The organism is Corynebacterium sp. HMSC058E07, assembly GCF_001809885.1.
In the GTDB taxonomy this organism is placed as follows: domain Bacteria; phylum Actinomycetota; class Actinomycetes; order Mycobacteriales; family Mycobacteriaceae; genus Corynebacterium; species Corynebacterium macclintockiae.
Map to the genome: position 1 here is coordinate 177,745 of NZ_KV799271.1, position 41,713 is coordinate 219,457.

At 61.7% G+C, this 41,713-nt stretch carries 37 protein-coding genes, 1 tRNA gene and 1 other RNA gene; 19 read left to right on the top strand and 20 right to left on the bottom strand.

Annotated features, from left to right (window positions below):
• Positions 1 to 238 precede the first annotated feature (238 nt).
• From bioB to HMPREF2678_RS04485, 4 genes are all read left to right on the top strand, one after another.
• A complete protein-coding gene (gene bioB, locus HMPREF2678_RS04475; RefSeq protein ID WP_083303412.1) occupies positions 239 to 1,306 on the top strand; it encodes a biotin synthase BioB in 1,068 nt (355 codons plus the stop codon).
• 22 nt (positions 1,307 to 1,328) lie between these two features.
• Positions 1,329 to 1,604 carry a biotin synthase auxiliary protein BsaP gene (locus tag HMPREF2678_RS10025; RefSeq protein ID WP_034993682.1) on the top strand — a complete coding sequence of 92 codons (276 nt, stop codon included), beginning with the start codon at positions 1,329 to 1,331 and terminating at the stop codon, positions 1,602 to 1,604.
• A 117-nt stretch (positions 1,605 to 1,721) separates the two neighbouring features.
• Complete coding sequence (locus HMPREF2678_RS04480) at positions 1,722 to 2,300, top strand: SRPBCC family protein (RefSeq protein ID WP_070551069.1); 579 nt, start codon at positions 1,722 to 1,724, stop codon at positions 2,298 to 2,300.
• A gap of 15 nt (positions 2,301 to 2,315) precedes the next feature.
• Positions 2,316 to 3,731 carry a glycosyltransferase 87 family protein gene (locus HMPREF2678_RS04485; RefSeq protein ID WP_141747017.1) on the top strand — a complete coding sequence of 472 codons (1,416 nt, stop codon included), beginning with the start codon at positions 2,316 to 2,318 and terminating at the stop codon, positions 3,729 to 3,731.
• Here the strand turns inward: HMPREF2678_RS04485 and HMPREF2678_RS04490 are convergent.
• Entirely contained in the window at positions 3,661 to 4,953 is a 1,293-nt protein-coding gene (locus tag HMPREF2678_RS04490; RefSeq protein WP_070551071.1) for an MFS transporter, read from the bottom strand. The genes HMPREF2678_RS04485 and HMPREF2678_RS04490 overlap by 71 nt on opposite strands.
• A 43-nt stretch (positions 4,954 to 4,996) precedes the next feature.
• Between HMPREF2678_RS04490 and HMPREF2678_RS04495 the strand changes: the two genes are divergently transcribed.
• Positions 4,997 to 5,788 (top strand): sortase family protein, encoded by a 792-nt coding sequence (locus HMPREF2678_RS04495; RefSeq protein WP_034977033.1) that lies wholly within the window; start codon positions 4,997 to 4,999, stop codon positions 5,786 to 5,788.
• Here the strand turns inward: HMPREF2678_RS04495 and HMPREF2678_RS04500 are convergent.
• Both HMPREF2678_RS04500 and HMPREF2678_RS04505 read right to left on the bottom strand, forming a co-directional pair.
• Positions 5,785 to 8,829 (bottom strand): bifunctional [glutamine synthetase] adenylyltransferase/[glutamine synthetase]-adenylyl-L-tyrosine phosphorylase, encoded by a 3,045-nt coding sequence (locus HMPREF2678_RS04500; protein ID WP_034966201.1) that lies wholly within the window; start codon positions 8,827 to 8,829, stop codon positions 5,785 to 5,787. The two genes, HMPREF2678_RS04495 and HMPREF2678_RS04500, sit on opposite strands and share 4 nt — an antisense overlap.
• Before the next feature lie 85 nt (positions 8,830 to 8,914).
• Positions 8,915 to 10,252: a glutamine synthetase family protein gene (locus HMPREF2678_RS04505; RefSeq protein ID WP_070551120.1), complete on the bottom strand. Its 1,338-nt coding sequence runs from the start codon at positions 10,250 to 10,252 to the stop codon at positions 8,915 to 8,917.
• A 92-nt stretch (positions 10,253 to 10,344) separates the two neighbouring features.
• Here HMPREF2678_RS04505 and panB point away from each other — a divergent pair, with 92 nt between their 5' ends.
• The gene (gene panB, locus HMPREF2678_RS04510) at positions 10,345 to 11,205 is read left to right on the top strand and encodes a 3-methyl-2-oxobutanoate hydroxymethyltransferase (RefSeq protein WP_070551073.1); all 861 of its coding nucleotides are present in this window, start codon (positions 10,345 to 10,347) and stop codon (positions 11,203 to 11,205) included.
• A 354-nt stretch (positions 11,206 to 11,559) separates the two neighbouring features.
• Here panB and HMPREF2678_RS04515 read toward each other — a convergent pair whose 3' ends face one another.
• The 9 genes from HMPREF2678_RS04515 to HMPREF2678_RS04555 all read right to left on the bottom strand — a co-directional run bounded on the left by HMPREF2678_RS04515 (position 11,560) and on the right by HMPREF2678_RS04555 (position 18,905).
• Positions 11,560 to 12,318 (bottom strand): cytochrome ubiquinol oxidase subunit I, encoded by a 759-nt coding sequence (locus tag HMPREF2678_RS04515; protein WP_141747018.1) that lies wholly within the window; start codon positions 12,316 to 12,318, stop codon positions 11,560 to 11,562.
• 33 nt (positions 12,319 to 12,351) lie between these two features.
• Positions 12,352 to 12,753, bottom strand: a complete 402-nt coding sequence (locus HMPREF2678_RS04520; RefSeq protein ID WP_230580569.1) for a DUF202 domain-containing protein — start codon at positions 12,751 to 12,753, stop codon at positions 12,352 to 12,354.
• Positions 12,754 to 13,152 carry a YidH family protein gene (locus tag HMPREF2678_RS04525; protein ID WP_035002073.1) on the bottom strand — a complete coding sequence of 133 codons (399 nt, stop codon included), beginning with the start codon at positions 13,150 to 13,152 and terminating at the stop codon, positions 12,754 to 12,756.
• Entirely contained in the window at positions 13,142 to 13,333 is a 192-nt protein-coding gene (locus HMPREF2678_RS04530; protein ID WP_034980584.1) for an SPOR domain-containing protein, read from the bottom strand. The genes HMPREF2678_RS04525 and HMPREF2678_RS04530 overlap by 11 nt, the downstream gene beginning before the upstream one ends.
• 38 nt (positions 13,334 to 13,371) lie before the next feature.
• Positions 13,372 to 14,916: an RNB domain-containing ribonuclease gene (locus tag HMPREF2678_RS04535; RefSeq protein WP_070551077.1), complete on the bottom strand. Its 1,545-nt coding sequence runs from the start codon at positions 14,914 to 14,916 to the stop codon at positions 13,372 to 13,374.
• Between the two features lie 75 nt (positions 14,917 to 14,991).
• An RNA gene (gene rnpB / locus HMPREF2678_RS04540) (RNase P RNA component class A) lies at positions 14,992 to 15,452 on the bottom strand.
• A 13-nt stretch (positions 15,453 to 15,465) separates the two neighbouring features.
• Entirely contained in the window at positions 15,466 to 16,860 is a 1,395-nt protein-coding gene (locus tag HMPREF2678_RS04545; RefSeq protein ID WP_371325831.1) for a bifunctional RNase H/acid phosphatase, read from the bottom strand.
• 79 nt (positions 16,861 to 16,939) lie between these two features.
• The gene (locus tag HMPREF2678_RS04550; protein ID WP_035002068.1) at positions 16,940 to 17,686 is read right to left on the bottom strand and encodes a C4-type zinc ribbon domain-containing protein; all 747 of its coding nucleotides are present in this window, start codon (positions 17,684 to 17,686) and stop codon (positions 16,940 to 16,942) included.
• Between the two features lie 13 nt (positions 17,687 to 17,699).
• Positions 17,700 to 18,905, bottom strand: coding sequence for a Nif3-like dinuclear metal center hexameric protein (locus tag HMPREF2678_RS04555; protein ID WP_083303413.1), 1,206 nt, complete (start codon positions 18,903 to 18,905; stop codon positions 17,700 to 17,702).
• A 102-nt stretch (positions 18,906 to 19,007) separates the two neighbouring features.
• On the opposite strand from HMPREF2678_RS04555, the gene HMPREF2678_RS04560 reads away from it, so the two are divergent.
• Positions 19,008 to 19,724 carry an HAD hydrolase-like protein gene (locus tag HMPREF2678_RS04560; RefSeq protein WP_083303414.1) on the top strand — a complete coding sequence of 239 codons (717 nt, stop codon included), beginning with the start codon at positions 19,008 to 19,010 and terminating at the stop codon, positions 19,722 to 19,724.
• Positions 19,725 to 19,754: 30 nt separating this feature from the next.
• Positions 19,755 to 20,354 carry a low molecular weight protein-tyrosine-phosphatase gene (locus HMPREF2678_RS04565; protein WP_083303415.1) on the top strand — a complete coding sequence of 200 codons (600 nt, stop codon included), beginning with the start codon at positions 19,755 to 19,757 and terminating at the stop codon, positions 20,352 to 20,354.
• A 566-nt stretch (positions 20,355 to 20,920) separates the two neighbouring features.
• On the opposite strand, the gene HMPREF2678_RS04570 is transcribed toward HMPREF2678_RS04565, so the two are convergent.
• The 3 genes from HMPREF2678_RS04570 to HMPREF2678_RS04580 all read right to left on the bottom strand — a co-directional run bounded on the left by HMPREF2678_RS04570 (position 20,921) and on the right by HMPREF2678_RS04580 (position 22,974).
• Complete coding sequence (locus HMPREF2678_RS04570) at positions 20,921 to 22,105, bottom strand: SURF1 family cytochrome oxidase biogenesis protein (RefSeq protein ID WP_246817881.1); 1,185 nt, start codon at positions 22,103 to 22,105, stop codon at positions 20,921 to 20,923.
• 141 nt (positions 22,106 to 22,246) lie between these two features.
• Positions 22,247 to 22,322, bottom strand: a tRNA-Val gene (locus tag HMPREF2678_RS04575).
• A gap of 178 nt (positions 22,323 to 22,500) precedes the next feature.
• Positions 22,501 to 22,974 (bottom strand): DUF3052 domain-containing protein, encoded by a 474-nt coding sequence (locus HMPREF2678_RS04580; protein WP_051873902.1) that lies wholly within the window; start codon positions 22,972 to 22,974, stop codon positions 22,501 to 22,503.
• 414 nt (positions 22,975 to 23,388) lie between these two features.
• On the opposite strand from HMPREF2678_RS04580, the gene aceE reads away from it, so the two are divergent.
• Positions 23,389 to 26,145, top strand: a complete 2,757-nt coding sequence (gene aceE / locus HMPREF2678_RS04585) for a pyruvate dehydrogenase (acetyl-transferring), homodimeric type (protein ID WP_070551086.1) — start codon at positions 23,389 to 23,391, stop codon at positions 26,143 to 26,145.
• A 19-nt stretch (positions 26,146 to 26,164) separates the two neighbouring features.
• On the opposite strand, the gene HMPREF2678_RS04590 is transcribed toward aceE, so the two are convergent.
• Positions 26,165 to 27,151 carry an alpha/beta fold hydrolase gene (locus HMPREF2678_RS04590; protein WP_035002060.1) on the bottom strand — a complete coding sequence of 329 codons (987 nt, stop codon included), beginning with the start codon at positions 27,149 to 27,151 and terminating at the stop codon, positions 26,165 to 26,167.
• A 142-nt stretch (positions 27,152 to 27,293) separates the two neighbouring features.
• Here HMPREF2678_RS04590 and HMPREF2678_RS04595 point away from each other — a divergent pair, with 142 nt between their 5' ends.
• Positions 27,294 to 27,662 carry an acyl carrier protein gene (locus HMPREF2678_RS04595; protein WP_070551088.1) on the top strand — a complete coding sequence of 123 codons (369 nt, stop codon included), beginning with the start codon at positions 27,294 to 27,296 and terminating at the stop codon, positions 27,660 to 27,662.
• Positions 27,659 to 28,516: a serine hydrolase domain-containing protein gene (locus HMPREF2678_RS04600; protein ID WP_070551091.1), complete on the top strand. Its 858-nt coding sequence runs from the start codon at positions 27,659 to 27,661 to the stop codon at positions 28,514 to 28,516. Before HMPREF2678_RS04595 ends, HMPREF2678_RS04600 begins: the two co-directional genes overlap by 4 nt.
• A gap of 69 nt (positions 28,517 to 28,585) precedes the next feature.
• Here the strand turns inward: HMPREF2678_RS04600 and HMPREF2678_RS04605 are convergent, their stop codons facing one another.
• From HMPREF2678_RS04605 to HMPREF2678_RS04620, 4 genes are read right to left on the bottom strand one after another with little or no spacing between them, the layout of a single operon-like run.
• A complete protein-coding gene (locus tag HMPREF2678_RS04605; protein WP_070551093.1) occupies positions 28,586 to 29,524 on the bottom strand; it encodes an amino acid ABC transporter permease in 939 nt (312 codons plus the stop codon).
• Positions 29,524 to 30,210 (bottom strand): amino acid ABC transporter permease, encoded by a 687-nt coding sequence (locus tag HMPREF2678_RS04610; protein WP_034973213.1) that lies wholly within the window; start codon positions 30,208 to 30,210, stop codon positions 29,524 to 29,526. Before HMPREF2678_RS04610 ends, HMPREF2678_RS04605 begins: the two co-directional genes overlap by 1 nt.
• A 16-nt stretch (positions 30,211 to 30,226) precedes the next feature.
• Positions 30,227 to 31,123 (bottom strand): glutamate ABC transporter substrate-binding protein, encoded by an 897-nt coding sequence (locus HMPREF2678_RS04615; protein ID WP_070551095.1) that lies wholly within the window; start codon positions 31,121 to 31,123, stop codon positions 30,227 to 30,229.
• A 19-nt stretch (positions 31,124 to 31,142) separates the two neighbouring features.
• Positions 31,143 to 31,871, bottom strand: a complete 729-nt coding sequence (locus tag HMPREF2678_RS04620; protein ID WP_034980538.1) for an amino acid ABC transporter ATP-binding protein — start codon at positions 31,869 to 31,871, stop codon at positions 31,143 to 31,145.
• Between the two features lie 144 nt (positions 31,872 to 32,015).
• On the opposite strand from HMPREF2678_RS04620, the gene HMPREF2678_RS04625 reads away from it, so the two are divergent.
• The 8 genes from HMPREF2678_RS04625 to cas1e all read left to right on the top strand — a co-directional run bounded on the left by HMPREF2678_RS04625 (position 32,016) and on the right by cas1e (position 41,642).
• Complete coding sequence (locus tag HMPREF2678_RS04625) at positions 32,016 to 32,603, top strand: nitroreductase family protein (protein WP_070551098.1); 588 nt, start codon at positions 32,016 to 32,018, stop codon at positions 32,601 to 32,603.
• A 256-nt stretch (positions 32,604 to 32,859) separates the two neighbouring features.
• The gene (locus HMPREF2678_RS04630) at positions 32,860 to 35,721 is read left to right on the top strand and encodes a CRISPR-associated helicase/endonuclease Cas3 (protein ID WP_083303416.1); all 2,862 of its coding nucleotides are present in this window, start codon (positions 32,860 to 32,862) and stop codon (positions 35,719 to 35,721) included.
• 117 nt (positions 35,722 to 35,838) lie between these two features.
• Positions 35,839 to 37,473 carry a type I-E CRISPR-associated protein Cse1/CasA gene (gene casA, locus HMPREF2678_RS04635; protein WP_246817882.1) on the top strand — a complete coding sequence of 545 codons (1,635 nt, stop codon included), beginning with the start codon at positions 35,839 to 35,841 and terminating at the stop codon, positions 37,471 to 37,473.
• 45 nt (positions 37,474 to 37,518) lie between these two features.
• Complete coding sequence (gene casB, locus HMPREF2678_RS04640) at positions 37,519 to 38,154, top strand: type I-E CRISPR-associated protein Cse2/CasB (RefSeq protein WP_070551100.1); 636 nt, start codon at positions 37,519 to 37,521, stop codon at positions 38,152 to 38,154.
• Positions 38,155 to 38,181: 27 nt separating this feature from the next.
• Positions 38,182 to 39,312, top strand: a complete 1,131-nt coding sequence (gene cas7e, locus HMPREF2678_RS04645; protein WP_070551102.1) for a type I-E CRISPR-associated protein Cas7/Cse4/CasC — start codon at positions 38,182 to 38,184, stop codon at positions 39,310 to 39,312.
• Entirely contained in the window at positions 39,312 to 40,019 is a 708-nt protein-coding gene (cas5e, locus tag HMPREF2678_RS04650; RefSeq protein WP_035007943.1) for a type I-E CRISPR-associated protein Cas5/CasD, read from the top strand. Before cas7e ends, cas5e begins: the two co-directional genes overlap by 1 nt.
• Positions 40,016 to 40,690, top strand: a complete 675-nt coding sequence (gene cas6e / locus HMPREF2678_RS04655; RefSeq protein WP_035007940.1) for a type I-E CRISPR-associated protein Cas6/Cse3/CasE — start codon at positions 40,016 to 40,018, stop codon at positions 40,688 to 40,690. The genes cas5e and cas6e overlap by 4 nt, the downstream gene beginning before the upstream one ends.
• Before the next feature lie 37 nt (positions 40,691 to 40,727).
• Positions 40,728 to 41,642 carry a type I-E CRISPR-associated endonuclease Cas1e gene (cas1e, locus tag HMPREF2678_RS04660; protein ID WP_035007937.1) on the top strand — a complete coding sequence of 305 codons (915 nt, stop codon included), beginning with the start codon at positions 40,728 to 40,730 and terminating at the stop codon, positions 41,640 to 41,642.
• The last annotated feature ends 71 nt before the right edge of the window (positions 41,643 to 41,713 follow it).

Here is a 41,713-nt window from a genome sequence, read left to right on the forward strand (position 1 = left end):
ATTCTAAGACGTGGAATTTGGGACATTACCCCCCTCGCATCACGCGACATCACCCCCTCGCATCACGCGCCCTCACCCCCCGAACTACACGCCCAACCCCCGGTATGTCACACACTGCAATCGCGGTAAGTTAGCATGTGAAACTAAACAGTGTTCAAGGCTAACGCTCAAGAGCGATATGCCCCCATGACTCGCCAAGACGCGCCATGACTCGCACGAGAACTAGAGGAGACCGACGATGACTACTGCGGAAACCAATGCCGCGAAAACCCCCGCGACCGAAAGCCCAGCACAAACCCCCGCGACCGACACCCCAGAAATCCTGAATCTCGCCCGCACGAAGGTTCTGGAAAACGGCGAGCCCCTGAACTACGAGGAAACCCTCCAGGTCCTGCAGCTCGGCGACGAGCACCTGGACGAACTGCTCGACCTGGCTCACCAGGTTCGCCTGAAGTGGTGCGGCGATGCGGTGGAGATGGAAGGCATCATCTCCCTGCAGACCGGCGGCTGCCCCGAGGATTGCCACTTCTGCGCCCAGTCTGGCCTGTTCGAGTCCCCGGTTCGTTCCATCCAGCTGGATATCACCCAGCTGGTCGAGGCTGCGAAGCAGACCGCCAAGACCGGCGCCACGGAGTTCTGCATCGTCGCCGCAGTGAAGGGTCCTGACGAGGACCTCATGAACCAGATGGCGAAGGCCGTCGCCGCCATCCAGGCGGAAGTCGACATCAACGTTGCCGCCTCCATCGGCATCCTCACCCAGGAGCAGGTCGACCGACTGAAGGAGCTCGGCGTCCACCGCTACAACCACAACCTAGAAACCTGCAAGAGCTACTTCCCCGAGGTCGTCACCACCCACACGTGGGAGGAGCGCACCTCCACCCTGGAAATGGTCCGCGACGCAGGCATGGAGGTCTGCTGCGGCGGCATTGTCGGCATGGGCGAAACGGTCGAGCAGCGCGCGGAGTTCGCCATCGACCTGCAGAACCTCAACCCCACGGAGGTTCCGCTGAACTTCTTCGATCCGCGCCCGGGCACCCCATTCGCGGACCTCGAGCCGATGCCGGTCAACGATGCCCTACGCACGATCGGCGCGTTCCGCCTGGCCCTCCCCCGCCAGTTGCTGCGCTTCGCGGGCGGCCGCGAGCTGACCCTGGGCGACCTCGGCGCAGAAAAGGGCCTGCTGGGTGGCATCAACGCCGTCATTGTGGGCAATTACCTGACCACGCTGGGTCGCCCCGCTGAGCGCGACGTGGATATGCTCGGCAAGTTGCAGCTGCCGATCAAGGCTCTGAACGCAACACTGTAGGCGCCTGACCGTGACTTCCTCGATGCCTCTTAGCGAACTTACTGCCCTCTATGTTCTCGGCGGTATCCCTTTATATGACGCCCACACGGGCCAGCCACTCGATACGTCCGACGGCTCTTTGCGCGTCGGTCGCGGGGCTCTTGCACAGGCGAGCCGCGGAGCTCTGGCGGGTTTGGAGCCGCCACGCTTCTGCCCGCTGTGCGGGCGGCGCATGAAGGTGCAGGTGAATCCGATGGGCTGGACGGCGGAGTGTTCCCGGCATGGTGACATGGATTCGTCGATTGTGATGGATGTCTAGCTTGTGGCACGTAGGGTGGAATCACTGCTAGTTCTAGTGCCAAAAGTTCCAGCACAAATTGCATCCAGCACAGACTCCACCACACAGATTCCACCGAAGAAAGGCAATACCCGGACCATGGCAGCACCTGAGATTTCCGCCAGCATTGACGTCAACGCTCCTGTTAGCAAGGTCTGGGAGCACGTCACCGACTTGTCAGCGATGGGCAAACGTAGCCCGCAGTGCAAGAAGATGATCCTACTGAAGGGGCGCGGCGGTAGCAGCGGCTCAGGTGCGGGCACGGCCGGCGCAGGCGCGAGCACGACCAGCGCAGGCTCGGGCACGGCCGGCGCAGGCGCGGGCACAGCCGGCTCAGGTGTGGCCCCGGCGCCGGGATCCATCACCATCAACCTCAACCGCCAGGGCTTCCTGTGGTGGCCCACATGGGCGGTGGTCACGGAGGTCCAGCCAGGCCGGGTCTTCGAGTTTAAGATCCCGCTGAATGGCTCCCACTGGCGCTTCGAGCTGACGGAATCGGCCGACGGTTCCCGCACCACCCTCACGGAGAAGCGGCACATCCCGGGCGGAAACACCTCCCTGATCTCCCGCGCTCTGGTGGCGACCGTCCTGGGCGGGGAGAAGAAATTCGAGGCTGGCCTCCAAGAAGGAATTGAGCAAACTATTCGTGCCATTGCAAGGGAAGCTGAAGGCCTTTAGGTACAGTTCACTTTCGTGAGTGATCAGACGAACCTATCCGCCGCCCCGTGGCCACGATCGAAAATCATCGCAGCCTGGGCGCTGGTGCAGACGGTTATCGTCGGTATCCTTATCTTCTGGCCCTTCGCAAACGGCGATCCGCTGTACTACTTCCGCAACTCCGTGAAGGAGCCAACCCGCCCCCAAAGTGGCGCCATCCCCCTGTCCGAGTACCCGGATGCAGGATTGTGGCCCGTGCGGGCGATCATCCAATTGTGTGGGGATCATACGCGCGTTTTCCTCACCCTCTTCTCGGGGTTTTTGTTAGCCCTGAGCACGGCGTTTTTCTTTTACCTGCTACGCCGCAGCCACCGGGCCGCCCTGTTCTGGACGGCCTTCTCCGCCGCGGCCGGCCCCATCGCCTACTCCCGCCTGGACCTGATCCCCGGCCTTCTGGTCGCAGTCACAGCTGCGGCGCTTTTCACCCATCCAAAGATCGCCTCGGCCCTGCTGGGGTTCGCGGCGATGTCGAAGCTCTGGCCCGCCGCCTTGGCCGCGGGCCTGGTGGATAAGTGGAACCGATCGGCCACGTGGACCCGGCTGGCAACCTTCGCGGGCACGATGTTGGCCGTCGGCGCGATCACGTGGCTGACTTCCGGCTGGGATCGCCTGGTCTCCCCTCTGACGTACCAAGACGTCCGCGGCCTGCAGATCGAGTCGATCCTGGCCACTCCCCTCATCGTCGCCGCGGCCATCGTCCCGGGGCGCTGGCACATCGCCAAAGCCCCGTCAAAGAGCTTCGAGATCTTCGGCCCTGGCGTGGATCAGCTGGTTTTCGTCAGCTCTGTGCTGATGCTCGGAACGGTTCTGTTCGGCCTGGGTTGGGCTCTGTGGCGCTTTCTTTTTGACGCCTGGTCTCCCCGCAGCACCGCCCTCTTCTTCCTGTCCATGGTGCTGCTGCTGATCATCTCCAACAAGGTGTTTTCCCCGCAGTACGTCGTGTGGTTCGGCCCGCTGCTGGCCGTGTTGATAGTGAAGCTGTCGCCGGAGTCTCAGTCTGCACAGGAAAACGAGCCTGTGCTTGATGACCAGCACGCGCAAGTTCGCGAGCCCGCACAGGATGGCGAGCGCGCGCAGGACGTTCTCGGAGAGCTGCCCCGCCTCAGCGTCATCGCTGCCGCCCTCACTACTGTGGTGTTCCCTTTTACCTACAACCTCCTCTTCGAGGGGCCGCATTGGTTCGCCGCGCTCGTGCTTGCTCTGCGCAACATCCTGATGGTGTACATCACCTTCTTGGCGATCAAGCTCACCATCCGCGAAGGGCTTAAGTCGCGAGTCTCCGGCGGGCTGGGGGCTGTGGGCGTCCTAAAGAAAAGAAAGACTAGGAATAGTAGCGAGCGTTTCGATCCCGCGAAAGCCACATTCCGCAGAAACCAAGCGCCCACACAGTAGCCACGGCTAACCAGGCCGCACCGAAGTTACCCCAGGTGTAGTGGCCATCGGGGGCCTGGACGTTCAGTAGGATTCCGACGGCTTGGGCGCCGATCATGCCCGCGACCCAGCCGCCCATATTCGCCAAACCCGTGCCTGTGGCGACGAAGCGACGGTCCACCTTTTCGCGCACAGAGTCGAAGCCCAAGTTCGCAACGGGACCGGTGAAGCCCATGACCACGTTCATCAGGCACGCAGCCCACAGCACTCCAGTCGGCGCGGAGGTGAAAAACCACAGCCAGCCCAGCCAGCCGGTGATAGAAAAGAGCATCACCACGTACATGCGGCGGCTGTAGAAACGCGCGGATAGCAGGCCTACGATCGGGCCGACTGCCACAGAGGCGAGGGTGCCCAGGGATAGTGCTAGACCGGCTTGATCCTTTGGCAGCCCCATGCCCAAAGTCATGATCGGCAGTCCCCATAGCAGCGTGAACACCACCAGAGCTCCCAGGCCGGTCCAGTGGATGAAGAAGGCGTGCCAGCAGACTCGGTTGGTCAGGACATTCGCCAGGATCGTCTTGACGGGCAGGCGCTGGTCGGGCGCGGCGGGTACGGCAGCCTTAGCGGACGCGGGCTTAGCGGGCTCGGGCGCGTCCTTCACCAGCACTCCCGCGGCCATGGCCAGCAGCGCACCAACCGCACCGAGGCTGAGGAAGCCCACCTGCCAGCTGGTCGCGTGCAGCAGGCTAAGGAAAGGCACGGCCGACAGGAACTGGCCGAACTGCCCCACCGCGCCCGTCAGCTGCCCCATCAGCGGGGCGTGGCGCAGCGGAATCCAGGCGGGGATCAGGCGCATCACGGACAGGAAGGCCGTGGCATCGCCCGCTCCGATCAGCATGCGGGCGCCGATCGCCACTGGATAGCTGGTGGTGCACGCCAGGATGAACTGCCCCAGCGCCATCACAAAGGCACCCGCGACCATGAGTTTCCGCGGCCCGAAGCGGTCGATCAGCAACCCCACGGGGATCTGCGACAGCGCATACACCGCCAGCTGCAGCGCGGTGAATACCGCCAGTTGTGCTGCGTTGATGTGGAAGCGGTCGATCGCATCCACGCTGGCCACGCCGAAGGAAGTGCGCCCCGTCACCGCCAGGGTGTAGCACAGCACTCCGGCTGCCCACACCAGCAGCGCCCGGCCGCTGAGTTTGTCGGCACTTGGGTTGTCTTTCTCTCTTGCCGTCACTTGTCCAACGCTACTCGTCGATAAATAGATAAACTTATTCACCATGAGCTTTACCCGTCCCTTTAGCAATCGTCGCCGAGTAGCCGCCGCCGTTGTCGCGTTATTGGTCGTGATCGCGTTGCTTGTGTGGGCGGTGGGTAGCTTTTCTGGTGATGACGCCCCCTCGGCCTCCAACGGCACCAACTCCAGCGAGGGCACCGGCGGTTCTGCTTCGTCTTCGTCTTCGTCCTCAACGCCGAAGCCCAGCAAGAAGAAGGAACCGAAGTCGGAGGACGAGGGTGATCCATCGGTAGTTCCGGGGCAGGTCGGGCAGACGGGAACGTTCAACATGGACGGCCCCGCCCCGGTGCAGGGTGCGACTTTTGCATCTATGCCTTATGCGCTGCCACTGAACCCGGCGGGTCCGCAGAACACGATGGTGCGCTGGGTGGACGGCTGGGGAGTATCCCCCGCCGATGCGAAGAAGGGCACGATGTACGTGCTGGGACACGCCTGGGGTTCCGCCCCGCTGGTGTTTAACCCGCTGAGCGAGGCCGTGACCGCCGACGTGAACCTGAACGCCCCGGCGAAGACCGTTACCGGTACGGATGGGAAGCCGGTGAAGCGCTACTCTTCGGACGTGCTAAACGGGGCGCGAATCAAGATGCGCGATGGCGCGAACCACCAGCGCACCTGGAAAGTCACCCGCAGCTGGCTGGTGGACAAGAACGAGGCCATTGTCGACCCGGACATCATGGACGACAAGCGGCCGGGGCGGATTGTGTTGATCGCCTGCTCGGTCTCCGGAACCAGCGACCTGGGCTACAACGTGATCGTCGAGGGTGAGCTGGTCTAGCCGCCGTAGTCGATGCCGACGTCCTCGCCCCAGAAGATCCTGTCCACCACTCGGTGGGCTTTGCGGGTTTTCTTCAGGTAGTCGTCCAGGAACTCCTGAGCCTTCTCCGGCGGCCAGTGGGCGGCAGCCGCGACGTGACGCAGCTGGTCGCCGTGGCTGGGCAGCTGATCCTTTCGCTTGCCCTTGACCAGCACAATCGCATTGCGGGCAACAGTGGCGGTGAGCCACGCTTCGCGCAGAATGTCGGCGTCCGACTCGGCGATGAACTCGCCGCTGGCGAGCTCGCGCAGCATCTCCAGGGTGGAGGTGTTACGCAGGTTCTGGGCATCATCCCCGTGCTGCATGGCCAGCAACTGCACCGTCCACTCCACATCCGTCAGGGCACCACGGCCCAGCTTGGTGTGGGTCTTGCGATCGGCCCCTCGGGGCAGACGTTCGGAATCCACGCGGGCCTTCATCCGGCGGACTTCCTGGACGACCTTGTCGTCCACGCCACCCGGCGGGTAGCGGAAGTCGTCGATCATGCGCAGGAACTCGATGCCCAGGTCCTTGTCACCGGCAATCCAGGTGGCGCGCAGCAGAGCCTGCATCTCCCACGTCTCGCCCCACTCCTTGTAGTAGCGGCGATAGGAATCCAAGGTTCGAACCACCGGGCCGTTTCGGCCCTCTGGGCGCAGATCAATATCCACATCCAGCGGCGGGTCCTGGCTGGGCCTGCCCAGCCGCGTGCGTACCGAGTCACAAATGGAGGTAGCCCACTTCAGCGCCTCTGATTCGTCCGCTCCTTCGACAGGCTGAGCGACAAACATCACGTCGGCGTCCGAACCATACCCCAGCTCCGCACCGCCCAAACGACCCATCCCGATGACGGTAATGCGGGCGGGCGCATTGGCGACGTTTTCGTCCTCCCAGAAACGAATCTCGGCGCGCAGGGCGGCCTCCAGCACCGCGTCCCACACCCAGGACAGGGACACGCAGACCTGCTCTACATCCATGAAGCCCAGCAGGTCAGCCGCGGCGATGCGGGCCAGCTCCGCGCGGCGCAGGGAGCGGGCGACGGCGATCGCCTTGTCCGGGTTCAGGTGCCGACCAGCGGCCGCGACCAGGGAGTGGGTCACCACCTGCGGCTCGCGAGCCAGGAACTTCGGGCCGGTGGCACCATCGGACAGAACCTTCACGGAATCCACCGAGTTGAGGAACAGCTCGGAGGCATAGGGCGAGGTGCCGAGGATGTGCATCAGGCGCTTGCCCACGATGTTTTCATCGCGCAGCAGTCGCAAGAACCAGCTGTAGTCGTGCGCGGCCTCCGACATTTTGCGATAGTTCAGCAGGCCGGCATCCGGATCAACGGTTTTGCCGAGCCATTCCAGCAACGTGGGCAAGATGATGGCCTGGAGTTTTGCCTTGCGGCTCTTCCCCGCTGCTAGCGCACTCAAGTGCTCAAATGCACGATCCGGGTACGCGTATCCCAAGGCGGCAAGCTGGCGCTTGGCGGCCTCCGGAGACAGGCGAATGGTATCTGCCTCCATCGCTGCCACCGAAGTAAGCAATGGGCGGTAGAACAGTTTCGAATGCAGGTGGCTGACCTGTAGGTTAACGCGCTTGACATCCGCGGATAGCTGCTCGTCCATCGACCTGGTGCCCTCCGGTCGGCAGCCGGCTGTGCGACCCAGCCATACACGTGCGCGGATGTCCTCCTTGGGCGGCAGGGTGTGGGTGCGCTTAAGGCGCTGTAATTGCAGGCGGTGCTCAAGCAGGCGCATGAACGCATAGTCTTCCTGCAGGCTCTGGCAATCTGCCCGGCCGATATAGCCACCTGCGGCCAGAGCATTCAACGCGGAGACGGTGGAGCGGGTACGCAAAGATTCGTCGGTGCGCCCGTGCACCATCTGCAGAAGCTGGACTGCAAACTCGATGTCGCGCAGGCCCCCGGGGCCCAGCTTCAGTTCGCGGGCGCGGAGCTCGTCCGGGATGTTCTCGATCACGCGGCGGCGCATGGCTTGGACGTCCGGGACGAAGTCCTCGCGCTCGGCGGCCGACCACACCAGGGAAGCCAGGGAGTCCACGTAGTCCTGCCCCAGCTCCATGTCGCCGGTCATTGGCCGGGCCTTCAACTGAGCCTGGAACTCCCAGGTTTCGGCCCAACGGTTGTAGTAGTTCACATGCGATTCCAGGGTGCGCACCAGCGCACCGCTCTTGCCCTCGGGGCGCAGTGCCGCATCCACCTCAAAGAACACGCGAGTGCCGATGTTGATGAACTCCCCTGCCCAGCGCGTAGCCTTCGGGTCTGCGGGTTCGGCAACAAAGATGACGTCCACGTCCGAGATGTAGTTCAACTCCTGCGCACCGCATTTGCCCATGGCTAGTACGGCAAGCCGGGCGGGTTCCTCGTCGGCGTCATACACCTGCGCACAAGCCACTGCCAGCGCGGTGGTCAGGGCAGCATCCGCAGCATCCGACAGGCGTCGGGAGACCAGCTCGAAGCTGACTGGTTTGCATGGCTTCTGTCCGCGCTGAACAAAAGTGCCCGCCACATCCACAGCGGCGATGCGGGCCAGGATTGTGCGATAGGCAAGGCGCATGGCGTCGTCGGCCTGCGAACCGGTAACGGCTGCGCGGAACACCCGTTCACCCGCGCCCTCAACGCGCGTCGCCTCGACGCTGTCCAGCATCAGCTGCATCATCTCTTGAGAGGTGGGCATGCCCGATTCCAGCTGCTTCCACTCCTGCGGATGGGCGACAATGTGATCACCCAACATCGACGATGCACCGAAAAGCCCCAGTAGCCGCACGGCGAAGGTGCGGGACTCGGCAATGCGATCCAGCAGCTCAGATGCCCCATCACCCAGCGCCTCCACCAGGCGAATCAAGTTATTCAGCGCCAGATCCGGATCCCCCGTCGCCGCGAGCGTCCACATCTGCTCCGCGTGCTGGGTATCCACCCAGCCCAAGCGCTGCAGGTCCTCCTGCGCCTTGGGGTGCGTCAGCCCCAAACTGCGGGCGTTGGGCACGGAAGATCGCGAGCTGCGTGGGCGGGTCATAAAGTGCAGGTGCTCCTGGGGTTAGTGAAGGTGAGTACGTGAGGGCGTCAATAAATAGATCAATAAAAGAGAGTCAACTAAGGAATCAGAAAGACAAGTTATTCCGCAGCTCCCACGGCGTGATCTGCGACTGGTATTCGTACCACTCGCGCCACTTGTTGCGCAGGAAGTACTCGAAGACGTGCTCGCCGAGGGCATCGGCGACTAGCTCGGAACGCTCCATCTCGCGCAGCGCGCTGTTCAGATCAGACGGCAAATCCTTGTAACCTGCGGCGATGCGCTCACGGCGGGTCATGCGGGAGACATCCTCCTCCGCCGGGGCGGGCAGCTCGTAGTCCTCCTTGATGCCCTTCAGACCCGCCGCCAGCAACACCGAATACGCCAGGTACGGATTGCACGCGCTATCCGGCGAACGCACCTCCACGCGACGGGAAGCCGCCTTGTGCTGCGTGTACATCGGCAGGCGCACCATCGCGGAACGGTTCGACGCACCCCACGCCGCCGCGCGCGGAGCCTCATCGCCGGACGTAATGCGCTTATAGGAGTTCACCCACTGGTTCGTCACCGCAGTGATCTCCGGCGCGTGCTCCAGAATGCCCGCGATAAAGGACTTCGCCGTACCGGACAGACGCAATTCGTCATCCGGGTCGTGGAAGGCATTGGTATCCCCCTCGAACAGCGACATGTGGGTGTGCATGGCCGAACCGGCATGCTCCTGGAAAGGCTTCGGCATGAACGTCGCCGCCACTCCATTGCGGCGGGCTACCTGCTTAATCAAGTAGCGGAAAGTCATCACGTTATCTGCCATCGTCAGGGCATCGGCATAGCGCAGATCGATCTCCTGCTGCCCCGGCGCGTTCTCGTGGTGAGAGAACTCCACCGAAATACCCATGTGCTCCAGCGCGCCAATCGCGTGGGCACGGAAGGCAGGCGCGTCGTCGGTAACCGCCTGGTCGAAGTATCCCCCGTTATCCGTCGGCACGGGCGGGTAGCCATTGGTCTCTAGCTCCTTGACCAGGAAGAACTCAATCTCCGGGTGCACATAGCAGCTGAAGCCCTGGTCCGCTGCGGCCTTCATCTGGCGGCGCAGAACCTGGCGCGGATCCGCCCACGAAGGGGTGCCATCCGGCATCGCAATATCGCAGAACATGCGCGCCGACAGCTCCCCGGTATCGGATTTGAAAGGCAGGATCTGGAACGACGACGGATCGGGCTGTGCGATCGTGTCGGATTCCGCCACGCGCGAAAACCCTTCAATCGCCGAGCCGTCAAAGCCGATGCCCTCCTGGAACGCCCCCTCCAGCTCCGCCGGCACCACCGCCACGGACTTGAGGTACCCCTGGATATCCGTAAACCAAAGGCGAACGAAGCGGATATCGCGCTCTTCCAACGTGCGCAGAACATATTCCTGTTGGCGATTCATAGAACCCATTGTAAGAGCTTCCCTCTTCGCCGCGCCCCCTTTCCTGGCCTTCGCCGGTGGCCGGGTCGTTGGTGCTGGGGGCGTCACTTAGAATGAACAGCATGACTGCAACATCTGGAACATCGGGCTCCACCCCCACCGGCTACCTGGTCCCCACCAAGAAGGTGCGCATCGCCGACCTGAAGGCGCGCAAAGGATCCGGCGAGCCGTTCGCGATGCTGACCGCCTACGACTACTCCACCGCCGTCGCCTTCGCCGAGGCCGGGGTGGAGATCATGCTGGTCGGCGATTCTGCCGCGAATGTGGTCTTTGGTTACGACGCCACCCAGCGCATCAGCATGGACGAAATGGTCTACCTGGTCGCCGCCGTCGTCCGCGGGGCTGGCAATGCCGTTGTGGTCGCTGACCTGCCCTTCGGCACCTATGAGGCCTCGGACGAGCAGGCCGTGAAGGCCGCCACCGAGATGCTGCATCGCACAGGCGCGCACGCGGTGAAGATCGAAGGCGGGGTGCGGATGGCGGATCGCATTCGCGCTATTACGGACGCCGGTATCTCCGTCTGTGCCCACATCGGCTTTACTCCGCAGTCCGTCAACCAGCTGGGCGGTTTCAAGGTGCAGGGCCGCGGGGCTGGGGCCGAGCAACTGCTGGCCGACGCCCGCGCTGTGCAGGAAGCCGGTGCCGACATGGTGGTGCTGGAGATGGTGCCCGCGGACGTGGCTGCTTCGGTAACCAAGGAGCTGGCCATCCCGACGATTGGCATCGGCGCAGGTCCAGATTGTGATGGGCAGGTTCTGGTGTGGCACGACATGGCTGCCTTCCCGGCCGGTGGGCACCGTCCGCGCTTCGCTAAGCAGTGGACTTCGGTGGGCGCGGATATGACTGCCGCCGCGGCTGCCTACAAGCGGGAGGTCGCTACGGGCGAATTCCCGGCAGCGGAGCACTGCTTCTAGGCCTGCTGGCGCCTCCTTGCCGCCGCGCCACACCAGCCCCACTGGCCCCACCCCATCTCCTCGCCCGCCAGACCCCAGCCGAGCCTGTCACACCAGCCCCACTGGCCACTCTGACACCCTTCGAGCGGGCTGGCGCCGCCTTATAAACCACTAAATGTCGTTAAAGTGGGAATTCGTCTTCCCGAACAAATTTTTCCAACCGGTAAAACTGCCCTGACCTGCAACTTTACGCTATCTGCAATCGTCGCCAGTAAGGTTTTACCACTTTAACGACATTTAGCGCGCCAGCCACCGCCAGTTACCACGAGCCACTGTCAGCCACCGCCAAGCATCGCCAGCCACCGCCAGCCACCACTAGCTTCGCCCAGAAATGTAAATCTTAAGCCGAACCGGCATGCCGCCGCCAGGCGAGTTTTCTAAATCCATCCCTACACTTTCTCGAATATATTCTGGCCTCTCCCCAAAATAAAAATGGGGATTTAAACTAAACTCTTTCCCTCCCTTAACAGCATGAACACCGGAATCCAGATAGCCGCCGCAGAGGATTGACTTCTCATGCTTGTCATCCCCTTGATCCCTACATCCCACAAGGTCATACTGCATTAACTCTGGGTCACTAGACAAAGCGTCTTGGATCTCTCGATGGTACTTCTCCAAAAATGTCTTCTTGGTGTGATCCATTCTCACAGTGTTCATTGGGGAATCTTCCGACACCATGGGAACCGCCCTCCCATTCCCATATTTATCCAGCGCGTAGATTTTGGAGGATATTCCACCCGGGAACAGCACTAATTTGAAGGACAACGGAACAGAAATCACGTATATCGCAAAGGACAGAGCAAAGATAACTGTCCACAAACGGGTTTGTCTGCCGGGGTTCTTTTTTCTCCAAACCGATCTGGAAATCAAAATAATGATTGTCACCCAGGCCATAATGCTGGACAGAACAGTAAAGAGGATCAACCCGTGAAAGATGAGATCTAAGACATTAGCCCCTGGGGCAACATCAGAGACGTCAAAAGTCCGATAGAAAACATCTATGTCCACCAGCTCTTGCCCCTCTATTCTCACTGCACACAGCTGCCCACCTTGAACGGTGTGCTTTATCAACACTTAGGACAGTACAACAGTATTAAGCGGTTGGGGCTAGATGGCGTCCAGAATAACGAAGATGGCGGCGACCACGCCGCAGATCAGGACCGCCGCAGTCACCGCGACGACCGATCCGACGTTGGCAGTGAGGCGTTCGGCGCGCAGGCCGGCGCTGAAGCGCAGGTAGCGACGCCTTTGGGTCAGCAGAATCAGCGCTGCGAGCAGCACCAACACTCCTGCGGCGGGCAGGACGATCACACCGTAGCGGCCGATCCATCGGAACAGCATCGCGCTGACGACCAGCAGCGCCAACAAGGTGCGCTGCCACGACAAGCTGGTGCGCTCCGGTTGAAGTCCCAGGTCAGAGTGCGGGCGCGCAGGAGTCTGGCGCGTAGTCCGGCGCGCGGAAGTCCGGCGCGCAGGAGTCCGGCGCGCGGAGGGCCGAGGCGCAGGCAACTACAGCTCCATCCCGAAGTCGCCGAAGATCACAAACCCCAGCGCCACGGCGCAGGCGACCACGGCCACGCCCGCCAAGAAGGGCACGATCGCGGGCACAGGCAAAGCCTTCCCGGTGCGCATGGCACGTTCCACGCGAAGCCAGCGCACCGCCGCACCCAGCCCGATCAGCATGCCGACGAGCAGCACCAACACAGCTGCGCCGCTCCACAGGTGCTCGGGGACGCTCGGAGAACGGAACGCTTCCAAAGCTACACCACCGGCAAGAAACGCCAGGCTAGTGCGGATCCAGGCCAGGAAGGTCCGCTCGTTGGCGAGGGTGAAGCGCGGGTCGGGCTCCTCCCCTTCGGGCAGTAGCGTGCGCGCCAGCCACGAGCGCTCGGAGTCCTTAGTCGTCATTCTCTTCCGCGTCGTACTCCTCGGCCTCCTTGGCGCGCCGCTGCGCGGTCTCGATAGCCGCCTGGGCCTCCTCGCGCGAGTCGTAGGGCCCCATGCGGTTTTCCCAGGCGCCTTCCTTACCCTGGCTGACCTGCCCAGTCTTCGTGTCGTAGTACCACTTCTGCGCATCGTTTTCGCTCATATGCCTATGTGTACCACACGCGCCGGACAGCCCCCGAGCTAATCCGCTGGCCAGGCGAAACGCACCTTTCGCGCTGCGGGCTCGGCGATGACCAGGGTTACTTTTACTGTTGACGCCTCGTCCGGGCCGCCAACACAAGTCGTCAAGATGGGCGGCTGTTCGACCAGGATTTTTGCTTTGTCTGCGCCGTCGCTATGCAGGACGGTGGCGTTGAAGTTTTGGCCGACCCACGGTTGCAGAACGACTGCCTCGGTGAGGTTCAGGCAGGCGCGGTCGACGGCGCTAGCCGTCTGGCCGCTGGACTTCATCGTGCTGAGTACCTGGTCCACGTTAGCGGTGACCCACTCCGGGATTGGCTGGGAGCTGGCGATCGCCAGGCAAACCTCCGTGGCGAAGCGGTCCACCAGCCGGCGCAAAGGCGCGGTGACGTGCGCGTAGTGGCCACCGATGCCGGCGTGGATACTGGGCTCTGCGTCGGCATCCTCGCCCGCGCCGGCCGCGCCAGCTGGCTTCTCGCTGTCCGCGCCGCCGGATTCAGACTCACCAGCCTCAGCACCCCCGCCGACCAGGCCGAAGTGCTGGTACCCCGCCCCGCGCAGGAGACTCTGCGCGTCGCGCATGAGTGCCATGCCGCGCGGCGTGGAGGCGTCAATATCAGCGAGCAATTCCCCGATCGAACGACCGGAGCGATCAAAGCCCAACGCGCGCGCACCGTTGTCGAACGCGGCGATTTCCTTGTCCCCGGCGGGCGGCAGAGTGCGCAGGATGCCGACCCCGGCGCGCACCATCATCTCACCTGCGCACATACCCGCCAGCAGGGAAAGCTCGGAGTTGAAGTCGTTCATCTCCAGGCGCTCGTCGATGTCCAGGACGTAGCGCTCGGTGCCGTCGTCACTTTCGGTGCGCTCCACGGAAATGGAAGGCAAGCGCAAGTTGATAGCCTTTCGCCGCAGGTCAGAGGACTGGCGCGCCCGGCCTACATCTGGCAGCTGCGCGATGGCGGGGTGCAGAGTGCCACGCTTCATGTCCGCCTCAACCTCGGTGTAATCGAAGCGCTTCACGGAGCGGATCAGCGCGCGGTAGACGGTGCAGTCCGCGACCTCACCGTCGGCTCGCAGCAGAATATCCCACACCACGGCGGGGCGGGTCTGGTCCGGCAGCAGCGAGGCACTGCCCTCGGACAGCTCCGCGGGGTGCAGGCGGGTCGGCTCGTCGGGCAGGTACATAGTCTGGCCGCGCTGCAGGGACTCCGCCATCAGAGCCCCGGCCGGGTCGACGAACGCTGCAACGTCCGCGATGGCGTAGCGCACGCGCCACCGAGCCGCGCCGTCAGCCGGGTCCGCGCCGCCACCGCCAGCCCCGCCAGCCCCGTCTGCGTCCTGAATGCTCACCGCCTGATCCAGGTCCATCGAACCGGCCGGGTCGATCGTCACAAAGGGAACATCCAGCAGGTCGCGGCGCTGATCCGCGTACCGGTCGGTGGCCTGCAGAGCCTCGGCGTGCACGTCCTCCGGGAAGTGTTCCGGCAATTCGAACTCCTCGGCGATGGTGCGGAAGTTCAGCTCGGCGGCGAAAAGTTTCATGCCTTCAAGAGTGGCACAACCGCCCCACCCGCGGCAGCCCAACGCCCCGCCCCAGCCACACCCCAAAAGATTTTTGCGTCGAGACGACCTGTGAGCCGGATTCTGTCCTATCCCCCGCCCGCCCCGCAGCACCTATGGCACGCGAGGACAGCGTGGGACGAGGCGATCATCCATCTGAGCGCACCATTGCTGATGGCTTCAAGCGGCCTACCTGCTCATTGTTGGGCGGGCAGCCCTAGAGCTACGCCGCACGTCTGCACTATCTGGGATAGCGCGCGTGCGGGCACCTTGACCTTGCTCCCGGTGGGGTTTACCTAGCCACCCCAGTCACCTGGGGCGCTGGTGCGCTCTTACCGCACCTTTTCCCCCTTACCCGCCTGTGGCGGGCGGTTTGTTTTCTGTGGCACTGTTCCCGCGGGTCGCCCCGGGTTGCTGTTAGCAACCACCGTTGCCCTGTGGAGTCCGGACTTTCCTCCGCGCCCGGCCTGCCCCGTGTGCAGGGTGGTTCCGCGCGCCGCGATCGCCCGGCCGTCTCGACAAGGGTTAACTCTAGCGCACCGTTTCTGTATCCAGGAAGTGCGTATCGTTCACCCGTCGCACTACTGCACTGTCTTTATTCTGGACGCCCACTTCTCCCCCGCGGACCGCCCCATCGGCACCGAAGATCTCGATGACGGAAAGCCCCGCCAGGTCCAGGTGCAGTGTGCGGTAGATGGCACCGCTTGCGCACAGCGCGTGGCGCAGGATGGATTTGATGGGGGTGACGTGGCTGACCAGCACGACGTCCTCGCCCGGGTGGTTGCGGGCTACGTCGCGGAGGAATGGGCGGACGCGGGCGAGCACGTCATCGGGGCTTTCACCTCCGCTGGGGGCGGCGGAGCTGTCCCAGAGGCAGGCGTCGTGCTCGAGGGGGAATTCGTCCATGACCTCGGCAAAGGTGCGGCCTTCCCAGTCGCCGAAGTTCATCTCAATGAGGGCCTCGGTGGTGTGGACGCGGGGGCGGGCTGGAGCGCCGCCACCAGCCCCGCCGGCGTTCGCAAGTGCCTCGGCCACGGCCTCCGCGGTCTGGCGAGTGCGCTTCAGCGGAGAGCTGTAGATAGCCACCGCGCCAGCGTTACCACTTGAGCCAGCGCCACCACGCGAGCCGCCGCCAGCACTTGAGCCAGCCAGCTGCTCTGCCACGTACGCTGCAGCCCGCTTGGCCTGCTCTTGTCCGTGCGCGGTCAACTCCGGGTCGGAGAGTCCGGAGAACTGCCGCTGAACACTCATTTCCGTCTGCCCGTGACGTAGCACCCACAGGCGCGTCGGCTTCCCGCCGGGATGCCATTCCGGCGAGCTTACGGCCTCCTGCGCCGGAGCCGGTGCCGTCCCCGTCGGTGCAGCAGGAGCCGTCTGCGCCGAAACAGCTGGCGTCGCCTGCGCCGGAGCAACCTCCGCAGACCCTGCCCTGGCCCCCGCGCCAGCGCTCGCTGAATCGGCGGCAGGTTGGAACGAGAGGGCGTCATCAAACCAGCGACCCCCAACCTTGTCATCCATGGCGCGGTTGGCCAGCTCGTCGGCGCGCTTGTTCTGCGCGCGCGGCACCCAGCTATAGGTCACGGTGGCGAGGGTCGCTTCCAGCTCCTTCACCCGCGCGGCCAGGGGCTTCATGTCGGGGTGCTTGATTTTCCAGCGGCCGCTCATCTGCTCGACGACGAGTTTGGAATCCATGCGCACCTGGATCTCCAGCTCGGACGGCGCGACACCGCGCATTTTCGCGACTTCGATGGCCAGCTCCAGGGCATTGATGAGCCCCTGGTACTCGGCCACGTTGTTGGTGGCCTTGGCGATGAACTCCCAGCGTGCGGCGACTTCCTGGTCGCCATCCAGAACCGAGCTGCCACAGCCAGCGATGCCCGGATTACCGCGGGATCCTCCGTCGCATTCCACGTCTAAGCGCATCATTCATCACCCTCGTCTACCGAAAACCATCGTCTGCCGTCTTGCACAACCTCGCGCTGCCGTGCGCGATCTTCACGCCACTTTATCGCAGCAGCAGGACATTACACTCAGGGCACCGCGGCACTTCCCCACTACCACTGTCGGCCAGCGCGTCGAGTTCCTTCATCGACAGCGGGTCGAGCTCCATGAAGCACGCCTGGCACGTCCGCCCTTGCAGCTCTGCGGCACCCACGCCATGCTCGGACATCTGCTGGTCGTAGGCCTGTAGTAGGCCAGGGTTCGTGTCCTCTAGCGCTGTCCGCCGCTGGGCTAGCCGCGCCTGGATCGCAGAAATATCCGCCTGCAGCGCACTGGTCGCCCGCTCCACGTCGGTCCGCGCGGCGGCGATGTCCGCGTCGATCTTCGCGTGCGTCTGGCTATCGGCCTGCTCGGCAGCAGTGTTGGCTCCGCTAAACAGCGACTGCACCTTCGCGGAGCGTTCCAGCCGCTGTTCCATCTCCCGCAAGCGGTCGCGAGTACTGCGCAGGTCGTGCTTTAGATCCCGCCGCCGTTCGGGGTCGGTCTGCGCGCTGAGCCCCGCCACGTTGGCGCGCTCGCGCTCCTTCAACTTCGCCACGTCCTGGCGGAGGCGCTGCACCGTCGCCTGGTCACTCCTGACCTGCGCCTTATTCAGCACATTTTTACGCTGCTCCGCCCGCTTCTTCGCCAGCAGCTCCTCCAGCGCCGCCTGTTCAGGCAGGGAATGCAGCCGCGCCTGTGCGATCCCCAGCTCCTCCTGGTCGCGCGCCAGGTCTGCCAGTGTGTGTCGGTCCTCATTCGTCCAGCGCATCGCAGTAACCCTCCTATTGTTCGTGCACGGTCCACGGATCGGTGCGCACGTCGATCACTGTGGTCTGTGCCTTGGTCGCTTTCTTAATGACGCCCTCCGCCTGGAAACACCACGGAAACTCGCTGGCCCAGTGGGCGGTATCGATGACCGGGCATCCGCCCATGCGTAGGTGTTCATCCACCGGGTGGTGGCGCAAGTCGGAGGTGACGAAGCAGTCCACATTCATTTTTGCGACTTGGCCCAGGAAGCTGTCGCCGGCGCCGCTGGCGACGGCGACGGTGCGGATCATGGCGTCCGGGTCTCCGGCTGCGCGCACGCCCCATTCGGTGCGGGGTAGGCGCTCGGCTACACGGGCGGTGAACTCCCGCAGAGTCATAGGGGTATCCAGCTCGCCGACGCGCCCGATGCCCAGCTGCTGATCGGCGGGCGTGGGCAGGGAGGTTTCCACGCAGTCGTAGGCCGGCTCCTCGTAAGGGTGTGCCTTAATCAAGGCCGCACGGATGGCTTCCCGCTTCGCGGCGGGGGCTACGAATTCAATGCGGACCTCCTCGACCGTCTCGACCTCCCCCACCGCGCCGAGGTGCGGATTCGCGCCTTCCGTAGGCAGGAACTGCCCGGTGACGGAGAACTCAAAGCAGGCCTGTTCATAGTCACCCTGCGCACCGCCGCCTGCGGAAAAGATGGCGGATTTCACTGTGGGGGCGTCATTAAGAGGAACGGTGAAGCCCCACTTATCGGTGCCGGAAGGGATCGGCCGCAATGCTGCGCCCGGGGTGATGCCGAGGAGTTCGGCAAGGCGATCGTTCACGCCAGGGCGGGCGGAATCGGCGTTCGTGTGCGCGGCGAACAGAGCGATGCCGTGGCGGATGAGCTTGTGGACGATGCGGCCCTTCGGGGAATTGGCGGGCACGGCGGTGACGCCGCGGAGCAGCAGAGGATGGTGAACCACGAGCATCTGCGCGCCCTGGGCGATGGCGGCGTCCACGACGGCATCGGTGCAGTCCAGGGCGAAGGCGACCTTGTCGGCGGGCTCGGCGGGGTCGCCGCAGATCAGGCCGACTGCATCCCAGGATTCGGCGAGGTAGGGCGGGTAGGCGGCCTCCAAGGCGGCGACGACGTCAGCGACGGTGGTGTTGGCGGCGGAGGTCGCGGCGGTTTCGGTCGCGGCGGGGGTCGCGGCGGTTTCAGGCGCGGCGGGGTTGGTAGATGACTCTGGCACGGATTCTCCTGGGGTACTGCTTTGTGCGACTGGCACTAAATGCTGCTGGCACTGCTGTCTGCATGCTCCACCCAGCCTAGCCAGATCTGACAGACTGGAGGAGTGCGAGATTTACCAATTCTGCTTGTAGACGTAGACGGAACGCTGATGGATAGCTACCCCGGCATCCGCGCCAGCTTTGTAGAAGCACTGGAGGCACACGGGGTGCCGGTTCCTCCCGAGGAGCGCGTGCGGCAGATCCCCGGACCGCCGATGGTCGAGACTCTGCGGGACATCGGGCTGGAAGGCGAGCTGCTGCAGAAGGTCTTCGACACGTACCTGTCGGACCAAGAGAACGGCCGCTGGCAGGAAGCCACCCCCTTCCCGGGCATGCGCGACCTGCTGGAAAAATGGTCCGGCGAAGGCATTGTGCTGTCGACCGCGACATCGAAATCCGAGGTCTCGGCGGAGCGGATCCTGCGCGAACACGACATGCTGAAGTACTTCGCGGTTCTCGGCGCCGCCCAGGAGGACGGCACGCGCCGGTCCAAGGCCGCCGTCATCGAGTACGCGCTGGAGCAGCTGAAAGAGGCCCCCGAGGTGCGCGAAGTGCTGGCGCACATGAGCGCCGAGGAAGGCCTGCAGGCTCTTGACCCGACGAAGATGCTGCTGATCGGCGACCGCATCCACGACGTGGAGGGCGCCGCGCAGTCCGGCATCCCCACCGTGCTGGTGGGCTGGGGCTATGGCTCTGCGGAGGAGCGCGCCAAGGCCGCCTACACCGTGGACACTCCCGAGGAACTGGACGCTCTGGTGCAGCGCTGGGCCAACGAGGGCTAGCCGGATCGGCGAGAAACGGAAAGGAAAGCATTGCACATCACTGTCGTATGCACGGGCAACATCTGCCGTTCCCCGATGGGTGAGGTCATCCTGCGCGCCGGCCTCGAAGATGCCGGCATCGCCACCAGTCACTCCCCTGAGTCTGGCCCCTCCCCGGAGTCTGGTCCCTCGCCTGAGCCTGGCCCCTCGCCTGAGCCTGGCCCCTCCCCTGCGTCTGGCCCCTCCCCTGCAGCTGAAACCGCTGGTTCCGCCGACGCGCCCGTGACCCTGAACTCCTGCGGACTCGGCGGCTGGCACATCGGCGACGGCGCTGATGGTCGGGCGGTGGACGAGTTGGCGTCACTAGGCTACGACGGCACAGCGCACCGCGCGGCACAGCTTGGCTCTGAGCATATGGGCGCCGACCTTTTCCTGGCGATGGACGACGGGCATGCGCGCGGGTTGCGCAGTGCGGGGGTCGATCCGGGGCGCATTCGCTTGTTCCGTAGCTTTGACGCCAACTCCCCCGCCGGTGCCGAAGTCGCCGACCCTTATTACGGCAGCCGTTCGGACTTTACCGAGGTCGGGCAGCAAATCGAGGCCGCCGTGCCGGGGATTGTGGAGTATGTGCGGGAGCAGCTGGGGCGCTAGCGGCCCTGTTCACCGCCTAAATGTCGGAAAACTTGCACAACTTCCGGGCCGTGCGCTTCAGAACGCCGTCTTTGACCCCCAAATGTCGGAAAACTTGCACAACACCTGGGCCGCGCGCTTCAGAACGCCGTCTTTGGCCCCCAAATGTCGGAAAACTTGCAATTTGTTACTGCAACAAATTTTCACTAGTCCAAATATGCAGGTCAGAGCGTTTTGCTCATTCTTCGCAAACCTACCGCGGCGCCCTATTGCAACTTTTCCGACACTTACCCCCTTCTCCCGCATTCTCGAACACTGCTAATTCGCGCACCCGGACTCCCCGGAAGGCCACATGTCGTTAGAACGGGAATCCTCGGCCACTCCAGATGGCCAAATGTCGCTAGAACGGGAATCCGTTACAGAACATCGTTATCAACAACGCAAAAGAGCTGTTCAGCGCATTGCAGAAATCCAAAGCTCTGCGCCCGCGCTTCCTAATTCCCGTTCTAACGACATTCGCGCCTAGCTGCCCCGGCTAATTCCCGTTCTAACGACATGTCGCGGGCTGGGCGGATAGCTTGCGGAGACTAGAAGCGCTCCTTGCCACGCTTTTCGGCGCGGCGTTCCTCAAAGCGGGAGCGGGTACCTCCATAGCGGTCGGTAAGGTCAGACCGCTTGCGAGATTCCTTGCCGGAGGCAGAATTATCCTTGTTCAGAGAAGTTTTCCTCTTACTTAACTCGGATTTGGCATCGGCGGAACCAGCAGATTTGGCATCGCCCGCACCAGCAGAAGTACCAGCATCTCCACCGGCACCAGCAGACGTGTCCGCAACAGCAGTAGCACCTTCAGCGTCTCCGGCAGAACCGCCGTCAGCACCGTCGGTGACCTGGGCGTTTAGGCGGGCAACCTCGGCGCTTTCCTCGCGCTCGCGCCGGCGCTCGCGCATCTCCGCATACACGAACCAGCCCAGACCCGCCGGAGCCAGAATGCCAAACGCAATCCACTGGATTCCGTAGGACAAGTTCGTGCCACCATCCAAGTGCGGCAGAGGCAGCGCCTGCAGATCCGGGACTTCAGCACCACTACCACCACCAGCACCAGCATCACCGCCACCTGCACCAGCACCAGCACTGTCGCCACCGGCCATACCGTTCAGCCGGTCCACACTCTCCGAGTCCAGCTGCACATAGTCCGCCGCCAGATCCTCGCCCGTTGCCTCGGAAATCTGCTTCGTCGACATGCCCGTGACCTGCGTGTATCCCTGAGACTGCGACGGCTTCGCAGACGGCACGGCCTCGCTCATCCGGATAAACCCGGTCACCTTCACGTCATCACCCGGCGCACGCTTCAACTTAGGCGCAGCCCCGTCACCTTCCACGGCAACCCACCCGCGATGCACCAAGACGGTCTGGCCGCCGTCGAGGCGAAAGGGCGTCAATGATTGATAAGAGTGAGCCGATTCGACCGGACGGTTACGCAGCAGCACCTCTTTATCGGGCAGGAAATGGCCCTGTAGTGCGACTCTGGTCCATTCTTTATCGACGCCCACCGATCCCCCGTCGCCCGGAATCACATCGGTGATCGGGGCGGGGTCGACCTGGAGGGATTGTTCGAGGCGCTGGTTAAAGGCGTTTTTGTCCTTGTTCTTGCCGAGCTGCCATGGAGCCAGGAAGCTGAATGCGGTGTAGGTGAAGGCGATGACCAGGATGGCAGTGATGATCCATCCGGGGGTGAGGAGACTTCGCCAGCCGCTGCGCTTCGAGGGTGTCATGTGATCCATTATTGCCCCGGCCAGCGGAGAGGCCAAATGTGGCGCGGGCGGGTGCGCGTGCAGCGCGGGCGGGTGCGCGTGCAGTGCAGGCGGAACGCAACAGCCCCGCGGCCGAGGTGGCTACGGGGCAGTGAAAAATCTTGGTGCGCCCTGACGGGTTCGAACCGCCGACCTGCTGGGTGTAAACCAGCTGCTCTTCCAGCTGAGCTAAAGGCGCGTGCTGTTTCTAAGAAAGAAACTGTGGCTTCGTTTGAAGCGTTAATGACTCTAGCACGTCCACCCGCAAAATAACGAAACCGCAGGTAGCGCCCGGTCCGAGAAGCATCCGCACCAACGGCAGCGCCTGCGACTGAGTCTGCGACCGCGACTTCGCTAACGGCAGCATCGGGTTGAAGCTAGCGCTTGGCTCCGGAGGAAACGAGGCAGGCTCCTTGCCAGTCGCCGAGGCGCTCCGACTTGGTCTGCACCAGTCCCGCCAGCTGGGCGGACTCTGCGATCACGCCTGGCTCGACGCGGCCGGCGTCCAACTTTGCGGGGGTCAGCAGCCAGATGCGGCCGTCCTCCCCCAGGCTGCGCGTTGCATCGACCAGGCCGTCGACCAGGTCGCCGTCTTCGTCGCGCCACCACAAAAGCACCACATCGACGACCTCGTCGGTATCGATATCCAACAGTGCATCGCCAATGGCATCTTCCAGGGCTTCGCTGATGCTGCTGTCGCAGTCTTCGTCCCAGCCGATTTCCTGGATAAGGTAGTCGGACTCGATGCTGAGCAGATCCGCCCAATCAGACGCGCCCTTCGCGCCCTTTGCATCCTTGCCTTGTGCACCGCCAGCGGAGCCTGCAGAGCTCTGAGCCGAACCGGGGGCCATTGCCACTGTTATTACGTACCTTTCCTAATCGTCCAACCCGGCGTACAAATCCGCCATGCAAATCTGCCGCACGTTCCTGTCGTACAGATCTGCCACGCGAACTAACCGGGCATTCCAGCCACGCACACTGCCTAGCCATACAACCATCGCAATCACATCGCGCACGTGCACCGCGCAATCACATCACGCAGTCACATCGCGCCCATGCACTGTGCGGTTGCACATACACTTGCACAACTTTGCAGTTACCGCAGCTGGTGTGGTTAAAAAACTACATTTTTGAACCTAACACAATCGGCCAACCAGCGGAGGTTTTCTAACCCGACTTTGACGTACTGTGGCAAGTACTGTGGGAACAAGAGCAGGGGCTCACCCTGAACCCCCGGAACACGTGGATCATAGGAGGACTAACAAGTGTCCGCTTCAGCTGAAGAAAACAACATCCCAACCGATGCCAGCAACTTCGCTCTCATTCGCGATGGGGTGGCCTCTTACCTGGCCGATTCCGACCCGGAGGAGACCCAAGAATGGATGGAATCCCTCGACGGGTTGCTGGAAACCGCAGGCCCGGATCGTGGCCGCTACCTGATGCTGCGCCTGCTAGAGCGCGCCACCGCCAAGCGAGTTCCCCTCCCGCCGCTGCTATCCACCGACTACGTCAACACCATCCCCACCACCCAGGAACCCGACTTCCCCGGTGACGAGGAAATCGAAAAGCGCTACCGCCGCTGGATCCGTTGGAACGCGGCCATCATGGTGCACCGCGCCCAGCGCCCCGGCATCGGCGTGGGTGGCCATATCTCCACCTACGCTGGCGCCGCACCTCTCTACGAGGTCGGTCTGAACCACTTCTTCCGTGGCAAGGATCACCCGGGCGGCGGTGACCAAATCTTCTTCCAGGGCCACGCCTCCCCCGGCATGTACGCCCGCGCTTTCCTGGAAGGCCGCCTCAGCGAGGAAGACCTGGATGCCTTCCGCCAGGAGGCCTCCAAGCCCGGCCACGGCCTGCCTTCCTACCCGCACCCGCACGGTATGCCGGAGTTCTGGGAATTCCCGACCGTCTCCATGGGCTTGGGCCCGATGGATGCCATCTACCAGGCACGCTTCAACCGCTACCTGCACGACCGCGGCATCAAGGACACCTCCCAACAGCACGTTTGGGCATTCCTCGGCGACGGCGAGATGGACGAGCCGGAATCCCGCGGCCTGATCCAGACCGCCGCGCTAAACAACCTGGACAACCTGACCTTCGTCATCAACTGCAACCTGCAGCGCCTGGACGGCCCGGTCCGCGGTAACACGAAGATCATCCAGGAGCTGGAAAGCTTCTTCCGCGGCGCCGGCTGGAACGTCATCAAGGTCGTCTGGGGCCGCGAGTGGGACGAGCTTTTCGCCCGCGACGAAGAAGGCGCCTTGGTTCATGCCATGAACACCACCCCGGACGGCGACTTCCAGACCTTCAAGGCCAACGACGGCGCCTACGTCCGCGAGTACTTCTTCAACAAGGACCCGCGCACCGCCAAGCTGGTCGAGGACATGACGGACGAGGAGATCTGGCACCTGCGCCGCGGCGGCCACGACTACCGCAAGATCTACGCCGCCTACAAGCGCGCCCTGGAGACCAAGGACCAGCCGACCGTCATCCTGGCGCACACCATCAAGGGCTACGGCCTGGGCCACAACTTCGAGGGCCGCAACGCTACCCACCAGATGAAGAAGCTCACGCTGGACGATCTGAAGCTCTTCCGCGATAAGCAGGACATCCCGATCTCCGACGAGGAGCTGGAGAAGGACCCGTACCTGCCGCCGTACTTCCACCCCGGCAAGGACGCGGAGGAAATTCAGTACATGCTGAACCGGCGCAAGGAACTCGGCGGCTTCCTGCCGGAGCGCCGCGAGAAGTTCACCCCGCTGACAATGCCCGACCTGTCCATCGCCAAACTCGCCCGCAAGGGCTCCGGCAAGCAGGAGGTCGCCACCACAATGGCGCTGGTCCGCGTGTTCAAGGACCTCATGCGCGACGACGAGTTGAAAAAGCGCATCGTGCCCATCGTCCCGGACGAGGCGCGCACTTTCGGCATGGATTCCTGGTTCCCGACGCTGAAGATCTACAACCCGCACGGCCAGAACTACACGCCGGTGGACCACGACCTGATGCTGTCCTACCGCGAGGCCACCGACGGCCACATCCTGCACGAGGGCATCTCGGAGGCCGGTTCCATGGCTTCCTTCATCGCCGCGGGCACCAGCTACGCCACCCACGGCGAGCCCATGATCCCGCTGTACATCTTCTACTCCATGTTCGGCTTCCAGCGCGTGGGTGACGAAATCTGGGCGGCGGGCGACCAGATGGCTCGCGGATTCCTGATCGGAGCCACCGCGGGCCGTACCACGCTGACAGGCGAGGGCTTGCAGCACATGGACGGCAACTCCCCCGTGTTGGCGTCCACAAACCCTGCCGTGGTGACCTACGACCCGGCGTTCGGCTACGAGATCGCCCACATCGTGCACCGTGGCATCGAGCGCATGTACGGCGAGAACAGCAACAATGGCCGCGGCGAGGACGTGATCTACTACATCACGGCCTACAATGAGCCGATCCACCAGCCGGCGGAGCCAGAGAACCTCGACGTTGAGGGGCTGCACAAGGGCATTTACCGTTATGACGCCGCCTCGGGCTCAGCGGAGTTGCAGGCCAATATTCTGGCCTCTGGCGTGGCCATGACGGCAGCGTTGAAGGCGAAGGAACTGCTGAAGGAGTTCGACGTCGACGCGAACGTGTTCTCTGTGACCAGCTGGAACGAGCTGGCCCGCGACGGCCAGGCCGTGGAGCTGGAGCAGCTGCGCGACCCGTCGGCGGAGCCCCGCACGCCGTTCATCACCCAGCAGCTGGAGGCTGCGGAAGGCCCGTTCGTGGCGGTCAGCGACTACGCCACCACCGTGTCCGAGCAGGTACGCAAGTGGGTGCCGGGCGAGTACGTGGTGCTGGGTGCCGATGGCTTCGGCTTTGCGGATACCCGTGAGGCTGCGCGCCGGTACTTCAACATCGACGCGGAATCCATCGTGGTGGGCGTGCTGCTGGGCCTGGCACGGGAGGGCAAGATCGAGCGCTCTGTGGCAGCCGAGGCCGCCCAGCGCTTCCAGATCGACGACCCGACCGCGACGAACTAGTCGCGCGCACAGCGGGCGACTAGCCCAGTAGGTTCAGCAGCACCCGGTTGACGTCCTCCGGGCGCTCGACCGGCAGCATGTGCCCGGATTCCGGGTACTCGTGGAAGTCGGCGCGTGGCCAGAGCTCGTGGATGCGCTGGCTTTGGCTGGGCGGGGTGACGTCGTCCATGGCGCCGACCAGAATCTCGCCGGGGATGTCGGCCAGAAGGTCGGCGGTGGCGAGCTCGTCGTGCTCGGTCAGATCGTCTAGGTATCCCAGCAGCGTGCGCATGGCGGTTCCGGCAATCTCGTTGGCGTGGAAGCTGAGGACGTCGAAGTCGTCGGACTTCCCCTCGTCCAGCGAGCCGTGGTAAATGAAGGCGGCGATGACGGGCTTGATGGCCCACTCCACCAGCGCCTTTGCCCATTCCAACTGGCTGGGGCTCTTGGCTCCCAGCCAGCGGGTCGCGCGTACCAGAGGCGAATGCAGGATCCGGGTGACTCCCGCGGAGGCGAAAGTATCGATCGCGCCGTTAATCAACGCAATGCCGCCGACCCGCTGAAGATCGGCCTTTTCCAGGTGGCGCAGCCCGCCCAGAACCGTCATCGCGCCCATTGAGTGACCCGCCAGGATCACCCGGCCGGTCGGCGCGAGTTCGCGGATAGTCGCGCCTAAGTCGATGGCGGTGCGTTCAATATCCAGCCCAGGTGCGTCCTCGCTGGCGCCGTGGCCGCGCAAGTCCGGCAGCAGGATGCGCAGGTTCGGCTGCTCACGCAATGCATCCAGTTGGAAAAACCAGGAGGCCGCCGTCAGGTTGAATCCGTGCACGAGGACGACGGTGGTGGGGGCGGAGGAGGGGGCGTCCTCAAAAGAAAAAGAGTAAGAACGCACCTCATGGACCGCGACCTTCGCGCCGTCGTCCATGGTCAGGCGATGGATCCACCGTGCGCGCGGCAGGCCGGGAACGGCGGGAGGGTCTCGCAACACAATGCTGGCGAGGTTGCGGACGGCGGTAATGGGACGCATGGGTGGAGCCTTCGGAAGATTGTTAGGATGAGTGTACAAATGGCCGCGCGGCGCGGGGTTGCGCTGGAGCTTTAGCCACAAGGCTTATAGCTTAGCGCCCGGCGTACGCGGGTCTTGAGGAGTGGCAGGAGAAGGGACGAACATGGCGGAACAGAACAACCAGCTGGCGGCGGCGCTGTCGAAGAAGCTGAAGAAGGACGGCGCTGCGGATACTGCTGGCGCTGCTGGCGCTGCCGACAAGGTCGATAAAGCCGACAAGGCTGGCGCAGCCAACGCGACCGGCGAGAAGGACAAGCGCGCGATCGTGCTGGACATCGTGGAAGACGCGACGGGCATCGAGCGCGAGGAGCTGGAGGGTTCCAAGCGCCTGGGCGACGACCTAAACATTGACTCGCTATCCCTGATGGACATCGCCGTGCGCCTGGAAGAGGAGTTCGGCGTGGAGGTGCCGGACGAGGACATCAACCGGGTGAAGACCATCGACGAGCTGGTCGGCCTGGTGGACAATTGAGCAACGCGGTAGAGGACGTACTCGCCGAACTGCGCGACTGGCCCGTAAACAACGTGGCCGCGGCGGCGCTGTGGGATGGCGGCTCCGGCGCCCGTACTGCAACCTTCGGCGACACTGCCGCGCAGTTCCCCCTGGCCAGCGTGAGCAAGCTGATCACCGCCTACGCCACGCTCCTGGCCGTCGAGGAAGGCGCCTTCGAGCTGGATCAGCAGGTCCCCGCCGAGCTACTCCCCGACTTCGACGACCTGCCGACCGTGCGCGAGCTGCTGGCCCACACCAGCGGCATTGGCTTCCGCGGCCGGTCCCCGGAAAAGCCGCGTGGCACCCGTCGGATCTATTCTTCGGCGGGCTACGAGGTGCTGGCTGATTTCATCGCCGCGGAGGCCGACATGCCCTTCGCCGATTACGTGGCCGAGGGCGTGTGCGCGCCCCTGGGCATCGAGGTCGCGGTCGAGGGCAGCGCGGGGCATGGTTTTTCTGCCTCGGTGGATGCTCTTGCGGTGTTGTGCTCTGAATTTTTGACGCCCACAGTCATCGCCCCCTCCACCCTCAACGAGGCGCTGGAGCCCCAGTGGCCGGAGATTTCCGGAGTGGTGCCGGGCTACGGAATGCAGAAGCCCTGCCCGTGGGGTCTGGGCTTTGAACTGCACGGCGAGAAGTCGCCGCACTGGCTGGGCGATGGAATGCCGGCCACGGTGGCGGGGCACTTTGGCCAGTCGGGAACGTTCCTGTGGTTCGACCGGAGTGCGGGGACGAAAAAAGCCGCCGTTGTCCTCACGGATGAGGACTTCGGCGACTGGGCCAAGCAGCGCTGGGATGGTTTCAACCAGCGGCTGTGGGAGGCGCTGGGCTAGCCGACTCGGCTAGCGCGCCTGGCGCGCGGGCCAGGCAGCGTAGTCCGGCTAGCACTAGCCAGCGCGGGGTTACTCGAAGGTGGTGCGCAGGTCCTGGTGGCCCTCTGCGTGCCAGTCGACGTACGCATTGTCCTTCGTATCGATGCCCTGCTCCTTCTGGTGAGGAACCTTGGCAACGATGTTGCGGCGCGCGCGGCCGGAACGCAGCTGGATCTCGATACGCTCGGCCAGCTTTGCCAGAGCCATGTTGATCAGGATCATGATCAACGCAATCAGCAGCAGGGCCGGGATCATCGCACCGTAGTACTCGCCCAGCTGGCGACCGGAGCGAACCACCTCGACGAAGCCGATCATGTAGCCCAGCGCGGAATCCTTCAGCGCAATAACCATCTGAGAGATGATCGCGGGCAGCATGGCAGCCACTGCCTGCGGCAGCAGGATCAGGTTGATGGACTGGCGGTGGCTCAGGCCCAGTGCGATCGCGGCCTCACGCTGGCCACGGGGCAGGGACTGAATGCCGGAACGCAGGGTCTCTGCGATCACGGAGCCGTTGTACATCGTCAGGCCGAATACCACCGAGGTGAAGCCCAGCCAGCTGGACGGCACCAGCTGCAGCAGGGAGAACGTTGCGTAGGCAAACAGCATCAGAACCAGCACCGGGATGGAGCGGAAGAACTCCACAATGATGCCGCAGAGCCAACGCACCGGTGCGGAGGTGGATAGTCGGCCCACGCCTAGCAGCGCACCGATGGCCATGGCCAGCACAATGGAGACCACTGCCGCGCCGATCGTGGAAATCAGACCCGGGAGGATGTAGGTCGTCCAGGTGGAGCCCTCCAGGAAGAAGGACCACTTTGCGGATTCGAACTGGCTCTTTTCGTTGAGCTTCATGCCCACCAGAACCAGGATCACCGCGACCACTACTACCGTGATCGCCGTGAGGATCGAGTTGAGCCTGCGGCCCTTCGGGCCTGGGGCGTCATAAAGAACAGTTGCACGTGCACTCATTAGCGCTTCACCGCCCATCGCTTACCTGCCCAGCCGAAGAACAACCCGGTCGGCAGCGTCAAAATAATGAATCCAACTGCGATGATTCCGAAGATCACCAGGATGTCGCTGGCGTAATCCTCCGTCAGGGTCTTCATCAACAGGGACGCTTCAGCAACACCGATCACCGAGGCGATGGTGGTGTTCTTGGTCAACGCGATCAGGGTGTTGCCCAGCGGCACGATCGCGCCGCGCAAGGCCTGCGGGAAGATCACGTGCCGGAAGTTCTGGCCGAAGCTTAAGCCCAGCGAGCGGGCGGCCTCGGCCTGGCCGAAGGGCACCGTGTTGATGCCGGAGCGCAGGGATTCTGCCACGAAGCAGGAGGTGTAGGCCACGAAGGCCAGGACAGCCAGGCGGAAGTTCTGCTTTTCGATGAAGGAATCGTTCTCCACCGCCAGCAGCAAGCCCAGGTTGTAGTACAGGCCCATGGAGGCCAGCAGAATGATCAGCGTCAGCGGGGTGTTACGAACAATGTTGATGTACCACGCGGACAGGTTGCGCAGGATGCCCACGGGGCTAACGCGCATGGCGGTCAGGATGATGCCAAAGATCATCGATCCGACTGCGGAGAAGAACGTCAGCTTGACGGTTACCCAGAATGCCGGCAGCAGTTCGGGCTTCATTTCGGCCCATAGTTCGGGGTTCATAGTGCGTTCCTCCTTCCTACTTCTTGTCGACGAACGACAGGTCGCCGATCTTCGGCTTCTCGCCGAGGTCCACGTTGTCGCCCAGGTTCTTGGCGACGATCTTCTGGAACTCGCCGGAATCGTGCATTTCGTTCAGCGCTTCGTTGACCTCGGCCTTGGCCTTGTCGTCGCCCTTGGGCAGGCCGATGCCGTAGTTCTCGTTGGTCCAGAAGCTGCCGTCTTCCTTCTTGAGCTGGATGACGCTGTACTTCTCGTTGAAGCGTTTCTGGTAGCGCTGTGCGAAGCCCGCCAGGATGGTTGCGTCCGTGGTCGTAGCGTCGACCACGCCTTGCTTCAGACCTTCCGCACATGCGGCGTAGGTGTCGAACTCCTGCAGCTGCACCTCTGGCAGCGCGGACTTCACCTTTTGCGCCGGGGTGGAGCCGGACACGGAGCACAGGCGGGTGCCCGGCGCGATGTCGTTCAGCCCCTTGATGCCGGAATCCTCGCGGACCAACAGTGCCTGGTGGGTAACCAGGTACGGGCCGGCGAAGTCCACGGCCTTCAGTCGGCCCTTGTTGATGGAGTACGTGGCGGCGATCATGTTGACCTCACCGTTGTTGATGAGGGTCTCGCGCTGCGCGGACGGGGTTTCGCGCCATTCGATTTCCGGGGTGGCCCAGCCGTGCTTCTTCGCGATGTATTCCACCACGTAGCGGGATACGTCGGTATCCAGGCCAGCGAACTGCTTATCCGGGGTGCGTTCACCCAGGTTGGGCTGGTCGAATTTGGTGCCCATTACGACGTGGCCGGATTCGATGTCTGCCAGCAGGTCGCGGGCGCCACCGGATCCACACGCGGTCAGCGCTACCACGGATGCGGTGGCGACCACTGCAGCCGTAAGGCGCTTGAGTGCGCTTTTGAATGTAGACATGTGAAACTCGCTTCCCGAACTAGTGGTTCACAATCTTCGCCAAGAAGTCCTTGGCGCGATCGGATTGCGGGTTCGTGAAGAAGGTCTCCGGGTCGGCGTCCTCAACAATGGCACCATCGGCCATAAACAGGATTCGATCCGCAACACGGCGAGCAAAGCTCATCTCGTGGGTAACAACCACCATGGTCATGCCGCCCTTGGCAAGGTCGGTCATGACGTCCAGGACTTCGTTGATCATCTCTGGGTCGAGGGCGGAGGTCGGCTCGTCGAAGAGCATCACCTTGGGGTCCATGGCCAGGGCGCGGGCGATGGCAACGCGCTGCTGCTGGCCGCCGGATAGCTGTGCCGGGTACTTGTCGGCCTGGGCGGCGATGCCCACGCGGTCCAGCAGCTTCTCGGCGGTCTTGCGCGCCTCTTCCTTGCTGACCTTGCGGACCTTGGTGGGCGCCAGCGTGACGTTATCGCGGATGGTCTTGTGGCTGAACAGGTTGAACTGCTGGAACACCATGCCGACCTCAGCGCGGAGCTTGGCCAGGTCCTTGCCCTCTTCGGGCAGCAGTTCGCCGTCGATGCGGATTTCGCCTTCATCGATGGTTTCGAGGCGGTTGATGGTGCGGCACAGCGTGGACTTGCCGGATCCGGAGGGGCCGAGGATGACCACGACCTGGCCTGCGGGGACTTCGAGGTTGATGTCTCGAAGAGCGTGATACTCGCCGAAGTGTTTGTTCACTCCCTTGAGCTCAATCATTGTTTTGGAAACAGTTGGTTCAGACATAGGTCTCATAATAAGTAACGCTGATCACTTTTAAGAAATGAAAGCAAGGTGACTCACTGTTGGGCGTTCTTAACGGATTCTTGACGCCCTCACGGTGAGTGAGTTGAGGGGGTTTCTTTGGACGCCCAGTCCGCGCCCTCGAACTCCAACACCCAGCCGTGGAACGTCCACGTGATCGGTGGCCAAAAGTTGAAGGACTTGAGTGCCGCGCTGATCGAGGAGTTCGATACCAACGGACTGAACCCCGACTTCACTGTGGATTACGGCGAGGGCGTACACCCGCAGCGCTCTAAGGAGCTGGCGGCGAAGATGTACGGGCTGCTGGGCATTGCCCGTGAGGATAGGGAGGCGCGTACGGAGTTCGTTCGCGAGAACCTGCGTTTCTTCGGCGCCCCGTACTCGGCGCTGATGTTCATCCCGCCGATCGGGGATCGTGTTCGTGCCGCTTTTGACCAGGGCACGTACGCGGAGAACTTCCTGCTCTCCCTGACTGCCCACGGCTACCACGGAGTTCCCCAGGGAATGATCTCCCTGCTGGCGCCGACGGTGCGCGAGTTCCTGGGCGTGGATGAGGAGTACAAGCTGGTGACCGCGCTGACCTTCGGCCGTGCCGATGAATCCAGCCCGGTGTACAAGACCGCCCCGGGCCGTGTTGCGCTATCCGAGACGGTGACGGTGCATGGGATTGAGGGGTTGGGGCTGTAGGGCGTTAAGCTCTGGTTTCTAAGAAATCCCCGCTGGCGCGGGGAGCATGTGACCCCATGCACCGAACCGTGCAAAGCCAACGGCTCATCCCAGCTGTCGCTGGGAGACATGGGCATCACCAGCTCCCCACCCTACAAAACTGAAGACTCCACCCAGCTCGCGGCACGCTTTAAATTTTTTTGAACTTGGCATTGCATGGTTTATACTTCTCTGCTACTTTTGTCTGTAGAACACAACACTACGAAAGCCAACGGACATGACAGACCCCCACAACACACCACTGTTCGATTTAAATTCCTGGAATGGCGCGGTCGACAGCTTCTCCCCCACGGCCAGTGCATTCCTAGCCAAATCGGGCGATGAGACCGGCCCGATGTCGCTCGTCCAACACCTGGTAGATTCCGGCGCGGTGGCAACCTATCTTTGGGATTCCTGGCTCTCCCCACAGATCAAGGACTTCCTCAGTCGCAGCACGAAGCTCTCCCCCGAACAGATTCGCTCACTCACAGTTTTCCTCATTTCCGCACATGATTGCGGAAAACTGTCAGCACCTTTTATCCGAAAACTCCGCTCCCCAGAGACCAACACCCCACTGCTTTACCCGCTGGAAAGAGCTGGCGTCCCAATACCTGACCTGAGCGCGGACGAAGAGATCGCCAGCCTTGCCCACCCGCTCTATTCGCGCGAACTTCTGGCGAGATGGCTCAAGGGCAGAGGTCTCAAACCACCAGCAGCATTGTCTCTCGCCCAAACCGTCGAAGCTCACCATGGCTGGCTTGACGCCAGCGGACGAAAAGCTGTCGCGTCATTCGTTGATAGCTACCCTACCGAGTGGCAAATCGCCGTCGATGAAATTCTGGATGCTCTCGCCGCTACGAGTCACGTCCAACCTGCCCTCGAGGCCATCAAAAGAAGAACCCCGACAGCGGCCATTCAAATCATGACGGGGTTTATGGTGATGTGCGATTGGCTAGCGTCAAACACTAACTTCTTCCCGCTTCGCTTTGAGGGCTCTCAATCCGACCGCATTAATAAGGGGATGTCTCTGGCCGAGTTTGATCTCCACACCGAGTTCAAGAAACTTGATGGCGATCCCTCCCAAATCGCCCCAAACTACAGATCAAGCTTTACCTGGCCAGAAAGTGCCACCCCGCGCCCTGTACAACTGGCAACCGCAGAGCTACTCAATGGGAACACCCCCGGTCCCTCACTACTGATCATTGAAGCCCCTACGGGCGAAGGGAAGACCGAAGCAGCTCTCTATGCTGCCCAACTGCTTGCACAACAGAATCATGCCAGCGGCGCTGTACTTGCAGCCCCCACCATGGCAACTGCCAATGGCCTTTTCAAAAGATTCTCTCGTTGGGTTGGAAATATCACCGAAAGCTCTGCCGTATCTTCTCTTTATCTAGCTCACGGTAAGAACCGACTCAACAAGGACTATCGCAAGCTCCGCTACCGTGATATCGGCGAGGATTGCACTGACCATGGAACGGTTACTGCCACCGACTGGCTATCCGGGCGCAAGAACGGACTGCTATCAAACTTCGTGGTCGGAACCATCGATCAAGTACTGATGATGGCGTTACAGATTCGGCACTCCATGCTTCGCCACCTGGCACTCGCAGGCAAAGTCGTAATTTTCGACGAGGTTCACGCCTACTCGACCTACACCAACGAATACCTTGCTGAAACTTTGCGCTGGCTAGCGGCATATGGCGTACCGGTCATCTTGTTGTCGGCGACTCTGCCAACTAACCGCAAGAAAGAACTTGTTACCGCTTATGGTGGCCAAATCACAAAGAAGGACCTAGCCCTGGCTGGCCAAGGTTATCCTCTTCTCACCTTGGTGGACTCTGAGGGGACCAGCGAAAAAGCTGTCCCTCCTCGGCCTGACGACATGCACGCGAAGATGGAAATCATCGACGATTCCGTCGAGCAGTTGACGGATCTGGTTTCTGGACTTTGCTCCGACGGCGGCGTCGCTCTCATTATTTGCAACACCATCAAGCGAGCTCAGGAAGCATTCGCGGCCTTGGAAGAGGCGTTTCCCGGTGACGTTCGCCTTCATCACTCCGCATTCACCGGGCTCGACCGCACTCGCCACGAAGAGGAACTCCTTAGCGAGCTGGGGCCGGCGTCACATAGAGGACAAGGGCGCCCTACCCTACGCATCGTTTGTGGCACGCAGACTCTAGAGCAGAGCCTTGATATTGACGCCGACGTTCTAATCACCGACATCGCACCAATGGACCTGATAATTCAGCGGGCGGGGCGATTGCATCGCCACAAACGGCCAGACAGCGACCGGCCGGAGAAGCTCCGCAATGCCCGCATCTACATTCGAGGAATCGCAAACACCTCGCCGATGCCTGAATGGGATCCGGGTACGGCGTATATCTACGACGATGCGCTTCTACTTACGACTTACCAGCTGATCACTTCTACGGTGGCAAACGAAGGCTTCCGACGACCCTCTGACGTACCAGATTTGGTTCAGAAGGCTTACGACTTCGACGCGGAACACGACTTTCCTACGGCATGGGCAGAACGCTGGGAAAGTTCTCGGACAAGGTTCCTTGCCAGCAGTTTCGCGGATAAATCGAAGTCAAGAGTCTTTAGGATCCCAAGCCCCGGGAAGACTGGAAATAGGCTCGATACCCTTTACGAGCAGCTAGTCCGCGATCGCTCACAGGAAGAGGTTAAGGCCACTGCTTCAGTTCGAGATGCCGAGAGCAGTATCGAAGTCATTCCCATCATCAACGATGACTACGGTTACATACCCCTCGAGGATGGAAGTGACGATCATTCAACCAGGATTCTGGAGAACACGACTGTTCCGGACTTTGACACGGCCTTCCGCCTCGCTGCGTCTACAGTGCGCCTGCCTGCTATGTTTACGCGATTCGACGCTGTCTGGGACCGAACGGTAGACGAGCTCGAAGATCAAACTCCTGAAGGTTGGATGGAGCATTATTTGCTCAAGGGGCAGGTCGCACTTCGGCTGGACGAAAAGCTCGAGACCACACTCTTGGGCGTAAAGATCAGATACTCGGATCTTTTGGGTTTACAAACAGCTGGTTTCCCGATTTTCCAGAATGGGACCAGAAGTGTTTAGCCCGCAGATAGCTTTAGAGGAAGCGATTAGTTCGTTTCGACCACCTTAGGAAAGTGATACAACCCAACCACCCTTGCACATGAACCACAGAACCTACACACGAAAGGAAGGGTTATCGTGACGGAGAGCTTTAGTCTCCTCGATCGGCCGTGGATTCTCACGATGCTGACCGACGGCTCCACTTCAGAGCTCAGCCTGCGCGAAATCTTCGACGGTTCCCATTCGGTTGCTTCCATCCGCGGTGATAGTCCTCTGCAGGATGCCGCCATCTACCGCCTACTTCTGGCGATCTACTGGTGCGCTCACCGGGAAAATCTCGATCTGGATCCTGGCGAAGAACTAGATATGGTCGATTGGATACCCGAAAGACTGGAATCTGCCGCAGAAAACCAGGCTGACGACACTGTTCTCGACTACCTGGATCGCCACGCTGATCGCTTCGACCTACTGGATTCCAAAAAGCCATTCATGCAGGTAGCTGACCTGCATACAAGTAAAAATGCAACTGCCGATGTGCGCCGAATCGTTCCGGAATTTGAAGATGATTACTTCACGCTTCGCGCCGGAAATGGTGCACTCTCGCTTGCCTACGCCGAGGCCGCCCGCTGGCTGGTATACATCCAGGCTTACGACTACTCCGGAATCAAATCCGGTGCTGTTGGCGACCCCAGGGTCAAAGGCGGAAGGGGCTATCCGATCGGCACGGGCTGGACCGGAGCCATTACCGCAACGATCATCCTCGGGTCCAACCTCCAGGAAACCTTGGCATTAAACACCACGGACAAGGCGCTACAGGCTGAGGATGATCACCCGGTTTGGGAACGCGAGCCAGATACCTCCGCTCAACGAATTGACCCCGCTAACAAGGACGGCATCTATCCCAAGGGGCCTGCGGAGATTCTGACTTGGCAATCCAGGCGAGTCCGTCTCTTCCCAGAAGATGGTGTGATCACCCAGGTTCTGGTTTCGAACGGCGATCGTATTCCCAAAGCGAATGCGAACGTCAAGGACGATCCGATGACGCCCTATCGATTCAGCAAGAACAAGTCCACTCGGGACCTAGACGTCTATTACCCAAAGCCACTCGAAGCTCAGCGGACGATGTGGCGGAGCTTGGAACCCTTGATCGCGCTCAAGACTGACCCGATTTACGACAAAAAGAACCGAGCTCCTGAGCGCCCCAAGACTATCGACCAGCTTGCATATCTGGAAGAAAACGGAGTTGAACTACCGAAGACATTGAATGTCTCCATGGCCTCCATGCAATACGGCTCAAATAGCTCCGTGGTAGACATCAGCATTAGCACTCGGATCGAACTGCCTCTCGAGTTGTTGCCCCAGTCAGCCGTCGACCAGCGCCAGGCTGTGCTCAACTTGGCAGCTGCAACGAGCCAAGCTGGCACTATGCTGGGCAGCTTCGCAGGTCAACTCTTCCAAGCGGCAGGTGGAGAATACGAGTTCCAACCCGCCGCAACCGATAACCTACTGGCCGAGCTGGAGCCGAGATTTAGCGAATGGATGAAGACTCTCCATGATGCAGATCTGGAGCCCCGGCTCAAAGAATGGGAACTGACTGTTCACAACGCTGTACTCCAACACGCGGACGTGCTTCTCGTAGGGGCCGGCCCCAAGGCACTCATAGGCAGAATCATCGAAAACAATGGTGACGAACGCTTCGTATCTGCCGGAACAGTCATGAGCTGGCTGCGGAAGAAGCTCCGCGAGATTCTTCCACGCACAGTCCCGCGATAAAGGCCACCATTCAACAACACTGCCCACCAAGAATAGGAAACAACGATGGATCAACTAACTGATGATCAGCCACGGCTGAGCTCAGCGATCGCCGCAACGTGTAGCCAACTACAAGCCGACTATCTTGGCCGCACTGGCTACCCTAATCAGGCTCAGGCGCGAGGAACTCTTGCGGAACTCCGCAAATCGGCCGGCCAGCCCGTACTAAAAAGCCCTCTCATTTTCGAGAGTGTTTTGTCTTCCTTAGTAGTTCCCTTGTCCGAGAAAGAGATCGGACGCGGCGATGCACCGTCCCCTTCCGAGGAGGCCGCATTCCATGCGCTGACTTTCTTCGCTCTCCACATGCAGGGCGCAACGCACGAAGTTCACGATAGTTCCCGCTCCTTCGCTGCTGCTTGCGGCCGCTTGGCTCACACAAGCGAATCGAAATCAATTAAGGGACGTTTCGATGCTCTAGTTTTGGCACGCACTGCCCAGTCCCGGCTTGTTCAAACCCGCTCCCTCATCTCGCTGTTGCGTTCCAAAGACCTCCGCTTCAACTATGGCTGGTTCGCCGCAGACCTACGCAAACTATCGAACCCTCGCACCCGTAACGGCGTTTTATTGCGCTGGGGTCGCGATTTCGCTTTTGCCCGGTACCCGCGCGACATCAACAACTCCCTTTCCGCCCAAGAAAACTAAACTTCCCTATCTCGAAAGGATTCTTCCATGTCTATCACCATCGACTTCCACGCCCTGCAGACTCTCCCGCCGAGCCTGATCAATCGCGACGACACTGGTGCACCCAAGACGGCCATTTTTGGCGGAGCTCCTCGCCAGCGTGTCTCCTCCCAGGCCTGGAAGCGAGCCATTCGCAAAGATTTCGGAGAGAAGCTCCCTACCGGCTTCGTCGGCTACCGTACCCGCCGTGTAATCGAACTGGTTGCTGACCGCATTCAGGAACTGGATAGCGCCATCGAAGAAGCCGAAGCAACTGCCCTCGCGGAGAAGATCTTCACCACGGCCGGATTCAAGCTGACGAAGCGGAAGCCGGCAAATGCAGATTCCGACGAAGCTGAGCAGAAGTCTGAACTGGGCTACCTCCTCTTCCTCAGTGTGCGCCAAGTGACCAACCTCGCCGAATACGCAATTGAGCATCGCGAAGACAAGAAGTTCACTAAGAAAGAAGCCAGCGTACTGTTCGACCAGGAGCACGGGGTCGACATCAGTATGTTCGGCCGTATGGTCGCCGATGCTCCGGATTTCAACGTAGATGCATCCGTGCAGGTCGCGCACGCCATCGGTGTGCACGAGTCCGAGCCGGAGTTTGACTTCTATACCGCGGTCGACGACATGGTAGAGGCCGACGAAGAGGTCGGTGCAGCAATGATGGGCACCGTTCAGATGATGTCTTCGACGCTCTACCGATTCGCTACGATTGACGTTGATTCGCTTGCCGAAAACCTCGGCAACCAGGATGCCACCGCTGAAGCCATCAAGGCATTCACCCACAGCTTCATCACCTCACTGCCGACTGGTAAGCAGAACACCTTCGCACACAACAGTGTGCCGGAGCTCGTGTACGTCACCGTCCGAAATGACCGCTCCATCTCCCTAGTCAACGCATTCGAAGAGCCCGTGGTCTCCGAAAACAACCAGGGCCGCCGCAAGTCCGCTGCCGATCGTCTGGCTCGCGAAGCCGAGCAGATCCAAAACACCTACGGTTTCGTCCCACAGGCCGCCTTCGTGATGTCCTTGGGCGACCTGGCGGACGCTTTCATCGAGATCGATCTGGCCAAGAAGACCACTCTGCCCGAGCTCGTCGAAGCTGTCGCAGAAGCTGCCACTCAGGAGCGCTAATGCCTTCCACCCTCCTACTCAGGCTCTCTGGCCCCATGCAGTCGTGGGGCGCCAGCAGCCGATTCAAGCAACGCGCCACCGAACAGGTTCCCACCAAGTCCGGCGTGCTGGGGCTTCTAGCCGCTGCACAAGGGCGCCAGCGCACTGACGACCTGCAAGATCTTGCGGCTCTAACGTTCGCCGTTCGTGTGGATCAGCCTGGTTCCCTACTGCGGGACTACCAGACTGCTCAGCCATGGCAGAAAAGGCCAAAGGACAACGCGAACCTGGTCACGCGGTACTACCTTGAGGATGCTGTTTTCGTCGCTGCCGTCGAATCAGACAATGAACCCTTCATCGACGAACTCGCAAGTGCCGTCCAACGCCCCCGCTTCCCGTTATTCCTTGGGCGTCGATCGTGCCCTGCTCCCCCGACCCTCTACCTCGGAACTTTCCGTGGCTCGGCCGTCGACGCGCTGCGAGCTACCGACTGGCAGGCCACCCGCGCACACAGAAAGACTCGGGCGCCGAAACTCTCGCTGCCTATTTTTCGTGACGCCACGAGTGGTGAAACTGGCATTGCTACTCGAGACGTACCGATCTCCTTCTCTCAAGAGCATCGAGAGTACGGATGGCGGGATGTCGTCCAAGACCAGACGGGTGTGCCCATCGAGAATGGCCTCGGTTCGACCAACGACCCATTTATGGAGGCGGTGATGCAGGCATGACGACCTTCACACGACTTCACCTAGATCCCCGTAGTCGCCAAGCGCGAAAACTGCTGGGTAATCCGCAGGCTATGCACGCTGCGGTTCTGAGTTGCTTTCCTAAAGAAGTAGCCGACAAGGAACGTATCCTCTGGCGCCAAGACGGAAAACTCCGAGGCACAGACGAGCATGCTGTCTACATCGTCGGACCGGATAACTGCGATCCGAACAAAATCGCTGAGCAAACGGGTTCCCAAACTGAACCGCAAAAGGCAAGATACGACCGTCTGCTCGGGGCACTGGAAGATGGACAGCATTGGCACTTCGAGGTGGTTCTGAACCCTGTGGCTGCTAAAAAGGCTCCTGGTTCCCCACGCGGAACCCGTGGCAAACTCACCGCACTGGTAGGTGAGGAAGCACAATTGGAATGGTTCAACGCCAAGGCTAAAAGCTGTGGCTTCACCCCTCTGGAAACCCTCATCGTGGAACGAAAAACACTGCGTTTCTCGAAGTCGGTGAACAACTCCAAGGGCCGCCAGGTTGTGATTGGCACGGTGCGATACCGCGGCACACTGCAGATTGACGATGCCGAAAGCTTCAAGAAAGCACTCGTCGAAGGCATCGGGCGAGGCAAGGCCTACGGTTGTGGCTTACTGACACTCGCCAAGCCCATTACCGGCAAGCCAGACTAGGGATATCGCAGTGGCACAGCACCCTTCGAAGTCGCCCATGGATCGTCCGATCCTACCGCGCGTGCAGGATCGGATCTCGTTTCTATACGCCGAGCGCTGCGTAGTTAATCGCGATAACAACGCTGTTACCTTCACGGATGAACGCGGCATCACCCATGTGCCTGCGGCAGGTATTGCTGCCTTAATGCTTGGCCCAGGTACGAAAGTGACTTACGCAGCGATGGCTCTGCTAGGGGACTCCGGGGTTTCCGTCGTATGGGTTGGGGAAAAAGGCGTGCGCTACTACGCATCTGGCCGTTCGCTTTCGAATTCTTCGGCAGCGGCGGAGGCGCAGGCGTCAATAGTAAGTAACCAGCGCCGCAGGCTTTTCTGCGCACGACAGATGTACGCCATGCGCTTCCCCGGCGAAGATATTTCAAGTGCGACGATGGCACAGCTGCGTGGGCGTGAGGGATCCCGGATGAAGAAAGTCTACCTGGCGGAGGCCGAGCGAACCGGGGTGCCTTGGAAGAAACGGATGTACGATCCGCAGAACTTTTCTACCGGTGACCCGATTAACCGGACTCTTACTGCAGCGAATGCAGCACTTTATGGTGTGGCTCATGCCGTTATTGTTTCGCTGGGATTCATTCCCTCCTTGGGCGTAATTCACCAAGGCACGGAACGCGCGTTTGTTTACGACATTGCGGATTTGTATAAGTCGAAGATTTCAATTCCGGCAGCGTTTGATGCTGTGGCGGAAAATGAGTTAACCGCCGATGCAAATATCCGACGAGTGATCCGCGATTACGTGGTGAAAAAGAACCTCATACCGACAATGATTCGGGATCTCATGTTTCTGATGGAAATGACCTCCGAGGCACAAAACATTGATTCCGAATTGTTGCTCTGGTCGGATTTAGAGGTTGTCGCTTCAGGACATAACTGGTCGAACGAAGGACCAGTGGAATGATGGTTCTGGTTGTTTCTGCGTGCCCTGCAGGACTTCGCGGGGTTGCGTCCCTTAGTGTGGTGTAACGCTTG

Excerpts from the sequence above, each read along its gene's own strand:
- HMPREF2678_RS04580 (WP_051873902.1), bottom strand. The coding sequence starts at position 22,974 with ATGGCCCCCGGTTCGGCTCAGAGCTCTGCAGGCTCCGCTGGCGGTGCA.
- HMPREF2678_RS04535 (WP_070551077.1), bottom strand. The coding sequence starts at position 14,916 with ATGAAACTTTTCGCCGCCGAGCTGAACTTCCGCACCATCGCCGAGGAG.
- cas1e (WP_035007937.1), top strand. The coding sequence starts at position 40,728 with ATGGATCGTCCGATCCTACCGCGCGTGCAGGATCGGATCTCGTTTCTA.
- HMPREF2678_RS04550 (WP_035002068.1), bottom strand. The coding sequence starts at position 17,686 with ATGCGCTGGACGAATGAGGACCGACACACACTGGCAGACCTGGCGCGC.
- bioB (WP_083303412.1), top strand. The coding sequence starts at position 239 with ATGACTACTGCGGAAACCAATGCCGCGAAAACCCCCGCGACCGAAAGC.
- HMPREF2678_RS04500 (WP_034966201.1), bottom strand. The coding sequence starts at position 8,829 with ATGACCCGCCCACGCAGCTCGCGATCTTCCGTGCCCAACGCCCGCAGT.
- cas5e (WP_035007943.1), top strand. The coding sequence starts at position 39,312 with ATGCCTTCCACCCTCCTACTCAGGCTCTCTGGCCCCATGCAGTCGTGG.
- HMPREF2678_RS04630 (WP_083303416.1), top strand. The coding sequence starts at position 32,860 with ATGACAGACCCCCACAACACACCACTGTTCGATTTAAATTCCTGGAAT.
- HMPREF2678_RS04480 (WP_070551069.1), top strand. The coding sequence starts at position 1,722 with ATGGCAGCACCTGAGATTTCCGCCAGCATTGACGTCAACGCTCCTGTT.
- HMPREF2678_RS04615 (WP_070551095.1), bottom strand. The coding sequence starts at position 31,123 with ATGTCTACATTCAAAAGCGCACTCAAGCGCCTTACGGCTGCAGTGGTC.
- HMPREF2678_RS04530 (WP_034980584.1), bottom strand. The coding sequence starts at position 13,333 with ATGAGCGAAAACGATGCGCAGAAGTGGTACTACGACACGAAGACTGGG.
- HMPREF2678_RS04545 (WP_371325831.1), bottom strand. The coding sequence starts at position 16,860 with ATGATGCGCTTAGACGTGGAATGCGACGGAGGATCCCGCGGTAATCCG.
- HMPREF2678_RS04595 (WP_070551088.1), top strand. The coding sequence starts at position 27,294 with ATGGCGGAACAGAACAACCAGCTGGCGGCGGCGCTGTCGAAGAAGCTG.
- HMPREF2678_RS04570 (WP_246817881.1), bottom strand. The coding sequence starts at position 22,105 with ATGACACCCTCGAAGCGCAGCGGCTGGCGAAGTCTCCTCACCCCCGGA.
- HMPREF2678_RS04495 (WP_034977033.1), top strand. The coding sequence starts at position 4,997 with ATGAGCTTTACCCGTCCCTTTAGCAATCGTCGCCGAGTAGCCGCCGCC.
- HMPREF2678_RS10025 (WP_034993682.1), top strand. The coding sequence starts at position 1,329 with ATGCCTCTTAGCGAACTTACTGCCCTCTATGTTCTCGGCGGTATCCCT.
- cas7e (WP_070551102.1), top strand. The coding sequence starts at position 38,182 with ATGTCTATCACCATCGACTTCCACGCCCTGCAGACTCTCCCGCCGAGC.
- panB (WP_070551073.1), top strand. The coding sequence starts at position 10,345 with ATGAACAGCATGACTGCAACATCTGGAACATCGGGCTCCACCCCCACC.
- HMPREF2678_RS04525 (WP_035002073.1), bottom strand. The coding sequence starts at position 13,152 with ATGACGACTAAGGACTCCGAGCGCTCGTGGCTGGCGCGCACGCTACTG.
- HMPREF2678_RS04620 (WP_034980538.1), bottom strand. The coding sequence starts at position 31,871 with ATGATTGAGCTCAAGGGAGTGAACAAACACTTCGGCGAGTATCACGCT.
- HMPREF2678_RS04505 (WP_070551120.1), bottom strand. The coding sequence starts at position 10,252 with ATGAATCGCCAACAGGAATATGTTCTGCGCACGTTGGAAGAGCGCGAT.
- HMPREF2678_RS04605 (WP_070551093.1), bottom strand. The coding sequence starts at position 29,524 with ATGAGTGCACGTGCAACTGTTCTTTATGACGCCCCAGGCCCGAAGGGC.
- cas6e (WP_035007940.1), top strand. The coding sequence starts at position 40,016 with ATGACGACCTTCACACGACTTCACCTAGATCCCCGTAGTCGCCAAGCG.
- HMPREF2678_RS04610 (WP_034973213.1), bottom strand. The coding sequence starts at position 30,210 with ATGAACCCCGAACTATGGGCCGAAATGAAGCCCGAACTGCTGCCGGCA.
- HMPREF2678_RS04590 (WP_035002060.1), bottom strand. The coding sequence starts at position 27,151 with ATGCGTCCCATTACCGCCGTCCGCAACCTCGCCAGCATTGTGTTGCGA.
- casB (WP_070551100.1), top strand. The coding sequence starts at position 37,519 with ATGGATCAACTAACTGATGATCAGCCACGGCTGAGCTCAGCGATCGCC.